This window comes from Streptococcus sp. HMSC076C09, from assembly GCF_001837905.1.
Taxonomy (GTDB): domain Bacteria; phylum Bacillota; class Bacilli; order Lactobacillales; family Streptococcaceae; genus Streptococcus; species Streptococcus parasanguinis_I.
The window spans coordinates 1-46,611 of record NZ_KV834640.1 but is presented as its reverse complement, the minus strand read 5'-3'; the positions used below and the strand labels follow the sequence as shown (position 1 = coordinate 46,611).

Annotated in this window: 47 protein-coding genes and 2 tRNA genes; 46 read left to right on the top strand and 3 right to left on the bottom strand. The window is 41.5% G+C overall.

The window, feature by feature from the left end:
- The first annotated feature begins 104 nt into the window (after positions 1-104).
- From HMPREF2704_RS04110 to HMPREF2704_RS03955, 32 genes are all read left to right on the top strand, one after another.
- The gene (locus HMPREF2704_RS04110) at positions 105-800 is read left to right on the top strand and encodes a B3/B4 domain-containing protein (RefSeq protein ID WP_024056236.1); all 696 of its coding nucleotides are present in this window, start codon (positions 105-107) and stop codon (positions 798-800) included.
- 173 nt (positions 801-973) lie between these two features.
- Positions 974-2,587: a CTP synthase gene (locus tag HMPREF2704_RS04105; RefSeq protein ID WP_024056237.1), complete on the top strand. Its 1,614-nt coding sequence runs from the start codon at positions 974-976 to the stop codon at positions 2,585-2,587.
- Positions 2,588-2,711: 124 nt separating this feature from the next.
- Positions 2,712-2,797 (top strand) — tRNA-Leu (locus HMPREF2704_RS04100).
- An 80-nt stretch (positions 2,798-2,877) separates the two neighbouring features.
- Positions 2,878-3,330: a hypothetical protein gene (locus HMPREF2704_RS04095; RefSeq protein WP_024056238.1), complete on the top strand. Its 453-nt coding sequence runs from the start codon at positions 2,878-2,880 to the stop codon at positions 3,328-3,330.
- Between the two features lie 344 nt (positions 3,331-3,674).
- Positions 3,675-4,556 carry a class II fructose-bisphosphate aldolase gene (locus HMPREF2704_RS04090; RefSeq protein WP_003004573.1) on the top strand — a complete coding sequence of 294 codons (882 nt, stop codon included), beginning with the start codon at positions 3,675-3,677 and terminating at the stop codon, positions 4,554-4,556.
- An 84-nt stretch (positions 4,557-4,640) separates the two neighbouring features.
- Complete coding sequence (locus tag HMPREF2704_RS04085) at positions 4,641-5,579, top strand: alpha/beta fold hydrolase (protein ID WP_049506405.1); 939 nt, start codon at positions 4,641-4,643, stop codon at positions 5,577-5,579.
- A 51-nt stretch (positions 5,580-5,630) separates the two neighbouring features.
- Complete coding sequence (locus tag HMPREF2704_RS04080) at positions 5,631-6,185, top strand: histidine phosphatase family protein (protein WP_024055415.1); 555 nt, start codon at positions 5,631-5,633, stop codon at positions 6,183-6,185.
- Positions 6,186-6,251: 66 nt separating this feature from the next.
- A complete protein-coding gene (locus HMPREF2704_RS04075) occupies positions 6,252-6,599 on the top strand; it encodes a hypothetical protein (protein WP_024055414.1) in 348 nt (115 codons plus the stop codon).
- A gap of 37 nt (positions 6,600-6,636) precedes the next feature.
- Positions 6,637-7,035, top strand: a complete 399-nt coding sequence (locus HMPREF2704_RS04070) for a hypothetical protein (RefSeq protein WP_021154464.1) — start codon at positions 6,637-6,639, stop codon at positions 7,033-7,035.
- Positions 7,036-7,088: 53 nt separating this feature from the next.
- Complete coding sequence (locus tag HMPREF2704_RS04065) at positions 7,089-7,496, top strand: hypothetical protein (RefSeq protein ID WP_014712923.1); 408 nt, start codon at positions 7,089-7,091, stop codon at positions 7,494-7,496.
- A 380-nt stretch (positions 7,497-7,876) separates the two neighbouring features.
- Positions 7,877-8,869 (top strand): ABC transporter ATP-binding protein, encoded by a 993-nt coding sequence (locus HMPREF2704_RS04060; RefSeq protein WP_049506407.1) that lies wholly within the window; start codon positions 7,877-7,879, stop codon positions 8,867-8,869.
- A gap of 1 nt (position 8,870) precedes the next feature.
- Positions 8,871-9,689 (top strand): ABC transporter permease, encoded by an 819-nt coding sequence (locus HMPREF2704_RS04055; protein ID WP_049506408.1) that lies wholly within the window; start codon positions 8,871-8,873, stop codon positions 9,687-9,689.
- 1 nt (position 9,690) lies between these two features.
- Positions 9,691-10,476: an ABC transporter permease gene (locus HMPREF2704_RS04050; RefSeq protein WP_049506409.1), complete on the top strand. Its 786-nt coding sequence runs from the start codon at positions 9,691-9,693 to the stop codon at positions 10,474-10,476.
- A 100-nt stretch (positions 10,477-10,576) separates the two neighbouring features.
- A tRNA-Thr gene (locus tag HMPREF2704_RS04045) sits at positions 10,577-10,649 on the top strand.
- A gap of 199 nt (positions 10,650-10,848) precedes the next feature.
- On the top strand, positions 10,849-11,160 hold the full coding sequence (locus HMPREF2704_RS04040) for a LiaF transmembrane domain-containing protein (protein WP_049506410.1): 312 nt from the start codon (positions 10,849-10,851) through the stop codon (positions 11,158-11,160).
- 296 nt (positions 11,161-11,456) lie between these two features.
- Positions 11,457-11,903: a LytTR family DNA-binding domain-containing protein gene (locus HMPREF2704_RS04035; protein WP_049505908.1), complete on the top strand. Its 447-nt coding sequence runs from the start codon at positions 11,457-11,459 to the stop codon at positions 11,901-11,903.
- 4 nt (positions 11,904-11,907) lie between these two features.
- The gene (locus HMPREF2704_RS04030) at positions 11,908-12,603 is read left to right on the top strand and encodes a LiaF transmembrane domain-containing protein (protein ID WP_013904689.1); all 696 of its coding nucleotides are present in this window, start codon (positions 11,908-11,910) and stop codon (positions 12,601-12,603) included.
- Positions 12,604-12,721: 118 nt separating this feature from the next.
- Complete coding sequence (gene rpmB, locus HMPREF2704_RS04025; RefSeq protein WP_001140948.1) at positions 12,722-12,910, top strand: 50S ribosomal protein L28; 189 nt, start codon at positions 12,722-12,724, stop codon at positions 12,908-12,910.
- Between the two features lie 142 nt (positions 12,911-13,052).
- Positions 13,053-13,418 carry an Asp23/Gls24 family envelope stress response protein gene (locus HMPREF2704_RS04020; protein WP_003004393.1) on the top strand — a complete coding sequence of 122 codons (366 nt, stop codon included), beginning with the start codon at positions 13,053-13,055 and terminating at the stop codon, positions 13,416-13,418.
- A gap of 2 nt (positions 13,419-13,420) precedes the next feature.
- Positions 13,421-15,085, top strand: a complete 1,665-nt coding sequence (locus HMPREF2704_RS04015) for a DAK2 domain-containing protein (protein ID WP_061591343.1) — start codon at positions 13,421-13,423, stop codon at positions 15,083-15,085.
- Between the two features lie 283 nt (positions 15,086-15,368).
- On the top strand, positions 15,369-15,923 hold the full coding sequence (locus HMPREF2704_RS04010) for an SP0191 family lipoprotein (protein ID WP_023919327.1): 555 nt from the start codon (positions 15,369-15,371) through the stop codon (positions 15,921-15,923).
- 135 nt (positions 15,924-16,058) lie between these two features.
- Positions 16,059-16,250 (top strand): hypothetical protein, encoded by a 192-nt coding sequence (locus HMPREF2704_RS04005; protein ID WP_014712940.1) that lies wholly within the window; start codon positions 16,059-16,061, stop codon positions 16,248-16,250.
- Between the two features lie 72 nt (positions 16,251-16,322).
- Positions 16,323-17,240: an ABC transporter ATP-binding protein gene (locus tag HMPREF2704_RS04000; RefSeq protein ID WP_070845753.1), complete on the top strand. Its 918-nt coding sequence runs from the start codon at positions 16,323-16,325 to the stop codon at positions 17,238-17,240.
- Entirely contained in the window at positions 17,209-17,949 is a 741-nt protein-coding gene (locus HMPREF2704_RS03995) for an ABC transporter permease (protein WP_070845751.1), read from the top strand. The genes HMPREF2704_RS04000 and HMPREF2704_RS03995 overlap by 32 nt, the downstream gene beginning before the upstream one ends.
- Positions 17,946-19,043 carry a sensor histidine kinase gene (locus tag HMPREF2704_RS03990; protein ID WP_070845749.1) on the top strand — a complete coding sequence of 366 codons (1,098 nt, stop codon included), beginning with the start codon at positions 17,946-17,948 and terminating at the stop codon, positions 19,041-19,043. Before HMPREF2704_RS03995 ends, HMPREF2704_RS03990 begins: the two co-directional genes overlap by 4 nt.
- Before the next feature lies 1 nt (position 19,044).
- Entirely contained in the window at positions 19,045-19,644 is a 600-nt protein-coding gene (locus HMPREF2704_RS03985; RefSeq protein WP_049523041.1) for a response regulator transcription factor, read from the top strand.
- Positions 19,645-19,832: 188 nt separating this feature from the next.
- Positions 19,833-21,533, top strand: a complete 1,701-nt coding sequence (locus HMPREF2704_RS03980) for an acetolactate synthase large subunit (RefSeq protein WP_023919317.1) — start codon at positions 19,833-19,835, stop codon at positions 21,531-21,533.
- Positions 21,526-22,002, top strand: coding sequence for an acetolactate synthase small subunit (ilvN, locus tag HMPREF2704_RS03975; RefSeq protein WP_023919316.1), 477 nt, complete (start codon positions 21,526-21,528; stop codon positions 22,000-22,002). The genes HMPREF2704_RS03980 and ilvN overlap by 8 nt, the downstream gene beginning before the upstream one ends.
- Before the next feature lie 68 nt (positions 22,003-22,070).
- The gene (gene ilvC / locus HMPREF2704_RS03970; protein ID WP_003004157.1) at positions 22,071-23,093 is read left to right on the top strand and encodes a ketol-acid reductoisomerase; all 1,023 of its coding nucleotides are present in this window, start codon (positions 22,071-22,073) and stop codon (positions 23,091-23,093) included.
- A 76-nt stretch (positions 23,094-23,169) separates the two neighbouring features.
- Entirely contained in the window at positions 23,170-24,420 is a 1,251-nt protein-coding gene (gene ilvA / locus HMPREF2704_RS03965; RefSeq protein ID WP_049475094.1) for a threonine ammonia-lyase IlvA, read from the top strand.
- A gap of 110 nt (positions 24,421-24,530) precedes the next feature.
- A complete protein-coding gene (locus HMPREF2704_RS03960) occupies positions 24,531-25,424 on the top strand; it encodes an SPFH domain-containing protein (RefSeq protein ID WP_049505898.1) in 894 nt (297 codons plus the stop codon).
- Positions 25,425-25,532: 108 nt separating this feature from the next.
- Positions 25,533-25,748, top strand: coding sequence for a capsule biosynthesis transcriptional regulator (locus tag HMPREF2704_RS03955; RefSeq protein WP_003004771.1), 216 nt, complete (start codon positions 25,533-25,535; stop codon positions 25,746-25,748).
- Between the two features lie 120 nt (positions 25,749-25,868).
- On the opposite strand, the gene HMPREF2704_RS03950 is transcribed toward HMPREF2704_RS03955, so the two are convergent.
- Positions 25,869-26,609 (bottom strand): amino acid ABC transporter ATP-binding protein, encoded by a 741-nt coding sequence (locus tag HMPREF2704_RS03950; RefSeq protein ID WP_003010256.1) that lies wholly within the window; start codon positions 26,607-26,609, stop codon positions 25,869-25,871.
- Positions 26,609-28,171 carry an ABC transporter substrate-binding protein/permease gene (locus HMPREF2704_RS03945; protein ID WP_049505896.1) on the bottom strand — a complete coding sequence of 521 codons (1,563 nt, stop codon included), beginning with the start codon at positions 28,169-28,171 and terminating at the stop codon, positions 26,609-26,611. Before HMPREF2704_RS03945 ends, HMPREF2704_RS03950 begins: the two co-directional genes overlap by 1 nt.
- 117 nt (positions 28,172-28,288) lie before the next feature.
- On the opposite strand from HMPREF2704_RS03945, the gene HMPREF2704_RS03940 reads away from it, so the two are divergent.
- From HMPREF2704_RS03940 to sufB, 9 genes are all read left to right on the top strand, one after another.
- Positions 28,289-30,196, top strand: coding sequence for a DUF2207 domain-containing protein (locus HMPREF2704_RS03940; protein WP_049505895.1), 1,908 nt, complete (start codon positions 28,289-28,291; stop codon positions 30,194-30,196).
- 108 nt (positions 30,197-30,304) lie between these two features.
- Positions 30,305-31,141 carry an undecaprenyl-diphosphate phosphatase gene (locus HMPREF2704_RS03935; protein WP_070845747.1) on the top strand — a complete coding sequence of 279 codons (837 nt, stop codon included), beginning with the start codon at positions 30,305-30,307 and terminating at the stop codon, positions 31,139-31,141.
- A 135-nt stretch (positions 31,142-31,276) separates the two neighbouring features.
- Positions 31,277-32,014: an adaptor protein MecA gene (mecA, locus tag HMPREF2704_RS03930; RefSeq protein ID WP_049475089.1), complete on the top strand. Its 738-nt coding sequence runs from the start codon at positions 31,277-31,279 to the stop codon at positions 32,012-32,014.
- Entirely contained in the window at positions 32,011-33,168 is a 1,158-nt protein-coding gene (locus HMPREF2704_RS03925; RefSeq protein ID WP_049485793.1) for a glycosyltransferase family 4 protein, read from the top strand. Before mecA ends, HMPREF2704_RS03925 begins: the two co-directional genes overlap by 4 nt.
- A 134-nt stretch (positions 33,169-33,302) precedes the next feature.
- Entirely contained in the window at positions 33,303-34,073 is a 771-nt protein-coding gene (gene sufC, locus HMPREF2704_RS03920; protein WP_003004238.1) for a Fe-S cluster assembly ATPase SufC, read from the top strand.
- A 66-nt stretch (positions 34,074-34,139) separates the two neighbouring features.
- A complete protein-coding gene (gene sufD / locus HMPREF2704_RS03915; protein ID WP_003004052.1) occupies positions 34,140-35,402 on the top strand; it encodes a Fe-S cluster assembly protein SufD in 1,263 nt (420 codons plus the stop codon).
- 9 nt (positions 35,403-35,411) lie between these two features.
- Complete coding sequence (locus HMPREF2704_RS03910; protein WP_070845744.1) at positions 35,412-36,638, top strand: cysteine desulfurase; 1,227 nt, start codon at positions 35,412-35,414, stop codon at positions 36,636-36,638.
- A complete protein-coding gene (gene sufU / locus HMPREF2704_RS03905; RefSeq protein ID WP_070845742.1) occupies positions 36,625-37,059 on the top strand; it encodes a Fe-S cluster assembly sulfur transfer protein SufU in 435 nt (144 codons plus the stop codon). Before HMPREF2704_RS03910 ends, sufU begins: the two co-directional genes overlap by 14 nt.
- A 32-nt stretch (positions 37,060-37,091) precedes the next feature.
- Entirely contained in the window at positions 37,092-38,504 is a 1,413-nt protein-coding gene (gene sufB / locus HMPREF2704_RS03900; RefSeq protein ID WP_003010279.1) for a Fe-S cluster assembly protein SufB, read from the top strand.
- 55 nt (positions 38,505-38,559) lie between these two features.
- Here the strand turns inward: sufB and HMPREF2704_RS03895 are convergent, their stop codons facing one another.
- On the bottom strand, positions 38,560-39,801 hold the full coding sequence (locus HMPREF2704_RS03895) for a serine hydrolase (protein WP_070845740.1): 1,242 nt from the start codon (positions 39,799-39,801) through the stop codon (positions 38,560-38,562).
- Positions 39,802-40,006: 205 nt separating this feature from the next.
- On the opposite strand from HMPREF2704_RS03895, the gene HMPREF2704_RS03890 reads away from it, so the two are divergent.
- The 5 genes from HMPREF2704_RS03890 (at position 40,007) to HMPREF2704_RS03870 (ending at position 46,506) form a co-directional block, all read left to right on the top strand.
- Positions 40,007-41,992, top strand: coding sequence for a peptide ABC transporter substrate-binding protein (locus HMPREF2704_RS03890; protein ID WP_070845738.1), 1,986 nt, complete (start codon positions 40,007-40,009; stop codon positions 41,990-41,992).
- 72 nt (positions 41,993-42,064) lie between these two features.
- A complete protein-coding gene (locus HMPREF2704_RS03885; RefSeq protein WP_023919303.1) occupies positions 42,065-43,564 on the top strand; it encodes an ABC transporter permease in 1,500 nt (499 codons plus the stop codon).
- Complete coding sequence (gene oppC / locus HMPREF2704_RS03880; protein ID WP_023919302.1) at positions 43,564-44,490, top strand: oligopeptide ABC transporter permease OppC; 927 nt, start codon at positions 43,564-43,566, stop codon at positions 44,488-44,490. Before HMPREF2704_RS03885 ends, oppC begins: the two co-directional genes overlap by 1 nt.
- A gap of 11 nt (positions 44,491-44,501) precedes the next feature.
- Positions 44,502-45,569, top strand: coding sequence for an ABC transporter ATP-binding protein (locus HMPREF2704_RS03875; protein ID WP_003004369.1), 1,068 nt, complete (start codon positions 44,502-44,504; stop codon positions 45,567-45,569).
- 10 nt (positions 45,570-45,579) lie between these two features.
- Positions 45,580-46,506, top strand: coding sequence for an ATP-binding cassette domain-containing protein (locus HMPREF2704_RS03870; RefSeq protein WP_049523048.1), 927 nt, complete (start codon positions 45,580-45,582; stop codon positions 46,504-46,506).
- Positions 46,507-46,611: the final 105 nt, after the last annotated feature.

Sequence of the window (46,611 nt, the reverse complement as noted above, 5' to 3'; positions counted from 1 at the left end):
ACGAATTACCGATTTCTGTCCCACTCTCTTTTTGTTTGCATTGAAAAAAGTGGCGAAATGGAGTATGATAAACGTGTAAGGATTCCCAAATAGGAGGTATTCAGATGGACTTTCATTTAGATCAAAGTTTAGTAGCTCTTGGTATTGATACGGTTGTGGTCGGAATTGCTAGAAATGTGGATCCCCAAGCAGTCCTGCCCCCTTCTTTTCTTGAAAAGAAGCAAGCAGTTGAACAATGGGCGCTCCAGTGTCAAACAGAAGAAGTAGCGGCATCCCCTGTCATCAAAGGCTATACAGACCTCTTGCAAAAAGTAGGGCGTAGCATCAAGAAAAATCCACCAACAGTCCTTGCTCTTATCCGAAACATCCAGCATCGTGGTGCTCTGCCTCAGATCAATAGCATCATCGATATCTATAATGTCGAATCGCTGAAGTCTTTTCTCGCGATCGGAGGACATGACCTAGATAAGATTGAGGGGCCGATTGAATTTACAGTGAGTCAAAGAGAAGATCTCTTCTTCCCCATCCTTTCTAGCGAAAAGCATGTAGCACCGACAGATCCCGTCTATAGAGATCAAAAAGGAGTTCTGGCTTGGTTGGATGTACGCGATAGTGACCATTACAAATTTGAGGAGACTACGCAAAACGCTCTCTTTGTCATCCAAGGAAATACCGAGACGTCAGTCGAGATGCGTTTAGAAGCGCTAGAACGAATCCACAAGGACCTTGCTCTTTGCATGCCTCAGCTTCAATTTGAGAAATTTCTCGTCACACAAAATGGAGTGGAAAAGGTCGTGTAAACAGCGAAAATCATTTTCATGAATTTTTCAATTTGACAAAGTAATCCATTTGCGGTAAGATATTGTTCGGGCACCTCATTTTGAGGTCGGAGCTCCCTAAGGATTAGGGAGCTATTTTTGTTTTTTCTGCAAAGAGGAATGGCCTCTACAACATTAGAAGAAGAGGAAAGCACATGTCAACAAAATATATTTTTGTCACAGGTGGTGTCGTATCATCCATCGGGAAAGGGATTGTCGCAGCAAGTCTTGGTCGCTTGCTTAAAAATCGTGGATTGAAAGTGACCATCCAAAAATTTGACCCTTATATCAATATCGACCCAGGGACGATGAGTCCTTACCAACACGGGGAAGTATTTGTCACAGACGATGGTGCAGAGACAGACTTGGACCTTGGTCACTATGAACGCTTTATTGATATCAATCTGAATAAGTACTCAAATGTAACGACAGGGAAAATTTATAGTGAGGTCCTTCGTAAGGAACGTCGTGGAGAATACTTGGGAGCAACTGTACAGGTCATTCCTCATATCACAGATGCCTTGAAAGAGAAGATCAAACGGGCAGCGACGACGACGGATTCAGATGTCATCATCACAGAAGTCGGGGGAACAGTTGGAGACATTGAGTCCCTTCCATTCCTTGAAGCTCTACGTCAAATGAAGGCAGATGTTGGTGCTGAAAACGTTATGTACATCCACACCACTCTTCTACCTTACTTGAAGGCTGCGGGAGAAATGAAAACCAAGCCGACCCAACACTCTGTGAAAGAATTGCGTGGTCTTGGAATTCAACCAAATATGTTGGTCATCCGTACAGAAAAACCAGCTGGTCAAGGAATTAAGAACAAGTTGGCTCAATTCTGTGATGTGGCACCAGAAGCTGTCATTGAATCACTGGATGTGGAACATTTGTACCAAATCCCATTGAACTTGCAAGCACAAAATATGGACCAAATCGTTTGTGACCATTTGAAATTGGATGTTCCTGCAGCAGATATGACAGAATGGTCTGCAATGGTCGACAAGGTCATGAACCTCAAGAAGCAGGTCAAGATTTCCTTGGTTGGAAAATACGTAGAATTGCAAGATGCCTACATTTCTGTCGTTGAGGCCTTGAAGCACTCAGGGTATGCCAATGATGCAGAGGTCAAGATTAATTGGGTCAATGCCAATGATGTGACTGTTGAGAATGTGGCAGAACTCCTTGGAGATGCGGATGGGATCATTGTCCCAGGTGGTTTTGGTCAACGGGGAACAGAAGGAAAAATTCAAGCCATCAAGTATGCGCGTGAACAGGACGTACCAATGTTGGGTGTCTGCTTGGGTATGCAGTTAACCTGTATCGAATTTGCCCGTCACGTTTTAGGTTTGGAAGGGGCTAATTCATCCGAATTGGATCCAGAAACCAAGTATCCAATTATCGATATCATGCGGGACCAAATCGATGTGGAAGACATGGGTGGAACGCTCCGTCTCGGTCTTTACCCTTCTAAACTCAAACGAGGATCAAAAGCAGCAGCTGCCTATGACAATCAAGAAGTGGTACAACGTCGCCACCGTCACCGTTATGAGTTTAACAATGCTTTCCGTGAACAGTTCGAAGAAGCAGGATTTGTCTTCTCAGGCGTTTCACCAGACAACCGTTTGGTCGAAATCGTTGAAATCCCAGAAAACAAATTCTTTGTTGCTTGCCAATACCACCCAGAATTGTCAAGCCGTCCAAACCGCCCAGAAGGACTTTACACAGCCTTTATCACAGCGGCAGTTGAAAACCACGATAGCAAATAAAAATCAAGGGATCAGGTCGAGAAACCTGATCCCTTTTTGTGAAAAAATGACAAACCCTGAAAAAAGTTTGAAAAAAATCTTGACAAAAAAGTTGTTGATTGATATACTAGTAAAGTACTCAATCGCGGGGATGGCGGAATTGGCAGACGCGCAGGACTAAGGATCCTGTGACCGCTTTAGGTCGTGAGGGTTCAAGTCCCTCTCTCCGCATCGGATCAAGATAGCTTTGGCTATCTTTTTTTGTTTTCAAATTTCTTTGTGGTAGAATAGGTGTGAGATGAGGTGAGAAAATGAAGAAGAAGTATCTGGTTTTGGTCGATGGCCTCTTTGCACTATTGGGAAGTGCCATTAATTTTTTCGGTCCTATCATGATTTTAGCTATGGCGATAGGCGCATACAAGGATACTTTTAGATATTTTATTGCCTTAAACATATGGAATGTCCTCGTTTTTCTAGCAGCGATTGCTTCTAAGTGTTTGCTCAGAAAAGAGAAAAGGATTAAAAAGTGGATTCCCAATCTTTTCTTGATGGCAGGCTTTATTCTACTTGTTGCGATATTTCTTGCTGTACCTGACACCTTTCCTTTTCTTTTTAGATTGGTAAACGGGCTTCTTGGAAAAATGTTCACCGACAGTCAATTATTTGCTGCTTATTTCTATTCTCAATGGGTTGCAGCGGTATTCCTTGTGATTTGCGGGATTGCCTTTCTCCTTTCACTAAAAAATTTTAAAGAAGAGAATTGAGAGTGGGACAGAAATCGGTAATTCGTTAGAATTCGATTTCGTCGTCCCACCTCCGCACAGTTGAGTAGGGCTGTAAAAGCTGATGAAATCAGCGTAGTAGAGCCCACTCAACCACTGCGTCTTGCTCGACAATCCAAAAATAATTGAGAGGCTAGGACTTTTGTCCCACTCTCTTTTCCTTATTTGCTAGGATGAAAGTCTTAGGAGTTAGGAGATTCCACCCTATTTATCGTAAGAAAGCGCTTAAAGACACAGGAAAAACTAGCAATTTCATCTAAAAAGTGATAAAATAAACAATGTAAGTGGGATTAACCCCATAAAAATTTATAGGAGGCCTATAACAAATGGCAATCGTTTCAGCAGAAAAATTTGTCCAAGCAGCTCGTGACAATGGTTATGCAGTTGGTGGATTTAACACAAACAACCTTGAGTGGACTCAAGCTATCTTGCGTGCAGCAGAAGCTAAGAAAGCTCCAGTACTTATCCAAACTTCTATGGGTGCTGCTAAATACATGGGTGGTTACAAAGTATGTAAAGCCCTTATTGAAAACCTTGTAGAATCAATGGGTATTACTGTACCAGTTGCTATTCACCTTGACCATGGTCACTACGACGATGCTCTTGAATGTATCGAAGCTGGTTACACTTCAATCATGTTTGACGGTTCACACCTTCCAGTTGAAGAAAACCTTAAATTGGCGAAAGATGTCGTTGAAAAAGCTCATGCTAAAGGTATCTCAGTAGAAGCTGAAGTTGGTACTATCGGTGGTGAAGAAGACGGTATCATCGGTGACGGTGAATTGGCACCAATCGAAGACGCTAAAGCAATGGTTGCTACAGGAATCGACTTCTTGGCGGCAGGTATCGGTAACATCCACGGTCCTTACCCAGCAAACTGGAAAGGTCTTCACCTTGACCACTTGCAAAAATTGACTGAAGCTGTTCCAGGATTCCCAATCGTATTGCACGGTGGATCAGGTATCCCTGATGATCAAATCCAAGCAGCTATCAAACTTGGTGTTGCAAAAGTTAACGTGAACACTGAATGCCAAATCGCATTTGCAAATGCTACTCGTCAATTCGTACGTGAATACGATGCAAACGAAGCAGAATACGACAAGAAGAAACTCTTCGACCCACGTAAATTCTTGAAACCAGGTTTCGAAGCAATTACTGCAGCTGTTGAAGAACGTATCGACGTATTCGGTTCAGAAGGCAAAGCTTAATTAAAAACAGGAAAGCAAGGTCCCATGTGGATCTTGTTTTTTTGTTTGGGAAAGGTTGCTTCCAGGGGTTAATTTTTGTACAATATGCCTATGAAAAAATTCAAACTGTGGAGCTGGATCGTTTGTGGCTTTCTCCTGATCTTTTTAGGTGCTACATTTGTTTTTCATCAATTTAGTTTACGAAATGAAAGTAAGCTTCTCACACCCATTGGTAAACAAGTTACAGTCAATGGACATCGAATGAATGTCTCTGTTAAAGGAGAAGGACCTCAAACAATCGTTTTTCTTTCCGGTGCAGGTATCGCCTCTCCTATCCTAGACTTTAAGAATCTATCAGATCCCCTATCCAAAAAATACAAGGTTGTTGTCGTGGAGCGAGCAGGATATGGTTTTAGTGAAGATAGTGATCGTTCAAGAGATGTGATGGAGGTCCTTTCTGAGACCCGTCAAGCTTTGGCGCAAGCTCATGTTTCAGGTCCTTATGTGATTATTTCGCATTCTATGGCTAGTTTAGAGAGTCTTGCTTGGCAGGAGAAGTTTCCTGATGAAGTGAAAGCTTTGATTGGTTTAGATTGGGCATTGCCATCAAGTTATGAAGATTTAAAGGAGAATCAGACCTTGCTCACTGTGGCATATTGGAGCAGCAAGATTGGCTTATTACGCTACTTTCCTGAGTCCTTATATATAAAAAATCAAACTCTGATCGAAAGTGAACGAAAACAATATAAACTTCTAGCTTATAAGCAGTTGATGTCACAAGCTATGTTTCATGAATCGCGTTTGGCAAAGGAAAATGCCAAGAAAGTTCCATCTAGCATTAATCCGAAAATTCCAGCCTTACTCCTGGTTTCTAACGGTGAAGGCACGACCTTTAGCCAATCAGAGTGGCAACTTTATGCAGAGAGATTTGCAAGCGACCAGTCTAATGTTCAAGTCGACTATATGGATGCGCCTCACGACCTCTATCATTATCAAAGCGATGCTATTGTTTCTCGCATTAAAGAATTTTTAGAGAATAATTGAGGGCTTAAAAATCCATTGAGACTGATGATAATAATTGAAAGGTAATGACTTATGAATAATTCTTATATTTTACTTAGACATGCTCATTCAAGATTTTCAAGTGATGATTTTAATAGAACTTTGTCAGAAAAAGGATTTTCATCTCTTAATCAGTTAGATTTTTTGAATTCTTTTAATATTGATTATTATTTTTCTAGTCCTTATAAACGAGCATTTGAAACGATTAATAGCTCGCCAATTCAATTTGATAAAATAGTTCTTGATAATCGGTTACGAGAGCGAAAATTATCCTCAAGATTTATTGAAGATACTGAGTTTGAAAAAACAATTCAATATTTATGGCAAAATCCAGATAAATCTCTTATTGGAGGAGAGTCCAATCGAGAAGCATTAAATAGAATTTTAGATTTATTTGAGGACTTGGAAGAAAGGTACTCAGATAAAACCATTTTACTGAGTTCTCATGGAAATTTGCTAGGAATCTTAATCAATCATTTTGATTCAAGTTTTGATTATAAAAAATGGGGACAGATGACTTTTCCAGATTGCTTTCTAGTTGACAAAGATAAGAGTGTGAAAAGAATTATGAAAGTTACATCTAGGTAATCATTTAGTTCAATCTATGTGATTTTATTTTCTGTTATTACAAATAGAATTGAAGGAAAAATAGCCATGATATTCGATCAGTCCTTGCAAGCCTACCTACATGAAGTAGATGATGTTCTTGTAGCTTGGGAAGAAAAACCAAGTGGAAACTTTGAGATGGAAGCTCAGTTGCTTGCAGCCAATTACCATAAAAATCTTTACCGTATTCTTGCATTTATACTGCCTCATTTACAAGAATTTTATGGGTATTTCACAGATGAAGAAGCTACTGAAAAATTGGGTAAACCCATCATCGAGCCAGAAAGACAAACCGTTACTTTCTGCGATCAAACTTTTGATGATATTCATATCTTTTCTTTTGACTATCAGGGGCAGGCATTTGAGAGTCTGGAGAATTTTGCCATTGATGGTTAAGGTCTGTTTTCAGTTTTAAAAAGAAGGAGAGAGACTGATGAGTACTGCTGATTTTGTCTTTATTGAGAGTAAAGACCCCATATTCCTAGATTTACAAGCCTTTTGTACTGCTTTGAGAGAAAAATTTCCAGGTATTTTGATCAGAGAAAGGACGAATCCTGAAAAAGCTTACTCGCTTTCTTGGGATTATCAAAGTCCTCAGCTTACTTTGGAAAGTTCACTGAGTAGCAAGAAAAATGTTTTTGTGATTGATTACTTTGATTCAACGAACAGGTTACAAGATTATGCCTCCTATATCATCTGGCTTCGGAAATGGTTTCCACCTGAAGAGAAAGTTTCCTTTTGTGATGAAGGTTATGAGTATGTGTTTGAACTTCCTAGTGATTTATCCCAAAAGGAGTTGGAAAACTACTTACGAACAAGGTTTGATGAGTGAAGAAGAAGTTCAAAAACGAATAATGATATGGAAAAGTTGAAAAGGAGAATCAGATGCTTACTAAAGATGATATGTTAGTTGCTTTGCATGATGCAATTACTGAAGACCAAGAATTTGAGTTGGCAGACGAGATTGTAGATGCCATGGAGGCTTACCCTCAACCCTTTGATTTGGTTGACCCCGTCTTAGACTTTATTTCCAAGCATCCAGAAGTAGATTTTGGAGCTCCAGGTGAGTTGGTTCACTTTGTGGAGCGATTTTATCATCAAGGCTATGAGGAATTATTGATGGAGTCAGTTCTAAAAAGTCCAACTGTGCATAACATCTGGATGCTTCATCGATGCTATAATGACAATGATCCAAATCTAGTCCGGCAGATTCAGACTTTGGTTGGAGAACTGAAGAAGGATAAGACTCTTGATTCACAAGTAAGAAGCATGATTGAAGACTTAACTTGGTAGAGGGAGGTGATGCAGCATCACCTTTTTATCTTTTCTTAGGGATAAAAATTTTCGATATAAATTAACACTTGTTTTCCGTAGACATTTGCACTATAAAAGGGTGTTATTAGGGCTTTCTTTCCTTATGTTGAAAAAGAAGGCAGTTTTTTTGGTATTTTAAGGAAACGATGAAACCAGAATTTTTGCTTAAAAGTATTATTTTAAGAGAAAAATTTCTCATTTCATAATCAATAAGCAAACGCTTGCATTCCTTTTTTTATTGGATTATAATAGGTTGGTATAAAGCCTTCTGTAATAATATTTAGAAAGTGTAGAAAGTAAGGATTTAGAATATTTGTGGTCAAAAATACAATGTTGCTTCTTACGATAGGGAGATAGATATGGCAATGATAGAAGTGCAACATCTTCGGAAAAATTTTGTGAAGACAGTTAAGGAGCCGGGTTTAAAGGGAGCCTTGCGCTCCTTTATTCATCCTGAAAAGCAGACCTTTGAAGCGGTCAAGGATTTAACTTTTGAAGTTCCAAAAGGGCAGATTTTAGGATTTATCGGGGCAAATGGTGCTGGGAAGTCAACCACCATCAAAATGCTGACAGGGATTTTAAAACCGACATCTGGTTTTTGTCGGATTAACGGCAAGATTCCGCAGGATAATCGCCAAGATTATGTCAAGGATATTGGAGTCGTTTTCGGACAACGCACCCAGTTATGGTGGGATTTGGCTCTGCAAGAGACCTACACGGTTTTGAAAGAGATCTATGATGTACCGGACTCGCTTTTCCATAAGCGTATGGACTTTTTGAATGAAGTTTTGGATTTGAAGGAATTTATCAAGGATCCTGTGCGGACTCTTTCACTAGGTCAACGGATGCGGGCGGATATTGCGGCTTCCTTGCTTCACAATCCCAAAGTTCTCTTTTTAGATGAACCGACTATTGGTTTGGATGTGTCGGTCAAGGACAACATTCGTCGGGCCATTACCCAGATTAATCAGGAGGAAGAGACAACTATTCTCTTGACTACTCATGATTTGAGTGATATTGAGCAACTCTGTGATCGGATTTTTATGATTGATAAGGGGCAAGAGATTTTTGATGGAACGGTTAGCCAGCTCAAGGAGACCTTTGGAAAGATGAAGACTCTCTCCTTTGACCTGACGCCAGGTCAAAATCATCTCCTCTCTCATTATGAGGGCTTGCCTGATATGTCCATTGATAGACAAGGAAATACTCTCAATATTGAATTCGATAGTTCCCGCTACCAGTCGGCCGATATTATCAAGCAAACCTTATCTGATTTTGAGGTCCGTGATTTGAAGATGGTAGATACGAATATTGAAGATATTATCCGTCGCTTCTACCGAAAGGAGCTCTAAGATGGTCAAATTGTGGAGACGTTATAAACCCTTTATCAATGCGGGGATTCAGGAGTTGATTACCTATCGAGTCAACTTTATTCTCTATCGGATTGGTGATGTCATGGGGGCTTTTGTGGCCTTTTATCTCTGGAAGGCAGTCTTTGACTCCTCTCAGGAGCCTTTGATTCAGGGCTTCAGTATGGCAGATATCACTCTCTACATCATCATGAGTTTTGTGACCAATCTGTTGACCAGGTCTGATAGCTCCTTTATGATTGGGGAGGAGGTCAAGGATGGCTCCATTATCATGCGCTTGCTGAGACCAGTGCATTTTGCGGCCTCTTACCTTTTCACCGAACTTGGCTCCAAGTGGTTGATTTTTATCTCTGTTGGCCTGCCATTTTTAAGTGTCATTGTTTTGATAAAAATCTTATCTGGGCAAGGTATTCTAGAGGTGCTGGGATTAACTGTCCTTTATCTCTTTAGCTTAACTCTGGCTTATCTGATTAACTTTTTCTTTAATATCTGCTTTGGATTTTCAGCCTTTGTATTTAAAAATCTTTGGGGTTCCAACCTACTTAAGACTTCCATAGTGGCCTTTATGTCTGGGAGTTTGATTCCCTTGGCTTTCTTTCCAAAGGTCATTTCAGATATTCTGTCCTTCTTACCTTTCTCATCCTTAATTTACACTCCGGTCATGATTATTGTTGGGAAATACGATGCTAGTCAGATTCTTCAAGCACTTTTGCTTCAGCTTTTCTGGCTTATAGTGATGGTGGGCTTGTCTCAGTTGATTTGGAAACGAGTCCAGTCATTTATCACCATTCAGGGAGGTTAGTATGAAAAAATATCAACGCATGCATCTGATTTTTATCAGACAGTACATCAAGCAAATCATGGAATACAAGGTAGATTTTGTGGTTGGTGTGTTGGGAGTCTTTCTGACTCAAGGCCTGAACCTCTTGTTTCTCAATGTCATCTTTCAACACATTCCCTCCCTAGAAGGTTGGACTTTTCAAGAAATTGCCTTTATCTATGGATTTTCCTTAATTCCAAAGGGACTAGATCATCTCTTTTTTGACAATCTCTGGGCTTTAGGTCAACGACTAGTTCGAAAAGGGGAGTTTGACAAGTATCTGACTCGTCCTATCAATCCCCTATTTCATATTCTGGTTGAGACCTTTCAGATTGATGCCTTGGGTGAACTCTTGGTCGGTGGCATTCTATTAGGAACAACAGTAACTAGCATCTCTTGGACTCTTCCAAAATTCCTGATTTTTCTAGTCTGTATTCCTTTTGCGACCTTGATTTATACTTCTTTAAAAATCGCGACAGCTAGCATCGCTTTTTGGACCAAGCAGTCAGGTGCCATGATTTACATTTTCTATATGTTTAATGATTTTGCCAAGTATCCTATTTCTATTTACAATTCGCTCCTTCGTTGGTTAATTAGCTTTATTGTACCTTTCGCCTTTACGGCTTACTATCCTGCCAGTTATTTCTTGCAGGACAAGGATGGGCTCTTTAACATTGGTGGTTTGATTCTAATTTCCCTTGTCTTCTTTGTTATTTCTTTGAAACTATGGGACAAGGGCTTAGATGCCTACGAAAGTGCGGGTTCGTAATAGGAAGAATCTCAAAGCCTTGTCTCAGGAAAGGCTTTTTCTAATGGAGATGAAAATTTCTTGACATCTATTCTCAGAGTGCTATACTAAGAAGGTAATCGCCGATTTAGCTCAGTTGGTAGAGCAACGCACTCGTAACGCGTAGGTCACAGGTTCGATCCCTGCAATCGGCATAGGAAGAAACGGCTTTGAAGGAGCGAGACGACGAATGATGGTGATAACCGATTCGTTCTGTCTCGCTCTTTTTTTGACCGCATAGGCGCCATTTTTGACCGCTTAGTCAAAAGTCCTTGTCTCCATAGGGGCTCTTTGCTATCATAGAATCATCAAAGGAAGCAATACTTCCAATTAATAAAAACGAGGTATACGATGATGAAAAAATTACTTGGACTTGGATTTATTCTGGCAGCTCTTGCGGTTGTCACAATGGGAATGGTTGGCTTTCCAAAGATCGATGTGAATATCTGGCCTTTATTCCCCGTTCTCTTATTTGCTTTCTTTACGCTTGAAAATCTGTTGAAACAGGACTACAAGGCAAGTGTCATCTGTGCTTTAATTGCTCTGATGATTGCAAACGCGATCTACGATCTCTTGCCGGTTTCAAATGGCTTAGTGATCACAGCGGGTGTCCTTGCTTGCGTGGGTCTTAGTTTTCTTTTACCGGATAAGAATAGCAACAAATAAAGAAAGAGAGTGGGACAGAAATCGGTAATTCGTTAGAATTCGATTTCGTCGTCCCACCTCCGCACAGTTGAGTAGGGCTGTAAAAGCTGATGAAATCAGCGTAGTAGAGCCCACTCAACCACTGCGTCTTGCTCGACAATCCAAAAATAATTGAGAGGCTAGGACTTTTGTCCCAGCCTCTTTACTTCTCAAAAACTACCTCTTGATGGGGAAAACGTGCCACTTACTGAAAAGCCCTTGTTTTGTTTTCAACAGCTGTTATAATGGTACTATCAAAACGTTGGGAAAGGAGTTTTATGAAAGTTAGAATCGAATTGGATCCATCAACGGATGAGCCTGAGATCTTGATTCGAGCTCCGCGCTTGACCCCGGAATTGACCCAGCTGCAAGAGAGAATCCTAGAACAAAAGGTCGCTCCTTTGGCCTTCTACAAGGATCGAAGTGAGTATTTTCTGGATTTGGCATCTATCCTCTTTTTTGAGACGGACGGGGAGAAGATTTTTGGACACACCAAGGACGAGGCCTATGAGGTCAAACAGAAGCTCTATGAGTTGGAGGAGCTACTTCCCATCGCCTTTTGTCGAATTTCCAAATCCACCATTGTCAACGCAAAGCAGATCTATTCTCTAGAAAAGTCTTTTTCAGGGACCAGCACGGTCAATTTCTACCAGACCCATAAGCAGGTTCACGTATCTAGACGCTACTATCAACTCTTAAAAGAACGACTAAATGAAATGAGGTAATATCATGAGAAAAAAATTAATTGGAGTATTCTTAATCCTTTTAGCAGCCTTAATCCTTTTACAGGGCTATTTTGTAAAATGGGACATCAGCATCTGGACCTTAGCTTGGGTTACCTTGCTTGCCGTTCTGTCCCTCTCTAGTTTCTTAAAACGCCATTTTGGTTGGGGCTTCATCTATGGACTTTTAGCCCTCTTTTGTCTCAATGGGCAATACCATTTCCTCCCAGTTTCAAATTCAGTTGTCATCCTTTCCTCAATTCTCGCTGTGATTGGGCTCAACATTTTGTTTAAACCCTCTAAGAAAACAAAAGCCCGCCTAGCTTCCTATTCTGCTGGGTCCATGAGTAAGTCGGATGGCAATGACATTGATGTCACTTTTTCAACAGTGACAAAATATCTCAATGACCAACACTTTACCCGCGGAAGTGCAGATGTGAGTATGGGAGAAGCATCGGTTTATTTTGACAATTGCCGCATCGAGGGTCCATCTGCTCAGTTTGTTGTCGATGTTTCCCTTGGAAGTTTGAGTCTCTATGTACCAAGTGATTGGCGTGTCCATGTAAATGTGGATAATTCCCTCTCAGCGATCCAACATCAGGAAAATCCAAGTGCTCTGACAAGCAAGGATTTCTACATTACGGGCGATGTTTCCTTAGGAAATCTGGAAATTATCTATGTCGGAGCGAATTCGTTTTCTTAAGTCTGAAATGAAAAACTTTGGCCAAAAGCTTGCCAAGAGAGATTTTTTTTGGTAATATAGTACGGTATGTGGTGCTAGCACATCCGTTATATTAGATCTAATAGGAGGAAACACAGAAATGGCTAAAGTATGTTATTTCACAGGTCGTAAGACTGTATCAGGTAACAACCGTTCACACGCTATGAACCAAACAAAACGTGCCGTAAAACCAAACCTTCAAAAAGTAACTGTCCTTATCGATGGTAAACCTAAAAAAGTTTGGGCTTCAGCTCGTGCATTGAAATCTGGTAAAGTAGAACGCGTTTAATAAAGAATATAGAACCTCATAGAGGTTCTTTTCTTTTTCTCTAGAGACAGCTGTCACAGCGGGAGAAGAATAGTCCCTACCCTTTTACAGTTGACCTCTTTTATGGTAAAATAGAATATAAAATACTTTTGAGGTAGAAATTATGACAGTAAAAATCAATACAAAGGACGGTCAAATTGAATTGACTGATGAGGTTATCGCAACTGTTGTAGGCGGTGCCGCTACTGAGATCTTCGGTGTGGTTGGAATGGCCAGCAAAAATGCGATCAAAGATAATTTCCAAGCCCTCCTAGGGAAAGAAAACTTCTCTAAAGGTGTTGTTGTCAAAACAACGGAAGCAGGAACTATCGCAGTTGATGTTTACACTGTTTTGAGCTATGGAACAAAGATTAGCGAAGTCTCAAAAAATATTCAAGAACGTGTGAAATTTAGTTTGGAAAATCAACTTGGAATCACTACGGATACTGTGAATGTCTATATTCAAAATATCAAGATTGTGGGAGAATAATCGTGGCTAATATTACTACAAGTTTATTTCAAGAAATGGTTCAAGCGGGGGCTACGCGCTTAAATAAACAAGCGGAATATGTAAACTCTTTGAACGTCTTTCCTGTACCAGATGGAGATACAGGGACTAATATGGGAATGACCATCGAAAATGGGGCCAAAGAAGTATCTGACCGTTCTGCATCAACTGTTGGAGAAGCGGCAGGGATCTTCGCTAAAGGTCTCTTGATGGGTGCGCGTGGGAACTCAGGAGTCATCACTTCTCAATTGTTCCGCGGATTTTCTCAAAGTGTCAAAGACAAAGAAGAATTGGATGGAGCAGCACTTGCAGCAGCCTTCCAGTCTGGTGTAGAAGTTGCTTATAAAGCCGTTATGAAGCCGGTTGAAGGAACCATTTTGACGGTTTCTCGTGGGGCAGCTATCGGGGCCAAGAAAAAAGCAGAATCTACCAACGATGCAGTAGAAGTCATGCGTGCAGCTCTTGAAGGAGCTAAAACAGCTCTTGCGAAGACTCCAGATATGTTGCCAGTCTTGAAAGAAGTTGGCGTGGTAGACTCTGGTGGTCAAGGGTTGGTCTTCATCTATGAAGGATTCTTGTCAGCCTTGACAGGTGAATTCATTGCTTCTGAAGAGTTCCAAGCAACACCTGCAACCATGTCAGAAATGATCAATGCAGAGCACCACAAGTCAGTTGCTGGTCATGTGGCTACTGAAGACATCAAGTTTGGTTACTGTACAGAAATCATGGTCGCTTTGAAACAAGGTCCAACCTATGTCAAAGACTTCGATTACGATGAATTCCGTAACTATTTGAACAACCTTGGGGATTCCCTATTGGTGGTGAATGACGATGAGATTGTCAAAGTTCACGTCCATACAGAAGATCCAGGTCTTGTCATGCAAGAAGGTCTTAAGTACGGAAGCTTGGTCAAGGTCAAAGTCGACAACATGCGCAACCAACACGAAGCGCAAGTTGAAAAAGAAGAGCGCCAAGCGAAGCCAGTTGAAGAAAAAGAATATGCCATCATCGCAGTCGTTGCGGGTGACGGATTGGCTGATATCTTTAAAGCGCAAGGAGTGGATTACATCATCTCTGGTGGTCAAACCATGAACCCATCAACAGAAGACTTTGTCAAAGCGGTTGAAGAGTTGAATGCACGCAACATTATTATCTTGCCAAACAACAAAAATATCTTGATGGCTGCTCAATCTGCAGCAGAAGTGATTGATCAACCTGCAGCAGTTGTTGAGACCAAGACCATCCCTCAAGGATTGACTAGTCTTCTTGCCTTTGATGAAAGCAAGTCGATCGAAGAAAACTACGAACGCATGAGCGCTTCATTGGGCGATGTTGTGTCTGGTAGTGTGACAACAGCGGTTCGCGATACCACTATTGATGGGCTTGAAATCCATGAAAATGATAATCTTGGAATGGTCGATGGCAAAATCGTTGTTTCAAATCCAGATATGCTGGAAACCTTGGAAGAAACATTCGCTCATATGTTGGATGAAGATAGTGAAATTGTGACCATCTATGTCGGTGAAGACGGCAGTGAGGAGTTGGCAAACGAATTAGCCCAAGCCCTTGCTGAGAAGTATGAGGATGTAGAAGTGGAAATCCACCAAGGAGGCCAACCAGTCTACCCATACTTGTTTAGTGTAGAATAATTGAACAGAAGGTTCCTTTCGGAACCTTTTTTGTATATAGAAAAATGAGGAGATTCCCTATGAAATCAGCGTGATTCAGAGGGATTGAGACTGAAGTGAACCCTCCACTGAGGCTTTATTCGTGAGAAAAAGGAGTTTCTGCAAAAAGTCTCACATTCATCAGATTTTTATTCAAATGGAAAAGCTTGAAATGAGGGGGAAATGGTTTGAGCAGTGGAGTTTTTAGACAAGAAAGACGCGATATGTTATACTGGTATCAGTATGTGAAAGGAGAGTTATAAAAATGAAGAAATTTTTTGTAACCCTTGGGCTAGCCATTTTGGTATTGACTGGTTGTTCGCAATCCCAAACAAAGAAAACTACAACCGCTAGCTCATCTAGCAGTTCCTCTGTTAAAAAAGAAGTAAAAAATGAAGAAAAAACCACAACCTTAGTAGGAGATATCAATGGAACAAAACACCGGGATATCATCAAGTCTAAGGGAGATAAGGTTGAAAACCTTCGCATCGAAGTGACGGCTGATCTGCCCCAACAACTTGGGACCATCGCAGCAGAAAAGTCACCTGAAGAGCTCACAGCAGCCATTCAAGCTTTGCTGGAACAAAATGAAGACTATAAGAAGCTAAAAACCGTTCCCGGTTTTAGTTTGGAATACACAGTCACCCCAGAGAAAAAATTGCTCTCAACCAGTGTGATTGACCTCAACCAAATTGACGCCAAGTCTCTAGAAGAAATTTCTTACTTCAAAGATGCTGGTCTCAATGATTTGAAAAACATGAAGGCAGATGCCTTGGTCAAGGCCTTGAAACTGCATGGCATGAAAGAAGAAGGTCAGTAAGAAGAATAGAAAAAGTCGAGTGAAGTCACTTGGCTTTTTTTAGTGACTTTTGTCATGTGAGCGAGTGACAAAATTATCTAGTGGCTGTTATTTTCTTTCGCTATAATATAGTCAGAAAGTAAGAGGTAAGGAAAAATGAAACAATGGTTCTATAAAGTGTTTACGTTAACAGTGGTGGGGATGGTCGTCTATTTGATCTTTTCAAAGGATGATAGTCTCTATTACCATTTTCCTTGGGAATTATTTGCTGGGATTGGCATCATGAGCTGGGCGGTTCAAGAAGGATTGAAAATGATCAAGGCGGTTAAAAAGGAGATGGAGCAATGAAAACAACGGGAGTAACCCTGGTTGTTTTTGCCATCATTCCGGCCGTTTAAGCCTGGTTGAAAGGAGAGTATCATGAGCGTCATTAGAGTAGAGAACTTGAAAAAAAGTATCAAAGGAAAAGTCATTTTAGAAGATCTTTCTTTTGCAGTTGAACGGGGGGATTGTCTGTCCTTGATCGGGCCAAACGGAGCTGGGAAAACAACCTTGATGAACTGTCTTCTGGGAGATAGGAAGGCGACTTCTGGGATTATTGAAGTAGAGGGGAAGGCACCTGGTCATCCTCAGTTAAAGGCTAGTGTGTCCTATCTCCCTCAAGAGAATTCCATCGTTCAAAAGTTAACCGTGCAGGAACTGATCAACTTCTTTCGCTCTATTTATCCCCAACCCTTAACAGGGGAAGAAATCGATGATTTATTACGTTTTAGCTCAGAACAAAAGAAGCAATTGGCTAGTAAGTTGTCTGGTGGTCAAAAGCGTCTCTTATCTTTTGTTCTAACCTTGATTGGTCGTCCTAGCTTACTTTTCTTAGATGAGCCAACTGCGGGGATGGATACGTCCACTCGCCAACGCTTTTGGGAGATTGTTGGGCATTTAAAGGAAGAAGGTGTAACCATTGTCTATTCTTCACATTACATCGAGGAAGTAGAGCACACGGCCGATCGAATTTTGGTCTTGCATCAGGGGCATTTGCTTCGGGATACGACGCCGCTAGCTATGAGAAGCGAAGAGGTAGAAAAACATTTTACCCTGCCTTTGCGCTACCAAGCTCTAGTGGCAGAGATGGAAGACATTGGTGAAGTGGTCATTAAACCCGATGCTCTTCAGGTTGTGACACGGGATGCTAATCGTTTGTGGAGGCGATTGCAAGAAGAAGGATGTTCGATCCAAGAAATCGAAGTAACCAATCGAAGTTTATTGGATTCTATTTTTGAAAATACAAAGGAAGTAGGTAGAGAAGATGAAACGCATGAAAGCTCTCGGCGTGGTTGAGTGGCATTTGACCAGTCGCCAAGCCATTTATTACTTGTTATCAATTGGGATGCCCACGGCCTTTTATCTCTTCTTTTCAGGGATGTACCAGGACACACCAGGGGCACCCGCTCACTTTATGAGGGATTATCTCCTTTCTATGACGGCATTTTCTATGATGTCTACGGCTATCTTTTCTTTTCCAACCGTTCTTGAAACCGATCGACTCAATAATTGGCAAAAAGTCTTGCGCCATACCCCCGTATCTATGGTAGAATATTATCTAATAAAGGTTGTGGGTCTCTTTGTCGATTTTCTCCTATCGATTGTAGTTGTCTTTACCGTGGGCCATGTGGTGCGGCATGTGAATATGCCCCTACAGGATTGGGTCTTAGCAGCCTTTATTCTCATCCTAGGAAGTCTAGCTTTTGTGGCTCTCGGTCTGGTTTTGACCCTGCTTCCTTCCAGTCAATTGATGTCTGTTGTGGGCAATCTCCTTTACATGGGGCTGGCTGTCATGGGTGGTCTTTGGATGCCCATTAGCCTCTTTCCAGAATGGATGCAAGCCATCGGCAAATGCCTACCAACCTATCAATTGATGGAACTGATCAAGACCTTTTTAAACAAGGGGCAGGTCAATGTCTTTGCGAGTGTCTATTTAACTTTGTTTACCCTGGTCTTGTTTGCCCTTGTTATCGTCTATCGTCGTCATTCTGAGGTTCGTTCATGATTGAAAAACTCAAACATATTCACCATATGTTTTACGTAGGCTTAATCTTTATGGCCTTTCCCTTTGCTTCTATTTTCTTAGGGCAGATTCCCTGGTGGCATTTCTTTTTAGCCATCTTCTTTATGATAAGCTATCTAGGAATCCTCATTACTGAAAATAAGAAACTGACCTGGCTTTTTTGGATTTATCTTCTACTTTATATTGCAGGAAATACCTTTTTTGTTGGAACTAGCTTTTGTTGGTTTTACTATTATCTGAGCAATATTTTGCTCTATCGTTTAGGGATTCGCGATTTTCGCTCGCCCTTTCTTTGGACGGCTGTTGGATCACTACTGATCCTTTTTGGAGCCCTGTTATTTAATAGGGAGATGAGAGAAAATGATTGGCTTTTTGTACTGATCATCTGCTTGTTCATCGCGATTATGACCTATAGTATGGCCCGGGCTGAGATGATGGAAGAGTTGAAAGCTGACCATGCCAAGCAAAACGCCCAGATCAATCTCTTACTAGCAGAAAACGAGCGCCATCGGATTGGCCGTGATCTACATGACAGTCTGGGCCACACCTTTGCTATGCTCAGTGTCAAGGCAGACCTGGCTGATCAATTCTTAGCATTGGGTCAGGTTGAAAAGGCCCAGGCCCAGGTGCAAGAGATTCAAGCCATTAGTCAAGAGTCCATGCACCAAGTCCGAGAGATTGTGGAGAACTTGAAGCAGCGAACCCTGGCAAGAGAGCTAGAAACCGTCAAGCAAATGCTGGAAGTGGCTCAAATCAAAGTTGAGATTCAAAATGAGCTTGATACAGCCAGCATCTCGCCGATTCTAGAATCTACTCTGGCCATGGTATCTCTGGAATTAGCTACCAATATGATCAAACACGCTAAAGCGACGCAGGCCCTTCTCTCTTATCGCTCCACCGAGACAGGTGTGGAAATGGTCGCAGAAGATAATGGCATCGGCTTTGCCACAGTCTCCGATAAAGACCTGCACTCGATTCGCGAACGGATTGCCTTGTTGGGAGGAGAGCTGGAGATCAGTCATCAACACAAGCCGACCCGGATAGAAATACGGATCCCCTATCAAGAAAGGAAATAAGATGCGTTTATTAGTTGCTGAAGACCAAAGTATGTTGCGCGATGCGCTCTGCCAGCTCTTGCTCCTACAAGAGGATGTGGAAGATGTCTTGCAGGCTGGCGATGGACAAGAGGCCATTCGTTTACTCGAAACACATCCAGTCGATATTGCGATTTTAGATATCGAAATGCCCATCAAAACAGGGTTAGAGGTGTTGGAATGGGCTAAAAGTCAACAACCCCAGCTCAAGGTCGTCATCGTTACCACTTTTAAGCGGCCGGGCTATTTCGAGCGGGCCCTCAAGGCTGGAGTGGATGCCTATGTCTTAAAAGAACGCCGCATTACGGATTTGATGGCGACTCTTCATGCAGTATTAGCAGGGCAAAAAGAATATTCGCCTGAATTAATGGAAGGGATTTTAACCCATCCCAATCCTCTAAGCCCTCAAGAAAAGGCAGTTTTAAAAGAAGTCGCAAAAGGGGCTTCTAACCAAGAAATTGCTGATCGCTTATTTCTCTCAAACGGGACCATCCGCAATTATATGTCAACCATTCTGACCAAATTGGATGCGGAAAACCGGACTGAGGCAGCAAAAATTGCCCATGAAAAGGGTTGGTTATAAGGAAGAAAAGTTTCTAGGATTTCCTAGAGACTTTTTTTCTGATAGACCTAGCATTTTTAGAAAAACTCTCATTATTCGAATTTGGATAGAAAATTCAGAAAATTTACTATTTTTCCTTGAAATATTTTCTAAAAATGGTATGATAGTAGCATGCTAATTTGATATACAAAGTACTGGAAAGGAGAGACATGGAGAAAATTACCTTAGAAACTGCAAAAACCGGTTCAGAGCTCGTTCTTGAAACCCTGCGTGATTTGGGCATTGACACGATTTTTGGTTATCCTGGTGGAGCGGTTTTGCCTTTATACGATGCCATCTATAGCTTTGAGGGTATCCAGCATATCTTGGGTCGTCATGAACAAGGATGCTTGCATGAGGCTGAAGGCTACGCTAAATCAACTGGAAAGCTGGGTGTCGCAGTCGTCACTAGTGGACCGGGGGCTACAAATGCCATTACAGGGATTGCAGATGCCATGAGCGATAGCGTTCCCTTATTAGTCTTCACTGGTCAAGTCAATCGTGCTGGGATCGGGAAAGACGCCTTTCAAGAAGCGGATATCGTGGGAATTACCATGCCCATCACCAAGTACAACTATCAAGTACGTGAGACGGCAGATATTCCACGAATTATCACAGAAGCTGTCCATATTGCGACGACCGGCCGTCCTGGCCCTGTGGTAATTGACCTTCCAAAGGATGTGTCTGCTTTAGAGACAGATTTTATCTATGAACCAAGTGTGAAGCTTCCAAGCTACCAGCCTACCATTGAACCCAATGAATTGCAGATCAAAAAGATTTTGAAGCAATTGAGTAAGGCTAAAAAACCAGTTCTTCTTGCTGGTGGTGGCGTGAGTTACGCTGGAGCTGCAAAAGAGTTGATTGCTCTAGCAGAGCGCTATCAGATTCCAGTAGTGACCAGTCTGTTAGGTCAAGGAACGATTGCGACCAGTCATCCTCTTTTCCTAGGGATGGGAGGGATGCACGGATCCTTCGCGGCTAATATCGCCATGACAGAGACGGATTTCATGATCAGTGTTGGTTGTCGATTTGATGACCGTTTGACAGGGAATCCAAAGACTTTCGCTAAAAATGCTAAGGTTGCCCATATCGACATTGATCCTGCAGAGATTGGTAAGATCATTGCTGTCGACATTCCTGTTGTTGGCGATGCAAAGAAAGCCTTGCAACAGTTGCTAGCAGAGCCAACGGTTCATAACAACACAGAAAAATGGATCGAAAAGGTGACCCAAGATAAGAACCGGGTTCGTTCATACGACAAGAAAGAACGGGTTGTGCAACCACAAGCTGTGATCGAACGCATCGGAGAGTTGACCAAGGGGGACGCTATTGTCGTCACAGACGTTGGACAACACCAAATGTGGGCAGCTCAATACTATCCTTACCAAAATGAGCGCCAATTGGTGACATCTGGTGGTCTAGGAACGATGGGATTCGGTGTTCCTGCAGCTATCGGAGCGAAAATTGCCAATCCAGATAAAGAAGTTGTTCTCTTTGTCGGAGATGGTGGTTTCCAAATGACCAATCAAGAATTGGCAATCTTAAATATTTATAAGGTTCCGATCAAGGTCGTTATGCTCAACAACCACTCGCTTGGAATGGTCCGTCAATGGCAAGAAGCCTTCTATGATGGTCGGACGTCAGAGTCAGTCTTTGATAGCCTTCCAGATTTCCAATTGATGGCGCAAGCCTACGGGATCAAGAATTATAAATTTGATAATCCTGATACTCTGGAGAAGGATTTGGAAGTCATCACAGAAGATGTACCAATGTTCATCGAAGTAGACATTTCTCGGAAAGAGCATGTCTTGCCGATGGTACCAGCTGGTAAGAGTAATCATGAGATGTTGGGGGTGAAGTTTAATGCGTAGAATGTTAACAGCCAAACTTCAAAACCGCTCAGGTGTTCTGAACCGCTTTACTGGAGTCTTGTCGAGACGTCAAGTCAATATCGAAAGCATCTCTGTTGGCGCAACAGAAAACCCTAATGTATCGCGGATTACCATTATCATTGATGTTGCTTCGCATGATGAAGTAGAGCAAATCATCAAACAGCTCAACCGCCAGATTGATGTGATTCGCATTCGTGATATCACTGACAAACCACACTTGGAGCGCGAAGTTATCCTGGTGAAAGTTTCTGCACCAGCTGAGAAGCGGGCAGAAATCTTGGCCATTATTCAACCTTTCCGTGCGACCGTGGTCGATGTGGCCCCAAGCTCTATCACCGTTCAAATGACGGGAAATGCAGAAAAGAGCGAAGCCCTCATTCGTGTTATTCGACCTTATGGGATTAAAAACATCGCCCGCACCGGTGCAACCGGATTTACTCGAGATTAATTCTCGCCTTAACATTGTTAACCCCGCCTTAAAAAGGCAAATAATAAAATAGAAAAGAGATTTTACTTATGGCAGTTCAAATGGAATACGAAAAAGACGTTAAAGTACCAGCACTTGATGGTAAAAAGATCGCCGTTATCGGTTATGGTTCACAAGGTCATGCCCACGCACAAAACTTGCGTGATTCAGGTCATGATGTGATCATCGGTGTGCGTCCTGGTAAATCATTCGATAAAGCAAAAGAAGATGGTTTTGAAGCTTACCCAGTTGCAGAAGCAACTAAATTGGCTGATATCATCATGATCTTGGCACCAGACGAAATCCAAAAAGATATCTACAAAGATGAAATCGCTCCAAACTTGAGCGCTGGTAAAGCTCTCGGATTTGCTCATGGTTTCAATATCCACTTTGGTTACATCAAAGCTCCTGAAGACGTAGATGTCTTCATGGTTGCACCAAAAGGACCAGGTCACTTGGTACGTCGTACTTACACTGAAGGATTTGGTGTACCAGCACTTTACGCTGTCTACCAAGATGCTACTGGTAACGCCAAAGACATCGCAATGGACTGGGCAAAAGGTGTTGGTTCAGCACGTGTTGGTCTTCTTTCAACAACCTTCAAAGAAGAAACAGAAGAAGATTTGTTTGGTGAACAAGCCGTTCTTATGGGTGGTTTGACAAGCTTGATCGAAGCTGGATTTGAAGTTTTGACAGAAGCTGGTTATGCCCCTGAATTGGCTTACTTCGAAGTACTTCACGAAATGAAATTGATCGTTGACTTGATCTACGAAGGTGGCTTCAAGAAAATGCGTCAATCATGTTCAAATACTGCAGAATTTGGTGATTTTGTAACTGGTCCACGTGTTATCGGTCCAGAAGTAAAAGAAAACATGAAAGCTGCCCTTGCTGATATCCAATCAGGTAAATTTGCGCGTGAATTCGTTGAAGACCACGATGCTGGTTTCCCACGTTTGAAAGCCTTCCGCAAACAAGCTGAAGAACTTGAAATTGAAAAAGTTGGTGCTGAATTGCGTAAAGCAATGCCATTCGTTGGTCAAAACGACGATGACGCCTTCAAAATCTACAACTAATTGTCTGTAGAAGACTAAGCAAGTTGGGACACCCTGGCTTGCTTTTTTGATCAATACACAGCAACAGAGGTAAGAAATGATAACAGCAAAAGATGTGGCCAAGGCCCATAAAATATTAAGTGGAGTCGTTGTCAATACGCCCCTTGAATACGACCACTATTTATCTGAAAAATATGGGGCAAAGATTTATTTGAAAAAAGAAAACGCCCAACGTGTTCGTTCGTTTAAGATTCGTGGAGCGTATTTTGCAATTTCTCAACTCTCAAAAGAAGAGCGTGAGCGTGGGGTAGTGTGTGCATCTGCGGGAAACCACGCGCAAGGGGTTGCTTATACTTGTAATGAAATGAAGATTCCAGCGACCATCTTCATGCCGATTACAACACCGCAACAAAAGATCGGCCAAGTCCGCTTCTTTGGTGGGGATTATGTAACAATTAAGTTGGTTGGGGATACCTTTGACGCGTCAGCTAAGGCGGCACAAGAATTTACTCTTGCAGAAAAACGGACCTTTATTGACCCGTTTGATGATCCAAACGTACAGGCTGGTCAAGGAACAGTGGCCTACGAAATCCTTGAGGAAGCTCGAAAAGAATCGATTGCTTTTGATGCAGTTCTCGTTCCTGTTGGTGGAGGAGGCCTCATTTCAGGTGTCTCAACCTATATCAAAGAAACAGAACCTAGGATTGAGGTCATTGGGGTAGAGGCTGAAGGGGCGCGCTCCATGAAGGCTGCTTTTGAAGCAGGGGGCCCAGTCAAATTACCAGAAATTGATAAATTTGCGGATGGGATTGCCGTGCAAAAAGTGGGACAATTAACCTATGAAGTAACCCGTCAGCATGTGGAAACCCTGGTTGGGGTTGATGAAGGTTTGATTTCAGAGACTTTGATTGATCTTTATTCTAAGCAAGGAATTGTTGCCGAACCAGCGGGAGCTGCTAGTGTGGCATCTCTAGAGATCTTGCGCGAATACATCAAGGGTAAAACGATCTGTTGTATTATCTCAGGTGGGAATAATGATATTAACCGCATGCCTGAAATGGAAGAACGTGCCTTGATCTACGATGGAGTGAAACACTACTTTATCGTAAACTTCCCACAACGTCCAGGGGCCCTTCGCGAGTTTGTAAATGATATCTTAGGGCCAAATGATGATATCACACGTTTTGAATACATCAAGCGCGCTAGTAAGGGAACAGGCCCTGTCTTGATTGGGGTCACTTTAGCCAATAAACATGACTATGCAGGCTTGGTCAACCGTATCGAGCGTTTTGATCCGTCTTTCATTAACTTGAACGGCAATGAAACACTCTATAATATGCTCGTCTGAGTATCATACAGAAACAATCGACCATTTAAGCAATATATTTTTAAGGAATATATTGCTTTTTTATCAATACTTGTGATATGATATGCGTAAATTAAAAGGAGGAACTTTTTATGCCTGGATTTATTATCTTTTCTTTATTCTTGCTACTGGTTGCAGGATTCATTGTGATTAGCTCACTATATGTGGTCAAGCAACAATCCGTTGCCATCATCGAGCGCTTCGGACGTTATCAAAAAATTAGCGATAGTGGTATTCATATGCGAGCGCCTTTTGGTATCGATAAAATTGCAGCACGAGTTCAGTTGCGCGTCTTGCAGAGTGAGATTGTGGTTGAAACAAAAACTCAGGATAACGTATTCGTTACCATGAATGTGGCAACCCAATACCGAGTGAACGAAAGCAACGTAAAGGATGCCTACTACAAGTTGATGCGTCCAGAATCACAGATTAAATCATACATTGAAGATGCTTTGCGTTCTTCTGTTCCCAAGTTGACCTTGGATGAATTATTTGAGAAAAAAGATGAAATCGCCCTTGAAGTTCAAAAACAAGTGGCAGAAGAAATGTCAACTTATGGATATATTATTGTAAAAACCTTGATCACCAAAGTTGAGCCAGATGCCGAAGTGAAACAATCCATGAACGAGATTAATGCGGCGCAAAGAAAACGCGTGGCGGCTCAGGAATTGGCAGAAGCAGACAAGATCAAGATCGTTACTGCTGCCGAAGCTGAGGCGGAAAAAGACCGCTTGCACGGGGTCGGTATTGCCGAGCAACGGAAGGCTATTGTCGATGGATTGGCAGACTCTATTAAAGAGTTAAAAGGCGCGAATGTAGACTTGACCGAAGAACAAATCATGTCAATTCTCTTAACCAACCAGTACTTAGATACCTTAAATAATTTTGCAGATAAAGAAGGGAATAATACGATTTTCCTACCAGCAAACCCAGATGGTGTCGAAAACATTCGTACACAAATATTATCCGCCTTGAAAGCAAAGTAAACTTTTTATCATTTTTTAAAAAAGGTTCGTATTTTCAGCGATTTTAGTTGACAAAATGTGCAAAACAATTTATATTAGTATTGGAAATAATAATATAGGAGAAAGATCATGGCTAAATCGAACTTTGAAAAAGTAGAATCAGTTGTTGGATGGGTACGCGATAAGAAAATTACAGGGTATCGTATCAGCAAAGAAACAAATGCCCGTGAAATGTCTATCATTGCCTTGGCTCAAGGACGTGCAAAAGTGAAGAATATCTCGTTTGAAACTGCACTTGGATTGATTGATTTTTATGACAAAAATCATCAAAAATTCGAAGATTAATTTGTTGTTCCAATTGAAAACCAGAGAGTTTGCTCTCTGGTTTTTTTCTATGCCTCAAAAGCAGAAGCGGTACAAAAAAACAGCTTGCTTCCATACTGGTAAGCAAACTGTTTCAAGAGATTAATGTAAGAAGCGTTGAAGGAATTCCTTGGTCCGTTCTTCTTTTGGATTGCTAAAGATTTCTTTTGGATCTCCTTGCTCAGCGATGACACCCTTGTCCATGAAGATGACCCGGCTAGAGACATCGCGGGCAAATTCCATTTCGTGGGTGACGACAATCATGGTAAGTCCTTCTTTTGCAAGGTCCTGCATGATTTTCAAGACTTCCCCAACCATTTCTGGGTCTAGGGCAGAAGTTGGTTCATCGAAGAGAATGGCATCAGGATCCATTGAGAGGGCACGAGCGATGGCGACCCGTTGCTTTTGACCACCTGAAAGTTGTTTCGGACGGGCAGCCCAATATTGAGATCCCATACCAACTTTTTCAAGGTTTTCCTTTGCAACTTTCTCTGCAGTTTCACGATCGCGCTTGAGGACGGTCGTTTGTGCAACGATCGTATTTTCCAAGACGTTTAAATTTTCGAAGAGATTAAAGCTTTGGAAAACCATCCCTAATTTCTCGCGGTAGTGGGTAAGATCATACTCAGGATCAAGAACATTTTGTCCACGATAGAGAATCTCTCCAGCAGTAGGAGTCTCTAGAAGATTGATGGAGCGAAGGAAGGTTGATTTTCCGCTACCAGAGCTCCCGATGATGGAGATCACCTCTCCTTTTTCAACCGTAAGGGAAATATCTTTCAAGACTTCATTTTGACCATAAGATTTTTTTAAATGTTGAATTTCAAGAATTTTTTCTGCCATTATTTCACCTCATTGACTTGCATTTGATTGGCACCTGTAGTATAAGTATCAGAATCTAAGCGACGTTCGATGTAGCGAAGAATTCGTGTGATGGTAAAGGTGAGAACGAAGTAAATCACAGCGATGATCGTAAAGGTTGGGAAGTATTGATAGTTTTGGGTTGCGATCGTATTTCCTGTAAAGTACAGTTCAACTACAGAGATAACATTCAAAACAGATGTATCCTTGATGTTAATAACAAATTCATTCCCTGTTGCTGGTAAGATATTGCGAACAACCTGTGGAAGGACGACCTTGCGCATGGTTTGTCCATGGGTCATTCCTAGAGCAGTCGCTGCTTCAAACTGACCTGGATCCACTGCTAAGATCCCACCACGAACAATCTCACTCATATATGCTCCGGTATTGATTGATACGATAAAGATGGCGGCCCAGGTACGATCCAAGGAAATGTTGAAGGCTTGGGCGGAACCGTAGAAAATGACCATTGATTGAACGATCATCGGAGTTCCACGGAAAATTTCAATGTAGACATTGAGGAACCAACCAAAGGCAGTTTGGCATCCAGCAAGGAATTTATTTTTAGCCTTCGGAGCTGTCCGGAAGACACCGATTAACAAACCGATAATCAACCCAGCAATGGTACCTGTCATGGAGATTAAGAGGGTCATTCCAGTTCCCCGTAAGAACTGTGGGCCATTATCCTTTAAAATCTTCATCATTTGGCTAAAGAATGTCTGCTTATCATCACTAGCATCACTGGAAGCTGGTTGCTTCTTAATCATATCATCCATGAGTTTGACTTGGTCTTCAGACGAAATCTTAGCTAGTGCGGCATTGACTTGGTCAATTCTAGTGTCACCCTTCTTCATCCCGATAGCGATGGTCGCATCTTCTTCCCCAACTTCAAATCCTTTTTTGAATTGAATCATCTTAAATTTAGAATTAGCGGACTCGGCGGTTAGGGCTTCGGGACGTTCAGAAACATAGGCATCAATAACACCCGATTCTAAAGCTTGACGCATCTGGGCAAAATCACCCATTGCAGTTTCTTGTTTCGCACCCTTGAGTTGGGAAATGAGAGAATAGAGGTAGACCCCTTGTTGAGAGGTTACCTTTGCATCCTTAAAGTCATCTAGGCTAGTAGCATTTGCATATTTTCCATCTTTACGAACGAGCATGACCGGTTCACTGGTATAGTAGCTCTTGGAGAAGGCGACCTCTTTTTTACGTTCAGCGGTTGGACTCATCCCAGCGATAATCATATCGATTTTACCAGAAGTGAGGGCTGGAATTAAACCGTTCCAAGATGTTTTTACGATCAGAGGTTTTTTACCTAACTCCTCAGCAACTTTTTTGGCGATTTGGACATCGTACCCATTGGCATATTGATTAGTACCGTCAATTTTAACAGCTCCATTTGCATCATCTTCTTGGGTCCAGTTGAAAGGAGCGTAGGCTGCTTCCATTCCGATTCGTAAATAGTCATCTGCATGAGCAACCTGTGTGATCCCCAGGCAAATGAAAAGCCCTGTTAAGAGCGCGAATAATGTTTTTTTCATTTTTTCTCCTCTTCCTTATTTTAACTTCTCCTATTGTACAGTAAAATAGGCTGCATTTCAAACATGGTCCTCTTTTTATTTAAAAAATGCTATAATAATACAAAGGAGCGTGATCAAATGAAAAAGTATTTGTATGTTTTTTTCGCCTTTCTGGCCTGCCTTTTTGTCAGTCAGAATGTCCATGCATCTAGCCCATCTTATGATGTACTTTACTATGGTGGAACCTTGACCTTGGATACCTGGGACGACGCCACCTATGAGGAAGAACTGGTTTATTATTTCAAAGATTCTTATAGAGGGCAGTATGTTAGCCTAGGAACGGCAGGGAACATGCCACAAGGCTTTGCGATTGAGATACCGCCAAAGGTTGAGGTGGAAGGTCGTGAGCTTCAAAGAGAACCTGAGATTACGAATCTAGGTGATGGCTACCGAGTGAAAATTTATAACAGTGGTGTAGCGACAGATACTGTCAAAATTAAAGTTACATGGAAATTAAAAAATCTCCTCTATTCACACAAGGATATCTTGGAGTTGAACTGGAAACCGATCACAGATGGTGATCAGAAGGTGGACGAGGTTCAATTTCGTGTTATTCCTAAGTTTGCACCAGCTAATGCCCAATCGGAACTGTATATCCATACAGCCTTTATGGGACCGGATGTGACTGTAAAGAAAGAAGATGGAATCTATTCTGCCACTTTCTATAACCTAGGCAAAGGAAAGGCTGTGGAGTTGTATGGTTACTGGTTGAAGTCAGATCTAACTACTTTGTATGATTCTGGTCGAAATACAGGATTAACCAAATTGGATGAATTTCACAAGAACCAAGCTAAAATTGAACAGGAAAAATACTGGACACGCATGTTTTGGAACTGGATCTTGCCAGCCTTCATTATTGCACTCTGGCTTCTTGCTCTCTTGGGCCGCAATCGGTTCAAAAAAATGATTTGGCCTGGTGTGACCTATCCGACCAATACTCGTCTTTATGAGATTCCACAGGATATTGCACCTCTTGTTATGAGCTCGGTTGTTTATTCAGCCGAATTAGACGAGGCTTCCCCAACCAATAAAGAGAAGGCGACTCCGCCAGTATTCACATTTGAAAAAATGCTTCAAGCTACTTTGCTGGATCTGATGGATCGTGGAGTGATTGTCTATGAGCAACAAGGAAATGAAGTCGTTTTGACCAGAAAGTCTCATGGACATGTGGATGATTTTGAACGCTCCTTTATGAATATGGCTTTTGGGGATCAAGTTTCCTGTCCTGTTAACCGTCTCTTTGAGAATTATGAATTCAGTGATGATGTATACAAACATGCCAAAAAAGCAGATCAAGATGCGATTCGTTCACTAGGAAGTAAGGCTCAGGCTCGTTTTGATACGGCTGTCAACCAAGTGGCCCGAGATGTTCATCGCAAGGTGGAAGATCTCCATTTGCCAAGCTACTATCGCCCTTTAGAAGCAAAAGAAGAAGCGCAAGCTAGACGAAGTCTCTTCTTTGGTTGGGCTGCTTGGTTTATCGCCCTTGGAGCAGAAATCTTTGCCATCTTTGGGATGGGTTGGTTCTCTGTTCCTTGTTTGATAGGGATCCTCACACTTTGGTTTATGCCAGTGCGCTTCAATGGTGTCTTTAAAGCCTGCCTACGAGATGGTGTTGTCAATCTTGCGGGTGCTGAGCAACGCTATTACTGGGATAGTTTTGGTCGGATGTTGAAAGAGATTGCCCACCTCAACGATGCAGAGTTGCAGTCTCTGGTCCTATGGAATCGCTTATTGGTCTATGCGGCCTTGTATGGTGTAGCTGATCAGGTCACAAAGGTCATGAAGCTTCGGAATATTCATTTAGAAAATCAAGCCTTAAACGCCTTCGTTTACACCCCGTTCTATCATGATGTGACCCACTCAAGTCATGCCATGTCTACTTATGGATCGACAGCATCGACAGCTAGTCATTTCACAGTTTCCTCTGGTAGTGGAGGAGGTTTCTCTGGCGGAGGAGGCGGAGGAGGCTTTGGTGCCTTCTAAGTAGCACTAAGAATGGTCTTGGTAGCTCTTTCCCTTCTAGTTTAGAAGGCCTGGTCCAGTCCATAGATTTATGATATAATAGAGCAAATGTAAGTTTAGGAGAAAAAGATGTTTCTGATCGAATTAATCAAGGCGATCCTTTTTGGAATTGTCGAGGGGATTACAGAATGGCTACCGATCTCAAGTACAGGTCACTTGATTCTACTACAGGATTTTGTGCAGTTTAAAAACCAAGATCCAGCCTTTATGGAGATGTTCAATGTTGTAATTCAATTGGGTGCGATCCTAGCGGTTGTGGTAATTTATTTTGATAAATTATACCCCTTCAAACCAGGTAAATCTCCACTAGAAGTACGTCGGACCTGGCAATTATGGGCGAAAGTTGCAGTTGCAACCCTCCCTCTTGTCTTTGTTTTTAAATTAGATGATTGGTTTGAGGCGCATTTTCACAATTCGATTTCCGTTGCAATTATGTTGATCACCTACGGGATTGCCTTTATCTATTTGGAAAGACGGGAACAAGTCGAACCTGCAGTGACGGAATTGCATAAGCTACCTTATCGAACCGCTCTTTATATCGGACTTTTCCAAGTCTTATCGCTATTTCCAGGTACAAGCCGTTCAGGTGCTACGATTGTAGGGGGCTTGATCAATGGTGTTAGCCGTCCAGTGGTGACAGAGTTTACCTTTTATCTGGGTATCCCGGCTATGTTTGGGGCTAGTCTCTTAAAGGTTGGGAAATTCGCTCTTAGCGGGCATTCACTTGCACTAGGGCAACTCTTTATTCTACTGGTAGCGATGGGAGTGGCCTTCGTAGTCAGCATGTACGCCATCCACTTCTTGACAGATTATGTGAAAAACCATGATTTCACCGTCTTTGGGAAATACCGTATTGTTCTTGGTTCCATCTTGTTATTGTATGGTCTCTTCCGTGTAATTTTCTAAGAGAACGGTTGAACTCTATCAAATTGTTTATTGAGGTTGGAGACTTTTGTCCCGACCTCTTTTCTATGCATCCTTTTTTTGAATTCTATCCATTTTTTTAGTATAATAGTAAGACTAGAAGTATGAGGTTATGCTATGAAGATGAAGCAAATTAGTGATTCAACAATTAAGATCACGATCCAACTAGAAGACTTAGAAGAACGCGGAATGGAAATTGCTGATTTTCTTGTCCCACAAGAAAAAACAGAAGAATTTTTCTATGCCATTTTGGATGAGCTCGAAATGCCAGAAAGCTTCCTGGATAGCGGGATGCTGAGTTTTCGTGTGACACCAAAACCAGATAAATTGGATGTTTTTGTTACCAAATCAAAAATTGATCAACAATTGGATTTTGAGGATTTGTCAGATCTTCCTGATATGGAAGAGTTGTCGCGCATGACGCCAGATGAATTTATCAAAACCTTGGAAAAAACGATCTCTGATAAGACAAAAGGGGATGCAGAAGCTATTCACCATTTGGAACAAGAAGAGTTACGTGACAATCAAGAACAAGCTCCTACATCTGAAGCACCAGTAAGTCAGTATATTTATTACATTTTGCGTTTTTCAAATATCCAGCAAGCAGTTGCCTTTTCAAAAATGGTCAGTTTTCCAGTGGATACCTCTGAATTATACAAAATGGGATCCGATTATTATTTAACCGTCTTGATCGATACAGAGGATCAACCAACTCAATATCCGACCTGGTTACTGGCCATCATTCGGGAGTATGCAGATGATTCAGAAGTGACACGAGCCGTTCTGCAGGAACACGGCCACTTACTAATGGTGTCTGGTGCGATTGAGAATTTGAAGAAAGTTGCTAGCTTATGATGTCCTTTTCCTTGCAATTTGTTCTGGTGCTGATTGGGACTTTTATGATTGCCTTGGTATTGACGCCCTTGGTTCGCTTGTTCTCCTTTAAGATTGATGCCGTAGATTATCCGAATGCGCGTCGGATCAATACCAAGCCCATGCCAAGCGCGGGTGGACTGGCTATCGTGATTGCTTTTTCAATTGCGACTCTCGTGTTTATTCCTATGCTGACATCCACCACCGCACCAATCAAAAGTTACCTATCCTATACCTTGCCGGTCGTAGGAGCGGGATGGATTATCGCTCTTACAGGCTTGATCGATGATGTAAAAGAGTTGTCAGCCAAGAAAAAGATGATCGGTATCCTGCTGGCAGCGAGTCTGGTCTGGTTTTTGACAGATTTTCGGCTGAATGATTTCAAGATTCCGTTCGGTGGTCCCTTACTTCATTTTGAACCATGGCTATCGTATCTTTTGACAGTGATTTGGATTGTTGCCATTACCAATGCAGTCAATCTGATTGATGGATTAGATGGCTTGGTGAGTGGGGTCTCTATTATTTCCCTAGTGACAATGGGGATTGTGTCCTATTTCTTTCTACCAGTCCCCAATCTCTTTCTGACCATGACCATTTTTGTCTTGGTTGCGTCCATCGCAGGTTTCTTTCCCTTTAACTACCATCCAGCCATTCTCTATCTAGGAGACACCGGTGCCTTGTTTATCGGATTCATGATTTCTGTCTTGTCCTTGCAAGGTTTGAAAAATGCGACAGCTGTTGCGGTAGTCACACCAATGATTATCCTCGGAGTACCGATTACAGATACCTTTTTAGCCATTATCCGTCGGACCCTATCTGGTCAAAAATTTTATAAACCGGATCGCAATCACTTGCACCACCGACTTCTTTCTCTGGGCTTGACACATCGGGGAACTGTACTTGTGATCTATGGGATTTCGATGATTTTCTCCTTGATTTCTCTCTTGCTCAACATCTCGAGTCGCATTGGAGGTGTCCTACTTGTGATCGGGCTCTTGTTTGGAGTAGAGTTGTTAGCAGAATTGATTGGGGTTTTAGGGCCACATCATAGTCCTTTGTTAAATGTTCTGCGCTATATAGGGAATTCTTCCTACCGGGAGGAAGTTCGTCAAAAACGAAAAGAAAAAACTAAATAAGAATAGTTCTAATCAAAAGAAAAGCCATTTAGGCTTTTTTTTGATATACTTGAAAGGTAAAAAAATACTTTGTGATGAAGGAATCGATGCTTTGAGAACCTTCTAGACTTCAAAGTAAAAAGAAAGGGAATGCAATGTCGACATTAGAAATTAAAGACCTTCACGTTGAAATTGAAGGCAAAGAAATTTTAAAAGGTGTAAACCTGACCCTAAAAACTGGTGAGATCGCAGCCATCATGGGACCAAACGGAACAGGGAAATCTACTCTGTCAGCTGCCATTATGGGAAACCCAAATTATGAAGTAACCAAAGGGGAGATTCTGTTTGATGGTGTCAACATCTTAGAATTGGAAGTGGACGAACGTGCACGGATGGGCTTGTTCCTTGCCATGCAATACCCTTCAGAAATCCCAGGAATTACCAATGCAGAATTTTTACGTGCAGCCATGAATGCTGGTAAAGAAGAGGACGAGAAGATCTCTATTCGTGATTTCATCAAAAAATTGGATGAAAAGATGGAACTGCTCAACATGAAAGAAGAAATGGCAGAACGCTACCTCAATGAAGGATTCTCTGGTGGTGAGAAAAAACGGAATGAAATCCTTCAATTATTGATGTTGGAGCCAACATTTGCTCTTTTGGATGAAATTGATTCTGGTTTGGATATTGATGCTCTTAAGGTCGTATCTAAAGGGGTTAATGCGATGCGGGGTGAAGGTTTTGGAGCGATGATCATCACCCACTACCAACGTTTGTTGAACTATATTACTCCTGACGTCGTTCATGTGATGATGGAAGGTCGTGTTGTGCTTTCAGGTGGACCAGAATTGGCTGCACGCTTGGAACGTGAAGGCTATGCCCAACTCGCAGAAGAACTCGGTTACGACTATAAAGAAGAACTATAACCTGATGACAAGTGATCTAATGTTGTCATAAAATCAAACAGATAGTATCTTTATTAGGAGAAAAAAATGAGTATTGAAAATATTACCCTCTTTTCGGAACTGCATGCTGAGCCAAGCTGGCTGCAAGATTTACGAAAAAAAGCTTTTGACAAGATCGATCAGTTGGAATTGCCAGCCATTGAACGCGTCAAATTTCACCGCTGGAATCTTGGAGATGGGACGATCACAGAAAGCGAGGCTTCTGCCAATGTTCCCGATTTTACAGCCCTCGATTCAAACTTAAAATTGGTCCAAGTTGGAACTCAAACTGTATTTGAACAGGTGCCACAAGCCTTGGCAGACCAAGGAGTTCTTTTTACAGATTTCCATACTGCCCTAGAAGAAATTCCTCAGGTAGTGGAAGACTACTTTATGTCTTCGGTTAAATACGACGATGATAAACTAGCAGCATACCACACGGCTTATTTTAATAGTGGGGCTGTGCTATATGTTCCAGATAACGTCGAAATTTCAGAACCCATCGAAGGTATTTTCTACCAGGATAGCGACAGTGATGTACCTTTTAATAAGCACATTTTGATTATCGCAGGCAAAAACAGCAAGTTTAGCTATTTGGAACGCCTAGAATCAAAAGGTGAAGGCTCAGCAACAGCAACTGCGAATGTGACGGTTGAGGTGATCGCCCGCTCCGGTGCCCAAGTGAAATTTGCGGCGATTGACCGTCTGGGTGAAAATGTCACAGCTTACATCAGTCGACGTGGGAAACTAGGTCAGGATGCCAGCATTGATTGGGCTATCGGTGTTATGAACGAAGGTAACGTGGTTGCAGACTTTGACAGTGACTTGGTTGGAAACGGAAGTCATGCAGATTTGAAAGTCGTTGCTTTATCAAGCGGTCGTCAGGTTCAAGGAATTGACACCCGCGTGACCAACTTTGGTTGCAACTCGATCGGAAATATCTTGCAACACGGGGTTATTCTTGAAAAAGGAACCTTGACCTTCAACGGAATTGGTCATATTATCAAGGGGGCTAAAGGAGCAGATGCTCAGCAAGAAAGCCGTGTCTTAATGTTATCGGATCAAGCTCGTTCAGATGCCAACCCAATCCTCTTGATTGATGAAAATGATGTCACAGCTGGCCATGCTGCATCGATCGGTCAAGTGGACCCAGAAGATATGTATTACCTCATGAGTCGTGGTCTGGATCAACACACAGCAGAACGCTTAGTGGTGCGTGGTTTCTTGGGATCTGTGATTGTTGAAATCCCAGTTAAAGAAGTACGTGATGAAATGATTGCCACCATTGAAGAAAAGTTATCTCAACGCTAAGGAGAAACAATGCTAGATAAAAATACGATTGCTCAAGACTTTCCCATTCTCGATCAACTAGTTCACGATGAGCCTTTGGTTTATCTAGATAATGCAGCGACGACGCAAAAACCTAACCGTGTTCTTGAAGCCGTTAATCACTATTATTTGCAAGATAACGCCAATGTTCATCGTGGAGTCCATACTTTGGCTGAACGAGCGACAGCAGCCTATGAGGCAGCGCGTGAGAAAGTCAGAAAATTTATCAATGCTTCATCAACCAAGGAGGTGCTCTTTACAAGAGGGACAACGACTGGACTCAACTGGGTAGCCCGCTATGCAGAAGAAGTCCTAAAGGAAGGGGATGAAGTCCTGATTTCCATCATGGAACATCACTCCAACATCATTCCTTGGCAACAAGCCTGCAAGAAGACAGGAGCAAAACTGGTCTATGTCTATCTAAAAGATGGCTTGCTGGATATGCAGGACTTAAAGAGCAAGCTTAGTGAGAAGACAAAATTTGTCTCCATCACCCATGCTTCGAATGTCTTAGGGGTGGTCAATCCGATCAAGGAAATTGCTCGATTAGCTCATGAAGTTGGAGCGATCATGGTCGTAGATGGGGCTCAATCAACCCCTCATATGGCCATTGATGTACAAGGCTTAGATGCGGATTTCTTTGCTTTTTCTGGCCATAAGATGGCTGCACCAACAGGGATTGGTGTCCTCTATGGGAAGGAAGATATCTTAGAGCAAATGTCTCCGATCGAGTTTGGGGGCGAGATGATTGACTTTGTTTACGAACAATCTGCCTCTTGGAAGGAATTACCTTGGAAATTTGAAGCTGGAACCCCCAATATGGCTGGTGCAATCGGTCTTGGTGCAGCAATCGATTACTTAGAAGAGCTGGGTATGGACCAGGTAGAAGCGCATGAGCATGAATTGATTGCCTATGTGTTTCCAAAATTACAGGCGATCGAAGGTTTGACCATCTATGGTTCCCAAGACTTAGCCCAACGTTCTGGCGTCATTTCCTTCAATCTAGGAGATCTCCATCCGCATGACTTAGCAACAGCACTAGATTATGAAGGGATTGCCGTTCGTGCAGGTCACCACTGTGCACAACCGCTTCTTCAATACCTACAAGTCCCAGCGACAACGAGAGCAAGTTTTTATATCTACAACACCAAAGCGGACTGTGATAAATTAATTGAGGCATTGGTCAAAGCAAAGGAGTTTTTCAATGGCACTTTCTAAATTAGATTCGCTGTACATGGCGGTCGTAGCTGACCATTCAAAACACCCTCACCATCAGGGCCAGATTGAAGATGTTGATCAGATCCAACTCAACAATCCAACTTGTGGAGATGTGATCCAGTTAAGTGTGAAATTTGACGAGAATGACAGGGTGGAAGATATCGCCTTTGTTAATTCAGGATGTACGATCTCAACCGCTTCAGCTAGTATGATGACGGATGCTGTAATGGGAAAAACAAAAGAGGAAGTCGAAGAATTGGCGCAGGTCTTTTCAGAAATGGTCCAAGGGAAGTCAGATCCTCGCCAAGGGGAATTAGGAGACGCAGCCTTTTTATCTGGAGTCTCAAAATTTCCACAACGGATTAAATGTGCGACCCTCTCCTGGAATGCTCTTAAAAAAGCGATCGAACGTAGCAAATAATTAAAAGAAGAAACAGAGAAAGAAAGGAAATTATGGCTGAAGAAAGAGTCGAACCGAAACCAATTGATCTCGGTGAATATAAATTTGGATTTCACGATGACGTTCAACCCATTCTCTCTACCGGGAAGGGATTGAATGAAGCGGTTATTCGTGAATTGTCTGCAGCAAAAAATGAACCAGAATGGATGCTCGAATTCCGTTTGAAATCTTTTGAAACCTTCAAAAAGATGCCCATGCAAACCTGGGGAGCCGATCTATCAGAGATTGACTTTGATGATTTGATCTATTATCAAAAACCTTCGGATAAACCTGCCCGTTCATGGGACGAAGTTCCAGAGAAAATCAAGGAAACCTTTGAGCGTATCGGGATTCCTGAAGCAGAACGTGCTTACCTAGCGGGAGCTTCTGCTCAGTATGAATCAGAAGTGGTTTACCACAATATGAAAGAAGAGTTTGAAAAGTTGGGGATTATCTTTACCGATACGGATTCTGCCCTAAAAGAATATCCAGACCTTTTCAAACAGTATTTTGCGAAGTTAGTACCACCAACGGACAACAAATTGGCTGCCCTCAACTCAGCGGTCTGGTCTGGTGGGACCTTCATTTATGTACCAAAAGGCGTAAAAGTAGACGTCCCCCTTCAAACATACTTCCGTATCAACAATGAAAATACTGGTCAGTTTGAACGCACTTTGATTATCGTGGACGAGGGAGCAAGTGTTCACTATGTAGAAGGCTGTACAGCACCGACCTACTCAAGTAATAGCCTCCATGCAGCGATTGTCGAGATCTTTGCCTTGGATGGTGCTTACATGCGCTATACGACCATCCAAAACTGGTCAGACAATGTCTACAACTTGGTAACCAAGCGGGCCAAGGCTCAAAAAGATGCCACAGTTGAGTGGATCGACGGAAACCTAGGTGCCAAGACAACTATGAAGTACCCATCTGTTTATCTAGATGGAGAAGGAGCGCGTGGTACCATGTTGTCCATTGCCTTTGCGAATGCAGGGCAACACCAAGATACAGGTGCCAAAATGATCCACAATGCCCCTCATACCAGCTCATCTATCGTATCGAAATCTATTGCGAAAGGTGGCGGAAAGGTAGACTACCGTGGACAAGTAACCTTTAACAAAAATTCCAAGAAATCAGTTTCTCACATCGAGTGTGACACCATTATTATGGATGATTTATCTGCATCAGATACAATTCCATTTAATGAAATCCACAACTCACAAGTTGCTTTGGAGCACGAAGCTAAGGTTTCAAAAATCTCAGAAGAGCAACTTTATTATTTGATGAGTCGTGGACTGTCTGAATCAGAAGCGACAGAAATGATTGTCATGGGATTTGTAGAGCCCTTTACGAAAGAACTTCCAATGGAATATGCGGTTGAGTTAAACCGACTCATTAGCTACGAAATGGAAGGCTCTGTAGGGTAATTCATTTTTGTCAATCAAAAAACACAATGGATTTGACTCCATTGTGTTTTTTTACTTATAGCTTTTCGTTGACATAACGAACAAATTCATTCCACCAAACCTTTAAGAAAAAGCTTTTCTCAATGGTTCTTCCCGCTACCATATCGACCGTTGGCTCCTGATCTTCTAGATAGCCTCGCCCGATTTTATCTGGATCAGTATAGTGTAATTTTCCAAGAGTGGTGCCTGATTTGACAGGTGCCTTGAATGATTCTTGAGTGCTCTTGAATTGAATTTTTGGTTCTGCTTGACTGCCTTGTTTTTCGACGATATAGAAGTCTTTTTTTGCAACAGCTAAAACAGTCTCCGACTTCCCATCCATAACACTTGCCTTACTTTTCCCGTAAGGATCTCCTTCTTTGACGACAATGGAAGAAACAAAGGTTCTTACCACGTAGTTCATCAGAGAAGAAGTAGCCACAAAGCGTGCATAGGGATCACCGTCAACGGCCTCCACTCCTAGGACAACCGTGATCATATGGATGCCATTTTGCGTCGTTGATGCAGCAAAGGTAATACCACCTTTGGTAGAGTTGCTGACCCGAAGGCCGTCAACGCCTGAACGGTAATTCGGCATGCCTTCTAGCATCAGGTTGGGGTTTTCAATCTGCGTGTTTGAAAAAAGAGCAGTGGGTTTTGAAGTATATTTGGTCACTTCAGGGAAATCCTGGAGTAAGTGCTTAGCAATAACAGCAATATCATAAGCACTCAATTGATTTTCGTCTTCTTTCCCGTCAGGATCTCCGCTGATGGTTTGAGTATTTAATCCGGTAGCATTGATTAAATGAGGAGATTGAATGCCCCATTCAGCAAGTTTCTGCTTCATTTTTTCAACGAAGCTTTTCTCAGAGCCACCCACTTTCTCAGCTAAAGCCAAGGCAGCAGTGCTAGAATTTCCAACTAAAAGAGCCGTCAATAACTGTTCAACCGTATATTGGTTCGCTTCCATAGGAAGAGTACCAGCACCTTCGATATCATTTAAGGCCAGAGCTTTCTCAGACAGTTTGATAGGATCTTTCAGAGAAAGTTTTTTTTCATGAATGGCTTCGAAAATCAGATAAGTGGTCAAGAGTGTAGAAAGTCCCCCCACATCTCGCTTTTTCTCTGAATCCTTTTCATATAGGATTTTACCTGTATCAGCTTCAACAGCAATAGCACTTTGAGCAGGAAGATCTAGTTCATCTGCTAGAACGACTTGATAAGGTAAACTGCATAACAGCAAGATAAAAGTTAAAAAAGAAAGAAATAATTTTTTCACAGTTGTTTCCTCGTTGCTTAGTCCTCTCTATTGTATCATACAAATGATTAATGGAAAATCGTAAAATCATCAATTAGGCTAAAAAGTCAGTCATAGCAAGGTTTTTGAATAGTGATAAATCGAATATTCAGAAAATTTAGTTTACTTTTTTTTCTACTTGTGATATAATCTTAAACAAATCTAAAAAAACTATTGGAGAATTCCTATGAAAAAAGGTAAAGTATTTGCAGTTGCCGGAGTAACACTTCTTGCAGCTGGATTGTTGGCTGCATGTTCTAGTTCAAATACTAGCAAAGCAAGCTCAGGCGAAGACAAGAACTATGGTTATGTCTACACAGATGATCCTCAAACTTTGGACTACACTGTATCTTCTAAAGCTGCTACACACGATATTACTACAAACGTCGTAGATGGTTTGATGGCAAATGACAAGTATGGTAATCTCGTACCATCACTTGCAGAAGATTGGTCTGTTTCAAAAGACGGTTTGACTTATACCTACAAAATTCGTAAAGGGGTTAAGTGGTACGATGCAGACGGTGAAGAACATGGCGAAGTGACAGCTAAAGACTTTGTAACAGGTTTGAAACACGCTGCTGATAAAAAATCTGAAACTCTTTCACTAGTTCAAGGCTCAATCAAAGGCTTGGATGATTATGTACAAGGAAAAACTACAGACTTTAGCCAAGTTGGTGTCAAAGCTGTTGATGATTACACCCTTGAGTATACATTGAACAAACCTGAAACTTTCTGGAACTCTAAAACAACAAACGGAATCTTGTTCCCAATTAGCACAGATTTCTTGAAGAGTAAGGGAGATGATTTTGGTCAACCAAACGATGTGAAGTCAATCCTTGCAAACGGACCTTTCCTTCTTAAATCTATTACATCAAAATCATCTGTTGTATTTGAAAAGAATGACAACTACTGGGATAAGAAAAACGTTCACCTTAAAGAAGTGAAGCTTACCTACTACGATGGATCAGATCAAGATTCATTGGCGCGTGGCTTCTCTGATGGAGCTTATACAGCTGCTCGTCTTTTCCCAGCAAGCTCAAACTTTGCAACAGTAGAGAAAAAATACAAAGATAACATTTACAACACCCCAGCTGGTTCAGGTGTGGCAGTCCTTGGTTTCAATATTGACCGTCAATCTTACAAACACACTGCTAAGAAATCAGATGCTGAAAAATCTTCTACTAAGAAAGCAATCTTGAACAAAGATTTCCGTCAAGCTATTACTTTTGCCTTGAACCGTGAAAACTATTCAGCACAAGTAAATAGTAAAGCATTTGCTAAACCAGCTATCCGTAACACCTACACAGCACCAGCCTTTGTACAAGTAAATGGGAAAGATTTTGGAGATGTAGTAGCAGACAAATTGACTACTTATGGGGACCAATGGAAAGGTATCAACCTTGCAGATGGTCAAGACGGTCTTTACAACAAAGACAAAGCGAAAGCACAACTTGAAAAAGCAAAAGCTGAACTTCAAAAAGATGGTGTTCAATTCCCAATTCATATTGACGTACCAGTAGCACAAAATTCAACAAACTTTGTTTCACGGATGCAATCATTGAAACAAACAGTGGAAGATACTCTTGGTAAAGACAATGTCGTTCTTGATCTTCAAATGATGGACCAGGATGAAGTCTTGAACATTACTTTGAACGTGCCATCAGCAGCAGATGCAGATTGGGATCTTCAAGGATTGGTTGGTTGGAATCCAGACTACGATGATCCATCAACTTACCTTGAAACTCTCCAACCATCTTCTGAAGACCAAACAAAAGTCTACCTTGGTTTTGCAGGTGGTGTAGATAATGCTTCAGCCAAAGCAGTTGGCTTGGATGAGTATGCGAAACTTCTTGCAGATGCTAATAGCGAATCACTTGATGTAGCTAAACGTTACGAAAAATATGCTACTGCTCAAGCTTGGTTGAGTGATAGTGCCTTGGTAATCCCAACAATGTCAAGCACAGGCGCAGCAACAGTTGTTTCTAAAGTGGTTCCATTCTCTGGCCCATCAGCGCAAACAGGTAACAAAGGATCTGCTTACTTCAAATATGTAGAAGTTCAAGATGAACCTGTTACTAAGAAACAATACGAACAAGCACGTGAAAAATGGCAAAAAGAAAAAGCTGAGTCAAACAAAAAAGCTCAACAAGATCTTGAAAAACACGTTAAATAATTAATTATTGCTTTTCATTAGAACTTTCTCTTCTAGGGGAGAAAGTTCTTTTGGACATTAAAGGAATGAAATATGAAAAAATATGTTTTTATGCGTATTTTGCGTTCGTTAGTGTCGATCTTTCTCGTCACGACATTAACCTACATGATTATCTATACGCTAACACCGAGAAATCTCATCTTTAAAAATGACCCCAACTACAATAAAGTAGCGAAGACAAAAGATTCGAAGATCAACTACGAAAATACTGTCTACGATCGCATGGGTTATTTGGAATACATGGATTCAAAGAGCTTGCAACAAAAAGCAAGTAAAGAAGATTCTTCTGTAACAGTTGATGCGACAACTGCTAATGAAAAGATCTATAAGGAATACATTAACAAATTAGGTCATGGTTGGCAGTTGAAACGTTTCCCAGAAAGTAAGTCTTTCTATGCGGTGCGTGAAATTCCAGTTTTTGAACGTGTCGTCAGCTTCTATGCGAATTTGATTCAATTTGATCATCCAGGTTGGGTGAAAGATGCTTCAAATCCAAACCTCAAACGCTATATCCGTATTGAAAATGATCCGTCTATTGGTTGGTCAGTTGTAGGTTCTGGTACGAAACACAAATACCTCTTGTACTTTAATGGTCAATTCCCATATGTACACCAAAACTTTGTGACCTTAAACCTTGGAAATTCATATCCAACTTATTCAAATACCCCTGTTCTTCAAGTTATTACCCAAGGACAAGGAACAACTAAGAAGAGTGAAGTGAACTTCCCAACAGGTAAAAAGACATCTTCCATCGATATCTACTCACGTACCTACAAATCACCAAGTAAGGCAGACTCACAAGATATCAGTCGATTTGGTAAAGGGGACGCTTATACAGCAACGTTGAGCAACTATGAGAATCCATCCATGATTGCATCTTCTTCAATCATTGGTTTGATTGGTATTGCAATTTCTTATTTGATTGCGATCCCATTAGGATCTTACATGGCTCTGTTCAAGAACTCATGGTTTGATAGCATCTCAACAGCTGCTTTGACATTTATGATGTCTCTTCCAACCATTGCTTCGGTCTACATTGTCCGTTTAGCAGGTTCATTCTTTGGGCTTCCAGACTCATTCCCAGTTCTTGGAGCACAGGACTGGCGTTCATATGTATTGCCGTCTCTGATTCTTGGTTTATTGAGTGCACCATTTAACGCCGTTTGGATTCGTCGTTACATGATCGATATCCATTCACAAGATTTCGTCCGTTTTGCTCGTTCAAAAGGATTGTCAGAACGTGAGATTTCAAAAAAACACATCTTCAAAAATGCGATGGTTCCATTGGTATCTGGTATTCCGACATCTATTATTGGAGTTATCTCAGGTGCGACACTTACTGAAACAGTCTTCGCTTTCCCAGGTATGGGTAAAATGTTGATTGACTCTATTAAAGCATCAAACAACACCATGGTTATCGGACTTGTCTTCATCTTCACATCGCTTGGTATCTTTGCTGCCATGTTAGGTGATATCTTGATGACAGTGCTTGATCCACGGATTAAATTAACGAATACGAAAGGAGGCAAATAATGGCTACAATCGATAAAAATAAATTTCAGTTTGTAAAACGCGATGACTTTGCCTCTGAAGTAATCGATGCTCCAGCGTATTCATACTGGAAATCTGTATTCAGACAATTCTTTAAAAAAAGAACCACGATCATTATGCTTGCTGTTTTGATTGGGATTCTCTTGATGAGTTTTATCTACCCGATGTTTTCAAATTTTGATTACAACGACGTAAGTAAGGTAAATGACTTTTCAGCACGTTTGAATCCACCAAGTGCCAAAGCTTTCTTTGGTACAGATAACAACGGTAAATCCCTCTTTGATGGAGTTTGGTTTGGTGCTCGAAATTCGATTATCATTTCCTTTATCGCAACTGTTATTAACGTGGTGGTCGGAGTCATCGTTGGTGGAATTTGGGGAATCTCAAAATCCATCGACCGTATCATGATGGAAGTTTATAACGTTATTTCAAACATTCCATTTATGTTGATCGTTATCGTCTTGACTTACTCAATGGGATCTGGTTTCTGGAATTTGATTCTTGCCATGTCCTTAACAGGATGGATCGGAATTGCCTACATGATTCGTGTTCAAATCATGCGTTACCGTGATTTGGAGTACAACTTGGCCAGTCGAACATTAGGAACACCAACGTTGAAAATTGTTACGAAAAATATTTTACCTCAATTGGTATCTGTAATCGTGACCCAGACATCACAAATGTTACCAAGTTTTATTTCTTACGAAGCTTTCCTTTCCTTCTTCGGACTTGGTCTTCCAATCACAGTTCCAAGTTTGGGACGGTTGATTTCTGACTATTCTCAAAACGTAACTACAAATGCCTACCTATTCTGGATTCCACTTACTGTTTTGATTTTAGTATCCTTGTCATTCTTTATCGTCGGACAAAACTTGGCCGATGCCAGCGACCCACGTACACATAGATAGGAGGAGTAGATATGACATCAAATAACAATATTATTTTATCTGCTCAAGATATCGTAGTGGAATTTGACGTGCGCGATCGCGTACTGACAGCCATTCGTGGCGTATCGCTTGAGCTAGTAGAAGGTGAAGTTCTTGCCTTGGTTGGTGAGTCAGGTTCAGGGAAATCAGTTTTGACAAAGACGTTCACCGGAATGTTAGAAGATAATGGCCGTATTGCCCAAGGTTCGATTAAATACCGTGGTCAAGAATTGACAGATTTGAAATCGAATAAAGATTGGGAAAATATTCGTGGATCTAAGATCGCTACAATTTTCCAAGACCCAATGACAAGTTTGGACCCAATCAACACAATTGGTTCACAAATTACAGAAGTCATTATCAAACACCAAGGGAAAACAGCTAAAGAAGCTAAAGAAATGGCTTTGGACTATATGGAGAAAGTTGGAATTCCAGATGCGGAACGTCGTTTTGATGAGTATCCATTCCAATATTCAGGTGGGATGCGTCAACGGATCGTTATTGCCATCGCCTTGGCCTGCCGTCCAGATATCTTAATCTGTGACGAACCAACAACAGCCCTAGACGTAACCATTCAAGCGCAAATCATTGATTTGTTGAAATCCCTTCAAAAAGAATACCAATTTACAGTTATCTTTATCACCCACGACTTAGGTGTGGTTGCAAGTATTGCAGATAAAGTAGCCGTTATGTATGCTGGAGAAATTGTTGAGTTTGGAAAAGTAGAAGAAATTTTCTACGATCCAAAACATCCATACACATGGAGCTTGCTTTCAAGCTTGCCTCAATTGTCAACCTCAGATGGTGATCTTTACTCTATTCCAGGAACTCCGCCATCATTGTATGCTCCAATCAAAGGAGATGCCTTCGCACTTCGTTCAGACTATGCAATGCAGATTGATTTTGAAGAAGAGGCACCTGCTTTCAAAGTAACCGATACTCACTGGGCTAAGACATGGTTGCTCCATCCAGATGCACCAACAGTTCATAAACCAGAAGTAATCGAAAACCTTCACGAAAAGATTGGCTCAAAAATGGGCTTCACTCACATTACAGAATAGGAGGAAGGAAATGACTGAAAAATTAGTTGAAATTAAAGATTTAGAAATTTCCTTCGGTGAAGGAAGTAAAAAATTCGTTGCTGTAAAGAACACCAACTTTTTCATTAATAAGGGAGAAACTTTCTCTCTTGTTGGTGAATCAGGAAGTGGTAAGACAACAATTGGGCGTGCGATCATCGGTTTGAATGATACAAGTGCTGGAGAAATTATTTATGACGGTCGCAAGATCAACGGAAAAAACTCTCATAGTGAAAAATCAGAGTTGATCCGTAAAATTCAAATGATCTTCCAAGACCCAGCAGCAAGTTTGAATGAACGTGCAACAGTTGATTATATTATCTCTGAAGGTTTGATCAACCACCATTTGTTTAACAGCGAAGAAGAACGTCAGGAAAAAGTAAAAAATATTATGCATGAAGTTGGGCTTCTAGCAGAACATTTGACACGTTATCCTCACGAATTCTCAGGTGGTCAACGTCAACGGATCGGTATTGCCCGTGCACTTGTCATGGAACCAGAATTTGTCATTGCGGATGAACCAATCTCAGCTCTTGACGTTTCAGTACGTGCACAGGTCTTGAACCTTTTGAAAAAATTCCAAAGAGAATTAGGCTTGACCTACCTCTTTATCGCCCATGACTTGTCAGTTGTACGCTTCATTTCTGACCGTATTGCAGTTATCTATAAAGGGGTTATTGTAGAAGTGGCAGAAACTGAAGAACTATTTAACCACCCAATCCATCCATACACTCAATCCCTACTTTCAGCAGTCCCAATTCCAGATCCAATTCTAGAACGTAAAAAAGTTCTAAAAATCTATGATCCAGAACAACATGATTACTCTGAAGATAAACCACAAATGGTTGAAATTAAACCAGGTCATTATGTATGGGCTAACAAAGCTGAAGAAAACAAATACAGACAAGAATATAAATAGAGAGGATTCCCTCTCTATTTTCTTTTTTTCAAAAAAACTTTCAAAAAAATAAAAAATTTTTTAAAAAAGTGTTGACAGTAAGGGTAGGTCATGATATACTAATAT

Coding starts and splice junctions, on each gene's coding strand:
- HMPREF2704_RS04110 (WP_024056236.1), top strand. CDS start 105: ATGGACTTTCATTTAGATCAAAGTTTAGTAGCTCTTGGTATTGATACG.
- HMPREF2704_RS04105 (WP_024056237.1), top strand. CDS start 974: ATGTCAACAAAATATATTTTTGTCACAGGTGGTGTCGTATCATCCATC.
- HMPREF2704_RS04095 (WP_024056238.1), top strand. CDS start 2,878: ATGAAGAAGAAGTATCTGGTTTTGGTCGATGGCCTCTTTGCACTATTG.
- HMPREF2704_RS04090 (WP_003004573.1), top strand. CDS start 3,675: ATGGCAATCGTTTCAGCAGAAAAATTTGTCCAAGCAGCTCGTGACAAT.
- HMPREF2704_RS04085 (WP_049506405.1), top strand. CDS start 4,641: ATGCCTATGAAAAAATTCAAACTGTGGAGCTGGATCGTTTGTGGCTTT.
- HMPREF2704_RS04080 (WP_024055415.1), top strand. CDS start 5,631: ATGAATAATTCTTATATTTTACTTAGACATGCTCATTCAAGATTTTCA.
- HMPREF2704_RS04075 (WP_024055414.1), top strand. CDS start 6,252: ATGATATTCGATCAGTCCTTGCAAGCCTACCTACATGAAGTAGATGAT.
- HMPREF2704_RS04070 (WP_021154464.1), top strand. CDS start 6,637: ATGAGTACTGCTGATTTTGTCTTTATTGAGAGTAAAGACCCCATATTC.
- HMPREF2704_RS04065 (WP_014712923.1), top strand. CDS start 7,089: ATGCTTACTAAAGATGATATGTTAGTTGCTTTGCATGATGCAATTACT.
- HMPREF2704_RS04060 (WP_049506407.1), top strand. CDS start 7,877: ATGGCAATGATAGAAGTGCAACATCTTCGGAAAAATTTTGTGAAGACA.
- HMPREF2704_RS04055 (WP_049506408.1), top strand. CDS start 8,871: ATGGTCAAATTGTGGAGACGTTATAAACCCTTTATCAATGCGGGGATT.
- HMPREF2704_RS04050 (WP_049506409.1), top strand. CDS start 9,691: ATGAAAAAATATCAACGCATGCATCTGATTTTTATCAGACAGTACATC.
- HMPREF2704_RS04040 (WP_049506410.1), top strand. CDS start 10,849: ATGAAAAAATTACTTGGACTTGGATTTATTCTGGCAGCTCTTGCGGTT.
- HMPREF2704_RS04035 (WP_049505908.1), top strand. CDS start 11,457: ATGAAAGTTAGAATCGAATTGGATCCATCAACGGATGAGCCTGAGATC.
- HMPREF2704_RS04030 (WP_013904689.1), top strand. CDS start 11,908: ATGAGAAAAAAATTAATTGGAGTATTCTTAATCCTTTTAGCAGCCTTA.
- rpmB (WP_001140948.1), top strand. CDS start 12,722: ATGGCTAAAGTATGTTATTTCACAGGTCGTAAGACTGTATCAGGTAAC.
- HMPREF2704_RS04020 (WP_003004393.1), top strand. CDS start 13,053: ATGACAGTAAAAATCAATACAAAGGACGGTCAAATTGAATTGACTGAT.
- HMPREF2704_RS04010 (WP_023919327.1), top strand. CDS start 15,369: ATGAAGAAATTTTTTGTAACCCTTGGGCTAGCCATTTTGGTATTGACT.
- HMPREF2704_RS04005 (WP_014712940.1), top strand. CDS start 16,059: ATGAAACAATGGTTCTATAAAGTGTTTACGTTAACAGTGGTGGGGATG.
- HMPREF2704_RS04000 (WP_070845753.1), top strand. CDS start 16,323: ATGAGCGTCATTAGAGTAGAGAACTTGAAAAAAAGTATCAAAGGAAAA.
- HMPREF2704_RS03995 (WP_070845751.1), top strand. CDS start 17,209: ATGAAACGCATGAAAGCTCTCGGCGTGGTTGAGTGGCATTTGACCAGT.
- HMPREF2704_RS03990 (WP_070845749.1), top strand. CDS start 17,946: ATGATTGAAAAACTCAAACATATTCACCATATGTTTTACGTAGGCTTA.
- HMPREF2704_RS03985 (WP_049523041.1), top strand. CDS start 19,045: ATGCGTTTATTAGTTGCTGAAGACCAAAGTATGTTGCGCGATGCGCTC.
- HMPREF2704_RS03980 (WP_023919317.1), top strand. CDS start 19,833: ATGGAGAAAATTACCTTAGAAACTGCAAAAACCGGTTCAGAGCTCGTT.
- ilvN (WP_023919316.1), top strand. CDS start 21,526: ATGCGTAGAATGTTAACAGCCAAACTTCAAAACCGCTCAGGTGTTCTG.
- ilvC (WP_003004157.1), top strand. CDS start 22,071: ATGGCAGTTCAAATGGAATACGAAAAAGACGTTAAAGTACCAGCACTT.
- ilvA (WP_049475094.1), top strand. CDS start 23,170: ATGATAACAGCAAAAGATGTGGCCAAGGCCCATAAAATATTAAGTGGA.
- HMPREF2704_RS03960 (WP_049505898.1), top strand. CDS start 24,531: ATGCCTGGATTTATTATCTTTTCTTTATTCTTGCTACTGGTTGCAGGA.
- HMPREF2704_RS03955 (WP_003004771.1), top strand. CDS start 25,533: ATGGCTAAATCGAACTTTGAAAAAGTAGAATCAGTTGTTGGATGGGTA.
- HMPREF2704_RS03950 (WP_003010256.1), bottom strand. CDS start 26,609: ATGGCAGAAAAAATTCTTGAAATTCAACATTTAAAAAAATCTTATGGT.
- HMPREF2704_RS03945 (WP_049505896.1), bottom strand. CDS start 28,171: ATGAAAAAAACATTATTCGCGCTCTTAACAGGGCTTTTCATTTGCCTG.
- HMPREF2704_RS03940 (WP_049505895.1), top strand. CDS start 28,289: ATGAAAAAGTATTTGTATGTTTTTTTCGCCTTTCTGGCCTGCCTTTTT.
- HMPREF2704_RS03935 (WP_070845747.1), top strand. CDS start 30,305: ATGTTTCTGATCGAATTAATCAAGGCGATCCTTTTTGGAATTGTCGAG.
- mecA (WP_049475089.1), top strand. CDS start 31,277: ATGAAGATGAAGCAAATTAGTGATTCAACAATTAAGATCACGATCCAA.
- HMPREF2704_RS03925 (WP_049485793.1), top strand. CDS start 32,011: ATGATGTCCTTTTCCTTGCAATTTGTTCTGGTGCTGATTGGGACTTTT.
- sufC (WP_003004238.1), top strand. CDS start 33,303: ATGTCGACATTAGAAATTAAAGACCTTCACGTTGAAATTGAAGGCAAA.
- sufD (WP_003004052.1), top strand. CDS start 34,140: ATGAGTATTGAAAATATTACCCTCTTTTCGGAACTGCATGCTGAGCCA.
- HMPREF2704_RS03910 (WP_070845744.1), top strand. CDS start 35,412: ATGCTAGATAAAAATACGATTGCTCAAGACTTTCCCATTCTCGATCAA.
- sufU (WP_070845742.1), top strand. CDS start 36,625: ATGGCACTTTCTAAATTAGATTCGCTGTACATGGCGGTCGTAGCTGAC.
- sufB (WP_003010279.1), top strand. CDS start 37,092: ATGGCTGAAGAAAGAGTCGAACCGAAACCAATTGATCTCGGTGAATAT.
- HMPREF2704_RS03890 (WP_070845738.1), top strand. CDS start 40,007: ATGAAAAAAGGTAAAGTATTTGCAGTTGCCGGAGTAACACTTCTTGCA.
- HMPREF2704_RS03885 (WP_023919303.1), top strand. CDS start 42,065: ATGAAAAAATATGTTTTTATGCGTATTTTGCGTTCGTTAGTGTCGATC.
- oppC (WP_023919302.1), top strand. CDS start 43,564: ATGGCTACAATCGATAAAAATAAATTTCAGTTTGTAAAACGCGATGAC.
- HMPREF2704_RS03875 (WP_003004369.1), top strand. CDS start 44,502: ATGACATCAAATAACAATATTATTTTATCTGCTCAAGATATCGTAGTG.
- HMPREF2704_RS03870 (WP_049523048.1), top strand. CDS start 45,580: ATGACTGAAAAATTAGTTGAAATTAAAGATTTAGAAATTTCCTTCGGT.